At 39.8% G+C, this 57,671-nt stretch carries 52 protein-coding genes and 2 tRNA genes (1 of these 54 running past the window's edge); 20 read left to right on the top strand and 34 right to left on the bottom strand.

All coding sequences use genetic code 11. The annotated features are described in order from the left end of the window. The 3 genes from ACFFIP_RS01735 to ACFFIP_RS01725 all read right to left on the bottom strand — a co-directional run. Window positions 1-862, bottom strand: partial view of an HNH endonuclease signature motif containing protein gene (locus tag ACFFIP_RS01735; RefSeq protein ID WP_382385835.1) — the 5' portion only. It extends 128 nt beyond the left edge of the window; only the first 862 of its 990 coding nucleotides appear in the window; it begins with the start codon at window positions 860-862; the stop codon falls past the left edge of the window. A gap of 143 nt (window positions 863-1,005) precedes the next feature. Then, window positions 1,006-2,013: a hypothetical protein gene (locus tag ACFFIP_RS01730; protein WP_382385834.1), complete on the bottom strand. Its 1,008-nt coding sequence runs from the start codon at window positions 2,011-2,013 to the stop codon at window positions 1,006-1,008. 382 nt (window positions 2,014-2,395) lie between these two features. Then, a complete protein-coding gene (locus ACFFIP_RS01725; protein WP_377064174.1) occupies window positions 2,396-2,761 on the bottom strand; it encodes a hypothetical protein in 366 nt (121 codons plus the stop codon). 491 nt (window positions 2,762-3,252) lie between these two features. On the opposite strand from ACFFIP_RS01725, the gene avs1a reads away from it, so the two are divergent. The 5 genes from avs1a (at window position 3,253) to ACFFIP_RS01700 (ending at window position 10,687) form a co-directional block, all read left to right on the top strand. After that, window positions 3,253-4,440: an AVAST type 1 anti-phage system MBL fold metallo-hydrolase Avs1a gene (gene avs1a / locus ACFFIP_RS01720; protein WP_382385833.1), complete on the top strand. Its 1,188-nt coding sequence runs from the start codon at window positions 3,253-3,255 to the stop codon at window positions 4,438-4,440. Continuing rightward, window positions 4,440-9,590 carry a trypsin-like peptidase domain-containing protein gene (locus ACFFIP_RS01715; protein ID WP_382385832.1) on the top strand — a complete coding sequence of 1,717 codons (5,151 nt, stop codon included), beginning with the start codon at window positions 4,440-4,442 and terminating at the stop codon, window positions 9,588-9,590. The genes avs1a and ACFFIP_RS01715 overlap by 1 nt, the downstream gene beginning before the upstream one ends. A gap of 2 nt (window positions 9,591-9,592) precedes the next feature. Next, on the top strand, window positions 9,593-9,847 hold the full coding sequence (gene avs1c, locus ACFFIP_RS01710; protein WP_377064168.1) for an AVAST type 1 anti-phage system protein Avs1c: 255 nt from the start codon (window positions 9,593-9,595) through the stop codon (window positions 9,845-9,847). Further along, the gene (locus ACFFIP_RS01705) at window positions 9,834-10,112 is read left to right on the top strand and encodes a hypothetical protein (RefSeq protein WP_377064166.1); all 279 of its coding nucleotides are present in this window, start codon (window positions 9,834-9,836) and stop codon (window positions 10,110-10,112) included. Before avs1c ends, ACFFIP_RS01705 begins: the two co-directional genes overlap by 14 nt. A 395-nt stretch (window positions 10,113-10,507) precedes the next feature. Continuing rightward, window positions 10,508-10,687 (top strand): hypothetical protein, encoded by a 180-nt coding sequence (locus ACFFIP_RS01700; RefSeq protein WP_377064164.1) that lies wholly within the window; start codon window positions 10,508-10,510, stop codon window positions 10,685-10,687. A 37-nt stretch (window positions 10,688-10,724) separates the two neighbouring features. Here the strand turns inward: ACFFIP_RS01700 and ACFFIP_RS01695 are convergent, their stop codons facing one another. The 9 genes from ACFFIP_RS01695 to ACFFIP_RS01655 all read right to left on the bottom strand — a co-directional run bounded on the left by ACFFIP_RS01695 (window position 10,725) and on the right by ACFFIP_RS01655 (window position 16,649). Beyond that, window positions 10,725-10,943 (bottom strand): hypothetical protein, encoded by a 219-nt coding sequence (locus tag ACFFIP_RS01695; RefSeq protein ID WP_382385831.1) that lies wholly within the window; start codon window positions 10,941-10,943, stop codon window positions 10,725-10,727. Between the two features lie 40 nt (window positions 10,944-10,983). After that, window positions 10,984-11,331, bottom strand: a complete 348-nt coding sequence (locus ACFFIP_RS01690; RefSeq protein ID WP_446685323.1) for a helix-turn-helix domain-containing protein — start codon at window positions 11,329-11,331, stop codon at window positions 10,984-10,986. Window positions 11,332-11,409: 78 nt separating this feature from the next. Next, window positions 11,410-12,672: a site-specific integrase gene (locus ACFFIP_RS01685; RefSeq protein WP_382385830.1), complete on the bottom strand. Its 1,263-nt coding sequence runs from the start codon at window positions 12,670-12,672 to the stop codon at window positions 11,410-11,412. A 287-nt stretch (window positions 12,673-12,959) separates the two neighbouring features. Further along, window positions 12,960-13,033 (bottom strand) — tRNA-Pro (locus tag ACFFIP_RS01680). Between the two features lie 131 nt (window positions 13,034-13,164). Next, a complete protein-coding gene (locus tag ACFFIP_RS01675; RefSeq protein WP_382385829.1) occupies window positions 13,165-13,401 on the bottom strand; it encodes an acyl carrier protein in 237 nt (78 codons plus the stop codon). A gap of 226 nt (window positions 13,402-13,627) precedes the next feature. Continuing rightward, on the bottom strand, window positions 13,628-14,599 hold the full coding sequence (gene arsM / locus ACFFIP_RS01670) for an arsenosugar biosynthesis arsenite methyltransferase ArsM (protein WP_382385828.1): 972 nt from the start codon (window positions 14,597-14,599) through the stop codon (window positions 13,628-13,630). A gap of 43 nt (window positions 14,600-14,642) precedes the next feature. Then, on the bottom strand, window positions 14,643-15,260 hold the full coding sequence (locus ACFFIP_RS01665; RefSeq protein WP_382385827.1) for a TIGR04282 family arsenosugar biosynthesis glycosyltransferase: 618 nt from the start codon (window positions 15,258-15,260) through the stop codon (window positions 14,643-14,645). 13 nt (window positions 15,261-15,273) lie between these two features. Next, entirely contained in the window at window positions 15,274-16,317 is a 1,044-nt protein-coding gene (arsS, locus tag ACFFIP_RS01660; RefSeq protein ID WP_382385826.1) for an arsenosugar biosynthesis radical SAM (seleno)protein ArsS, read from the bottom strand. Then, entirely contained in the window at window positions 16,317-16,649 is a 333-nt protein-coding gene (locus tag ACFFIP_RS01655; RefSeq protein ID WP_382385825.1) for an arsenosugar biosynthesis-associated peroxidase-like protein, read from the bottom strand. The genes arsS and ACFFIP_RS01655 overlap by 1 nt, the downstream gene beginning before the upstream one ends. Before the next feature lie 281 nt (window positions 16,650-16,930). On the opposite strand from ACFFIP_RS01655, the gene ACFFIP_RS01650 reads away from it, so the two are divergent. From ACFFIP_RS01650 to ACFFIP_RS01610, 9 genes are all read left to right on the top strand, one after another. Beyond that, entirely contained in the window at window positions 16,931-18,322 is a 1,392-nt protein-coding gene (locus ACFFIP_RS01650) for an MATE family efflux transporter (RefSeq protein ID WP_382385824.1), read from the top strand. A 62-nt stretch (window positions 18,323-18,384) separates the two neighbouring features. Then, window positions 18,385-18,969, top strand: a complete 585-nt coding sequence (locus ACFFIP_RS01645; RefSeq protein ID WP_382385823.1) for a Crp/Fnr family transcriptional regulator — start codon at window positions 18,385-18,387, stop codon at window positions 18,967-18,969. 116 nt (window positions 18,970-19,085) lie between these two features. Then, window positions 19,086-20,063: a VOC family protein gene (locus ACFFIP_RS01640; protein WP_382385822.1), complete on the top strand. Its 978-nt coding sequence runs from the start codon at window positions 19,086-19,088 to the stop codon at window positions 20,061-20,063. Window positions 20,064-20,143: 80 nt separating this feature from the next. Beyond that, entirely contained in the window at window positions 20,144-20,962 is an 819-nt protein-coding gene (locus tag ACFFIP_RS01635) for a CoA transferase subunit A (protein WP_382385821.1), read from the top strand. Window positions 20,963-20,995: 33 nt separating this feature from the next. Then, window positions 20,996-21,769 carry a CoA-transferase subunit beta gene (locus ACFFIP_RS01630; protein WP_382385820.1) on the top strand — a complete coding sequence of 258 codons (774 nt, stop codon included), beginning with the start codon at window positions 20,996-20,998 and terminating at the stop codon, window positions 21,767-21,769. Then, the gene (gene pcaF / locus ACFFIP_RS01625) at window positions 21,766-22,974 is read left to right on the top strand and encodes a 3-oxoadipyl-CoA thiolase (RefSeq protein WP_382385819.1); all 1,209 of its coding nucleotides are present in this window, start codon (window positions 21,766-21,768) and stop codon (window positions 22,972-22,974) included. Before ACFFIP_RS01630 ends, pcaF begins: the two co-directional genes overlap by 4 nt. 28 nt (window positions 22,975-23,002) lie before the next feature. Continuing rightward, window positions 23,003-24,046, top strand: coding sequence for a maleylacetate reductase (locus ACFFIP_RS01620; protein ID WP_382385818.1), 1,044 nt, complete (start codon window positions 23,003-23,005; stop codon window positions 24,044-24,046). 81 nt (window positions 24,047-24,127) lie between these two features. Next, window positions 24,128-25,150 carry a DUF21 domain-containing protein gene (locus tag ACFFIP_RS01615; protein WP_382385817.1) on the top strand — a complete coding sequence of 341 codons (1,023 nt, stop codon included), beginning with the start codon at window positions 24,128-24,130 and terminating at the stop codon, window positions 25,148-25,150. A gap of 19 nt (window positions 25,151-25,169) precedes the next feature. Continuing rightward, window positions 25,170-25,583 (top strand): NUDIX hydrolase, encoded by a 414-nt coding sequence (locus ACFFIP_RS01610; RefSeq protein ID WP_382385816.1) that lies wholly within the window; start codon window positions 25,170-25,172, stop codon window positions 25,581-25,583. 3 nt (window positions 25,584-25,586) lie between these two features. Here the strand turns inward: ACFFIP_RS01610 and fucP are convergent, their stop codons facing one another. From fucP to ACFFIP_RS01580, 6 genes are read right to left on the bottom strand one after another with little or no spacing between them, the layout of a single operon-like run. Beyond that, complete coding sequence (fucP, locus tag ACFFIP_RS01605) at window positions 25,587-26,900, bottom strand: L-fucose:H+ symporter permease (protein WP_382385815.1); 1,314 nt, start codon at window positions 26,898-26,900, stop codon at window positions 25,587-25,589. Between the two features lie 31 nt (window positions 26,901-26,931). Continuing rightward, a complete protein-coding gene (locus ACFFIP_RS01600) occupies window positions 26,932-27,720 on the bottom strand; it encodes an L-fucose dehydrogenase (RefSeq protein WP_382385814.1) in 789 nt (262 codons plus the stop codon). A gap of 28 nt (window positions 27,721-27,748) precedes the next feature. Further along, window positions 27,749-28,579 (bottom strand): amidohydrolase family protein, encoded by an 831-nt coding sequence (locus ACFFIP_RS01595; RefSeq protein ID WP_382385813.1) that lies wholly within the window; start codon window positions 28,577-28,579, stop codon window positions 27,749-27,751. Window positions 28,580-28,618: 39 nt separating this feature from the next. Then, complete coding sequence (locus tag ACFFIP_RS01590) at window positions 28,619-29,476, bottom strand: fumarylacetoacetate hydrolase family protein (RefSeq protein ID WP_382385812.1); 858 nt, start codon at window positions 29,474-29,476, stop codon at window positions 28,619-28,621. Window positions 29,477-29,518: 42 nt separating this feature from the next. Then, window positions 29,519-30,286 carry an SDR family NAD(P)-dependent oxidoreductase gene (locus tag ACFFIP_RS01585; RefSeq protein WP_382385811.1) on the bottom strand — a complete coding sequence of 256 codons (768 nt, stop codon included), beginning with the start codon at window positions 30,284-30,286 and terminating at the stop codon, window positions 29,519-29,521. A 55-nt stretch (window positions 30,287-30,341) separates the two neighbouring features. Further along, the gene (locus ACFFIP_RS01580) at window positions 30,342-31,637 is read right to left on the bottom strand and encodes an L-fuconate dehydratase (protein WP_382385810.1); all 1,296 of its coding nucleotides are present in this window, start codon (window positions 31,635-31,637) and stop codon (window positions 30,342-30,344) included. Window positions 31,638-31,748: 111 nt separating this feature from the next. Between ACFFIP_RS01580 and ACFFIP_RS01575 the strand changes: the two genes are divergently transcribed. After that, window positions 31,749-32,618, top strand: coding sequence for an AraC family transcriptional regulator (locus ACFFIP_RS01575; protein WP_382385809.1), 870 nt, complete (start codon window positions 31,749-31,751; stop codon window positions 32,616-32,618). Between the two features lie 257 nt (window positions 32,619-32,875). Here the strand turns inward: ACFFIP_RS01575 and ACFFIP_RS01570 are convergent, their stop codons facing one another. Both ACFFIP_RS01570 and ACFFIP_RS01565 read right to left on the bottom strand, forming a co-directional pair. Next, on the bottom strand, window positions 32,876-33,910 hold the full coding sequence (locus ACFFIP_RS01570) for a PorP/SprF family type IX secretion system membrane protein (RefSeq protein WP_382385808.1): 1,035 nt from the start codon (window positions 33,908-33,910) through the stop codon (window positions 32,876-32,878). A 4-nt stretch (window positions 33,911-33,914) separates the two neighbouring features. Further along, entirely contained in the window at window positions 33,915-37,928 is a 4,014-nt protein-coding gene (locus ACFFIP_RS01565) for a thrombospondin type 3 repeat-containing protein (RefSeq protein WP_382385807.1), read from the bottom strand. Window positions 37,929-38,755: 827 nt separating this feature from the next. Here ACFFIP_RS01565 and ACFFIP_RS01560 point away from each other — a divergent pair. Then, entirely contained in the window at window positions 38,756-39,532 is a 777-nt protein-coding gene (locus ACFFIP_RS01560) for a hypothetical protein (RefSeq protein WP_382385806.1), read from the top strand. Window positions 39,533-39,708: 176 nt separating this feature from the next. Here ACFFIP_RS01560 and ACFFIP_RS01555 read toward each other — a convergent pair whose 3' ends face one another. The 6 genes from ACFFIP_RS01555 to ACFFIP_RS01530 form a co-directional block, all read right to left on the bottom strand. Next, window positions 39,709-40,782 carry a Gfo/Idh/MocA family protein gene (locus tag ACFFIP_RS01555; RefSeq protein ID WP_382385805.1) on the bottom strand — a complete coding sequence of 358 codons (1,074 nt, stop codon included), beginning with the start codon at window positions 40,780-40,782 and terminating at the stop codon, window positions 39,709-39,711. Between the two features lie 25 nt (window positions 40,783-40,807). Continuing rightward, window positions 40,808-41,386, bottom strand: a complete 579-nt coding sequence (locus ACFFIP_RS01550; RefSeq protein ID WP_382385804.1) for a peptidylprolyl isomerase — start codon at window positions 41,384-41,386, stop codon at window positions 40,808-40,810. A gap of 2 nt (window positions 41,387-41,388) precedes the next feature. Continuing rightward, entirely contained in the window at window positions 41,389-41,817 is a 429-nt protein-coding gene (locus ACFFIP_RS01545) for a response regulator (RefSeq protein ID WP_382385803.1), read from the bottom strand. Continuing rightward, window positions 41,807-44,200 carry a PAS domain S-box protein gene (locus tag ACFFIP_RS01540; protein ID WP_382385802.1) on the bottom strand — a complete coding sequence of 798 codons (2,394 nt, stop codon included), beginning with the start codon at window positions 44,198-44,200 and terminating at the stop codon, window positions 41,807-41,809. Before ACFFIP_RS01540 ends, ACFFIP_RS01545 begins: the two co-directional genes overlap by 11 nt. Window positions 44,201-44,487: 287 nt before the next feature. Continuing rightward, window positions 44,488-45,639 carry a 1-acyl-sn-glycerol-3-phosphate acyltransferase gene (locus tag ACFFIP_RS01535; protein ID WP_382385801.1) on the bottom strand — a complete coding sequence of 384 codons (1,152 nt, stop codon included), beginning with the start codon at window positions 45,637-45,639 and terminating at the stop codon, window positions 44,488-44,490. 186 nt (window positions 45,640-45,825) lie between these two features. Beyond that, entirely contained in the window at window positions 45,826-50,343 is a 4,518-nt protein-coding gene (locus ACFFIP_RS01530) for a choice-of-anchor J domain-containing protein (protein WP_382385800.1), read from the bottom strand. Between the two features lie 483 nt (window positions 50,344-50,826). Here ACFFIP_RS01530 and ACFFIP_RS01525 point away from each other — a divergent pair, with 483 nt between their 5' ends. Next, window positions 50,827-51,105 (top strand): InlB B-repeat-containing protein, encoded by a 279-nt coding sequence (locus ACFFIP_RS01525; protein ID WP_382385799.1) that lies wholly within the window; start codon window positions 50,827-50,829, stop codon window positions 51,103-51,105. A gap of 76 nt (window positions 51,106-51,181) precedes the next feature. Here ACFFIP_RS01525 and ACFFIP_RS01520 read toward each other — a convergent pair. Together ACFFIP_RS01520 and trhA are read right to left on the bottom strand one after the other, a co-directional pair. Further along, a tRNA-Gln gene (locus ACFFIP_RS01520) sits at window positions 51,182-51,254 on the bottom strand. A gap of 137 nt (window positions 51,255-51,391) precedes the next feature. Then, the gene (gene trhA, locus ACFFIP_RS01515) at window positions 51,392-52,033 is read right to left on the bottom strand and encodes a PAQR family membrane homeostasis protein TrhA (protein WP_382385798.1); all 642 of its coding nucleotides are present in this window, start codon (window positions 52,031-52,033) and stop codon (window positions 51,392-51,394) included. 197 nt (window positions 52,034-52,230) lie between these two features. On the opposite strand from trhA, the gene ACFFIP_RS01510 reads away from it, so the two are divergent. Further along, window positions 52,231-52,479 carry a hypothetical protein gene (locus tag ACFFIP_RS01510; RefSeq protein ID WP_382385797.1) on the top strand — a complete coding sequence of 83 codons (249 nt, stop codon included), beginning with the start codon at window positions 52,231-52,233 and terminating at the stop codon, window positions 52,477-52,479. A 54-nt stretch (window positions 52,480-52,533) separates the two neighbouring features. Here ACFFIP_RS01510 and rplI read toward each other — a convergent pair whose 3' ends face one another. From rplI to ACFFIP_RS01490, 4 genes are all read right to left on the bottom strand, one after another. Then, complete coding sequence (gene rplI, locus ACFFIP_RS01505; RefSeq protein WP_382385796.1) at window positions 52,534-52,977, bottom strand: 50S ribosomal protein L9; 444 nt, start codon at window positions 52,975-52,977, stop codon at window positions 52,534-52,536. A gap of 43 nt (window positions 52,978-53,020) precedes the next feature. Further along, window positions 53,021-53,272: a 30S ribosomal protein S18 gene (gene rpsR / locus ACFFIP_RS01500; protein ID WP_010610122.1), complete on the bottom strand. Its 252-nt coding sequence runs from the start codon at window positions 53,270-53,272 to the stop codon at window positions 53,021-53,023. Next, the gene (gene rpsF / locus ACFFIP_RS01495; protein ID WP_382385795.1) at window positions 53,272-53,640 is read right to left on the bottom strand and encodes a 30S ribosomal protein S6; all 369 of its coding nucleotides are present in this window, start codon (window positions 53,638-53,640) and stop codon (window positions 53,272-53,274) included. The genes rpsR and rpsF overlap by 1 nt, the downstream gene beginning before the upstream one ends. A 182-nt stretch (window positions 53,641-53,822) precedes the next feature. Further along, window positions 53,823-54,740: a DUF8428 domain-containing protein gene (locus ACFFIP_RS01490; protein ID WP_382385794.1), complete on the bottom strand. Its 918-nt coding sequence runs from the start codon at window positions 54,738-54,740 to the stop codon at window positions 53,823-53,825. A 37-nt stretch (window positions 54,741-54,777) separates the two neighbouring features. Between ACFFIP_RS01490 and ACFFIP_RS01485 the strand changes: the two genes are divergently transcribed. Next, the gene (locus ACFFIP_RS01485) at window positions 54,778-55,371 is read left to right on the top strand and encodes a class I SAM-dependent methyltransferase (protein WP_382385793.1); all 594 of its coding nucleotides are present in this window, start codon (window positions 54,778-54,780) and stop codon (window positions 55,369-55,371) included. Here the strand turns inward: ACFFIP_RS01485 and ACFFIP_RS01480 are convergent. Together ACFFIP_RS01480 and apaG are read right to left on the bottom strand one after the other, a co-directional pair. Continuing rightward, window positions 55,364-56,029 (bottom strand): O-methyltransferase, encoded by a 666-nt coding sequence (locus ACFFIP_RS01480; RefSeq protein WP_382385792.1) that lies wholly within the window; start codon window positions 56,027-56,029, stop codon window positions 55,364-55,366. The two genes, ACFFIP_RS01485 and ACFFIP_RS01480, sit on opposite strands and share 8 nt — an antisense overlap. A 118-nt stretch (window positions 56,030-56,147) precedes the next feature. Then, complete coding sequence (apaG, locus tag ACFFIP_RS01475; RefSeq protein ID WP_382385791.1) at window positions 56,148-56,534, bottom strand: Co2+/Mg2+ efflux facilitator ApaG/CorD; 387 nt, start codon at window positions 56,532-56,534, stop codon at window positions 56,148-56,150. A 76-nt stretch (window positions 56,535-56,610) separates the two neighbouring features. On the opposite strand from apaG, the gene ung reads away from it, so the two are divergent. Further along, a complete protein-coding gene (gene ung, locus ACFFIP_RS01470; RefSeq protein ID WP_382385790.1) occupies window positions 56,611-57,273 on the top strand; it encodes a uracil-DNA glycosylase in 663 nt (220 codons plus the stop codon). The last annotated feature ends 398 nt before the right edge of the window (window positions 57,274-57,671 follow it).

The raw sequence follows: 57,671 nt of genomic DNA, 5'->3' as shown, positions 1-57,671 counted from the left end.
AAGTTACCTGTGCCAAAGACCAAGGTTTTATTGCATTCACATCGCTGCTCTTACATAAAATCCACAAAGTATTTTTGTCTAGAGAGGCCGCAAAATTCTCAATAATTGAGTTTGTATATTTATTGTGGGAAAATGTTTCTCTAATCTTAAGATTTGCTGCATAGGTATCAATTGGATTATCGGCACCTACCTGCGGGCAACAAGGAAATTCGGATGGAATTTTCCAATTCTTTTGAACCGCATTAGGTGTTAGGGAAGTTACAAATTCTGAAATTTCTTGAAATGAGTAAGGATTTTGGTTATCCTTAAATATCCATTCGCCCAAAGAACCACCTTTAGAAGAAGTGTCATCATTTTCCTTGTTTGCCCAATTACTCAAATGTTCCCAAGATATTCGAGCTTCTTCTGGAGTAACAGCTCTCATCCATCCAAAATTACGGTCTTCGTTTACATAGTTTTTTAATATTGATGGATCTTCGATAAAAGCTTCGATGCTACCACAGTAGAATATTATTTTTTTTACCGTTATTGGGTTCTTCAGGATATTCTCCAATTTTGTTAACCAACGAAGGTTTTCAGGGCGATTGTTTTGGCGATTTGTGTCTATGTGGTCAACAATATGTTGCGCGGTTGGAGGCTCTCCTAAAAAAGCGTATGCTACTATGCGATGCACAACTTCCGAAGCTATAAGCATATAACCGTAGTTGTTTGGAGTTCCAAAAGTCCACTGATTGTCTAACTTACGTAACGGTCTGTTTTTACGAGAGTGACGAAATACTGATCCGTTATCCCGAACTGAGTAACGTTCATTTTTGTAAAAGCACTCGGCTTCTCGCTCAAAATCATTCAGATTTACGGTCATCTGTTTTTTATTTGGTGTATTTGTTTGAATGTTGCCAAAACATCAGTTTCAGCATTTCATCCAATAGAATTACAAATATTCAATTACATCAGCTCAATGGTATTGCGCCAACACCCGCTTTTAGTAATTCTCATTTAGATGTTTTATTTGAAGGTCAGTTTAAATTCAGTGTTACTAACTTTTACTTCCAAGTCTAGCCAGTTCTTAAAGTACTTTGTTTTGTCTACTAGTTTTCTTAAGTCAACTTTAGAATTTCTGTTTTCCTGAACTCGTAAAAAATTCTTTCCAAATTCAAAATCTAAACTTTTAAAAATATCAATATCAGAAACACCATCATCATAATATGTCTTTAATGGTTCTATAGTATCAACGATACCTAGAATATAAAATAAGGGAAATTCACTGAACTGAATTGGCTTAAGACCTATTAATTCTTCCATGTCAAATTGTTTACAGGTATCTTCTGGCTGTATCCAAATATTGTGGATACTGATAGCATTTGCAGCAGTTTTATATTGATTTTCCAGTCTTTTCCCCCAGAATAAATTGTCTTCATTTAATTGTTTTTTTCTACGTCGTATTTTAATAAGTCTGTCAAAAAGTAACATCCCACCAAGTATTCCGTGGTCAACAACATTCCATTTTTTCTTACGAAACAGGAAATAATTATTCCGGACATGAAGAAGCTCTTTACATTTTGAGAATTTCCTATCAAATAAGGAATGTTCAATTTCAAACTTTTCAATGAGTTCAGAAATATTAGAAATGTTTTTCAATTCATTTTTGTCTTCCATTTGATAAGCATTGTCATGGAAAAGAGCAATCAAGAACCAGATGAATGGAAAGGAGCGATATCCCGGATCGCTGTTTACTAGCTTATATTTTTTATGAAATGAAGTATTATAATACATTAATACTCCCAAGAAAAATACTGAGCATATATGATTGGGAAGTCTTAGGTCTGCTACATTGATTTTGCACGATTTAAAAATTTCGACTTTCCCTCCTTTTTTGAAGTAGTTTAAAATGAAATTTGAATAGTCAGAATTATCAATAAAGGGTTTATCAGCCTCTAAATTCTCATTCAGTCCATAGTAGTAGTGCCATTGTTTAACTGTTAATTCTTCTATATGCTGATATATATTTTTCATAAGATATTGCCTTTACAGAATTCAAATGCCTGTGTAAGCTGTCGGTATTTTTCTTTTCATTGATTCGCATCAATAGTTAATTTGATCAACTTAAATCACTTGAACTGAAAAAATCCTAAACCAGATTTAGTTTTTATTGCGCTTAATTTATGCTCAAATATAAACGAGAAATATCATTTGAACTTGCTGTAGATTAAAGGATAGATTTATTTAAAACTGCTCATCCTTTTTTTTCTCAAACCGTCAAATGGATATAGAATCTTTTCAAGGCTTCTCCCTATTACATTCGTGTAGATGGGATAGGAGTTTTTATAAACAGTCTCTTCCGTGATTTATGAGGTGTTGAAACTTCTCCTTGAAACTAAAGTAAAAGAGTAATGGTCTATTTATGGGGAGACAAATAAGCCCAACGCCCCTGACCTGATCCGACAAGCGGGGATACCAAATGCCATTCACTTTTGTATTCATCAAATTCTACCAAATCCTCAGACCCGTCTGGATTCGCCCGTATGAACTGATCCTCACTTTTGACTCTATCATCTTGGTAAACCATAAACACCCCTTTTGAAAAAGCTTCCCTGTAAAGACCTTCAACGTTCTCTTGACTTTCTTTCCTTGATTGATCCAAGGTTCTTCCAATTCCCGGAATGATTTCCTCATCGTTTTTTCTTCGATATCCTTCAATGGTTTCTTGGTACTCATAACTGATTCGAATTGATGATATTTCAAAAGTAAACAATTTGGCCACAATTCATGACTATAGTAACTGCTATCTTCCCTCAGTGGGAATAGAAAATTTCTACGTAGTCTGACGACATCCCTTTGAAGGAAAAGTAGGCTTTGACGTTGTAAAAAAGAGGTGCTTCGGCACCGTACTTTGCCAGCCACCGGATCTGATATTATGTTTGTTCCATTCATGGCAATTCAATTTTGGCTTACAGGTCAAAATTGAAGGGCTTTCACAGGATTTTTCCCCACTGTAATTTGGAAATGGGTTGTTTTTTTGATGGTGAGCTACTCCAATAACTGTTTAATCAGAGGGTTACAAAGGTAAAACTTTTTAGGTGATTTTGACGCTAAAATGACCGTATTAAAGAGGAGAATGTTTATTTTTGAAGTGGCTCGATTAAAACGATACCTGCTGAAAATCTGAATAAGATAAAATGAGAAGTTCCAAAAGATGAATTGCAGAAATCAAAATAAAGAATGAATGATATAAAGTTAGACATAAATTAACTAATGCCAGATATTAACCTGAAAATTTACCCTGCTCAAAATGGGGATAGCTTTTTATTGAGTTTTGGAAAAACCCATCTTCTAATTGATGGGGGATATGTAAACACCTACGAAAACTTTATTCGCCAAGATTTGGAAACCATAGCCAATAAGGGAGAAGCTTTATCCTATGTAATTGTAACTCATATTGATCAGGACCATATTTCCGGCATAATTAAACTTTTTGAACAGAATCAGCCAGAGAAATTTATAGAGATCGCTAACGTATGGCACAATTCCTACCGGCATATACATCCTGAAAAGGAAGGGCAAGAGGTAGTTAAGAATAAAGTGCTGGAGGTGATAAAGGGAGGTGCATATCTAAAAAAGGTTACTAATGGTGAAGAGACTACCATTAGTGCCTCTCAAGGTTCTTCCCTCGCATCTTTATTATTGGAGGGTAAATATACCTGGAATGCCGAGCTTGATGGCAAAGCTGTGGCCACAGATAATGGGCAGCATTTTGACCTGACGGGTGATCTTCATTTAACTTTACTCTCTCCGAATATCGGAAAATTAAAGGGTTTAGAAAGAGCATGGCGAAAAGAACTTATTAAAAAAGGGTATTTAAACGGATTACCAGAAACCGGGTATTATGATGATGCATTTGAATTTATGGTAGCCAAATACCGAGAAAGACCAAGGTACAAAGAGAGAAAAATTGCCAAAGCAAAACCTGACATGAAGGACTTACTCAATCAACCTTTTTTGGAAGACACTACTCCTGCCAATGGTAGTTCTATGGCTTTTATCCTTGAGTACAAAACCACAAAGTTATTATTCATGGGTGATGCACACCCGGGGATTGTAGCAGAAAACCTCAAATCTCTTTACGCTCCCGAGGATTTTCCTGTTAATTTCGATCTGATAAAGACTTCTCATCACGGTAGTTGGGCTAATAACAGTCCGGAACTGTATAGGCTTATTGATTCACCGTCATATGTTTTTTCTACAAATGGTGTGGGTCACAACCACCCCGACCATGAAACTATTGCCCATATTGTTTCAAGAAAAAGTGAGTACACCCGTAAGCTCTTCTTTAATTATCCTCTTGAAAAAGCCAAAGCCTTTGATGAACCTTTCTTAAAGGAGAAGTATGATTATAAAATTATTCAAGCCGATGGGGAACGCCCTTTGGAAATAAGTTTCTGATGGAAAAAATAATAAGCGCCAAACAATTAGAAAATTCCTCTTTTCAAATTAAGTGTGGGACAGATCAGGGCACTGGTTTTCTGGTAGCCGAAAATCTTCTGATGACTGCCAGGCATGTAATATTGGATTGTCTTGAAGGAGGTGAAAGCATCCTCGTAGGAGATGAACAATACAGTCTGGATGATATTAAGAAAGAAAATAAGCACCTAGATTTATGCCTTATTCAGCTAAAGAAGAAGGTTGATAAGTATCTGCCACTTACTAAAGCTAAACTAAGTTTCAACCAACCTTGTGTTCTCTATGGCTTTCCTTATGTAGAAGATAAGCATGGCGTTCATATAAAGGCAAGAATAAACAAAATCACAGTAGATGCTCACTGGGATTTTTCAGTTACAGATAGCACCATTGATGAAAACATTAATTACGAAGGTCTCTCCGGAGGAGCGGTAGTTTCGAATAGCAGAGTTATAGGCATAAGCCTGATGCAACAAGGCAAATCAATTTTAGCCATAAGTGTGAGCAAGGCTTTTGAATGGTTACTGGAAGCAGGAGTTCAGGTTAGTGACGAAGAGAGTTTAAATAAAATACCCCCGTCCTTAAAGGAACAAGTAGACACTTCCACACCTAACTATACGGTGATGGAAGGTCTGTCGAACAAACTGATTAATCACAAAGGATGGTTCTTATGTTACGGGTCACCAGGAAGCGGAAAAACTACGTTGATGGCTGCATTTAACGCAGACAATGATGGCATCAAAGTATGCGGACGGTATTTTACCAGAGTACCGCAGGATAAGCAGGGTTCAGTAAGCAGGACCTCAGGAAAAAGCCTGATCTTATGGATAGAGGATTCCGTGACGGAAGTTCTGGGTATGCCGGTAGATGTTCTGGACAAAATTGAAGATCGGATCGAGAGAATCCCGATCTTGTTAGAACAAATGTGTCGTCAAAATCCTGATGTCAACCATACATTTTTTATAGATGGATTAGATGAGGTAGACGATTTAGATTCGTTTCTGGGAATTTTCCCCAACGAGCTCCCATCTAATCTGTCCCTGGTCTTATCTTGTACGGCACAAGACATTCTTCCGAAATTTGTCAAGGAGAAATTATTGGAAGAAACCACCATTGAGGTAACTCCTTTGGATATAGGACAATGTGAAGTCTACATCAGGGAAGAGCTACAAGGGAAGGAGCTAACTACGGAAGCGATACAGCAAATAGCTCATAAATCAGAGGGGCACCCTCTCTACTTACAATACCTTATCAATTTCCTTAAAACTAATGAGATTGATAAGGATGAAATTGAGCATTGGGTACAAGAGACCCCGATTATTGGCGGAGAAATTAATAAGTACTATGAAGTTATCTGGCAGAAGTTTTTCAGGGAAGAGGGCAAACTTTGGATTATCCTGATCCTGTCTCAGTTAAGAGGGACTATTAATCAGGAAACTCTAATCAATATGCTGCCCGATGATTATCGCCTAGGGTTTTATTCACATTTCGGGCCTATTAGTTATTTAGTGAAGGGAGATACTCATTTAGAACTCTATCATACGTCATTCAAACAATTCATCACTTCCCAGGTACCCGGGTTTATTCCCTTGGCCAATGACTCTATTTCCGGGTTTTGTGAGCAGCAAAGTCATCACCCATACACGGTAGATAATAAATTGTATCATCTGACTTTGAGTAGTGACAAACAGCAGGCGGTAGCACTTTGCAACCAGGAGTGGATTGATTTCAGCGCTACACAACATGTTCATCCAGACCTGATTGTTCAGGATGTAAAAAGGGTGATAAAGGTAGTTTTGGATCAGAAGAACGCTAATGAGCTTATCCGTTTACTCCTGTTGTTGCAGCGTATAGAGTTTAGGTACGATAATGTTTTAGCCGAGAATGCCAAGCCAATGGCTGCCGCCCTGATTGCCCTCGAAGAGTGTGGGGCTGCTATGAAATACTTAATTCGTGGTAATAATCTATTAATTGATGATGATGCGGTAATTGACTTCCTTCTGTTACTTTATGAAAATGAGTCCTATGAAGAAGGAAATATATTATTAAATGCATTTAACACTCGGTACAGGCACTTCATCCAGGAAGAATTTAGAAGTCCAAATGGCTTTTCCCTGATCCCTTTTTTTAAAAAAATATGTGCATCCACGCTTTCCATACTTTCTATGGGAGAAAAAGGAATGCAAGAGGTTGAACACACCTTTCGCTCACTCAAGGATTTTCAGAATTTGGCCGAGAAACATAAAGAAATGGAAGTCTATCGGGCACTGTATAGCACAAGAGAAATGGGGACTTCCTGGCACAACGGTTTTGCTATGCGTTTTTTTGATGGGTATGTAAATGTGAAAGAGCGATCAGAGATTTCAGGAGCTGCCATAGATGATAAATGGGCAAGAATTATTGCCCTATCTATCATACATTTTCAAGAGTTCAATCGGTATAATTTAACCTATGTTGACAAAACCAACTCCTACCTTAAAAGTATTGAAGATTTAGAGTGGCTCATTGACAATTATGGTTATGACAGCGAGAACAGAACTCCTTTTGTTTTGATCAAAGCGCTTATCGGTGACAGCAAACGACTTGATATTATTGAGCCATTGATTGAAAAGCATCTTCTTTCAGAGGGTTCCCAAATACTTGAAATACGAGAGTATAACGGAGTTGATTTGAATTACAAATCAATGCACTCTTCCTATTTCAATGCTGTTTGTAAGGGCTATAATACGGCAATTGATCAATTACCAACATTGCCTAAACGCTATTTAAGGCTTACCAATTGGGAGCAATACTATAAAGAACTATTGGAGCATCTGGGTTTGCTCGAAGGGATGCTGAGCAGGAAAAAAGTATTCGGAGAAGACTATGGTGAATTATTGAAGCACCTCAGCAGTTTGTTAAAACTCAATGAACTTAAACTGGAGGAACGGTCTCATTGGGAAAGGAGTTATCTGATTCCAGAGGATTTGGTTCCTTTCATTTTTACGAAAATAGCAGGCCTCTTTGTCTCCTTTTTTCGCGAATCCATTGATACATTAAGCAGTTTTATTGAACAGGGTAGTAAAGACCAGTTGGGTGTATTTACCGAAGGATATCGGGAAATACTTGTTTCGGTCATTGAAGTGGTGATTAAACATGAGGCAGCCGATTCACACACACTTTTACTGATCGAATTACTTGAAGACCACATCGTAAAACATGTTCAAAACAGATGGGAAAGAACTCCAGGATTGATCCGGGTCGTAGAGTTCTATGGTTTAATGAATAAAAAAGAACGGGCGAGGTCAGCTTTTCAGGAGATGCTCAAGACTTCAATGGGGCCATCCTGGTATAAAGAGTCGCAATTGCAACTACTCAATGCCACTTTGAGATTGAAGTCTGATCAAAGCAGTTCTTCTAATTATTCTTGGAAGTTTGCTTCCTTATTAGATTATGCCTCCGGTGAGATGACCTTTCAGCGATCCATTCGCTATGAGAAAGAAAGTTTTATTGGTGATTTAATTGCCAAAGGCAACCTTGACAAGGCCATTGAATATCTGAAATTTGAAACCGTTCCTCCTGCCGATGTTGTTATTCAGAATGCTGAATATTTTACTGTGGATGCCAAATCTTTGGGGAATGGCTATGCTCTGGGAGCAAGAAATATAACTATTCAGAATTCAGTTTTAAAAATACTTGAAGAATGTAATGACTTGTCACCCTATATCAAGGCTAGCCTATGTAGCATCTTCACAGTAAACGATGATGTCTTTAGGTATGTGGATGATTTCGCCAAACACATGGCAGAAGCTTTAAACGATATTGATGATAGCCATCACCGATTACAGATTTTCGATTTGATTTTTGATATCATTGAAGCAGACGAGATGAAGGATGAAAGGGCGCAGTATGTTAATCTGTTGATCTTAAATTTGAAAAGCAACATATATAATGAGTTAAAGAAGGCTGTAATAGCCAAAAAAAGCTGGGAGCTCCCAGATAAAAATGAAGAGACCGAGCCTGATATTGAAAAAGCAGGAGATCAAAGAACCAACAGCTTTGATGAATTCAATGAACTGTGTGAAAGTAGTCCCAAAAGAGCATCAAGGGATAAATTAATCCAACAAGGTACTGAGGCATTTGCCAAAGAACGTATTAGCATTTGGTATGGAAATTGGTCCGGGTCACACAAAAAAGCCAAGGAAAACCTGAAAGCTTTGTTAGAAAACACGGAAGAGGTAGTAGAAAAACTGGCCTCCTCCGTTCAAAATATGAGTGTAGAAGCCTGGACAGTTGTGGATGAACTTCTATGGTTCCTAGATGGCAAGATGACCCAGGATCAGATTGACAAGGTATATGAAGACATTGCAGATCATTTTGAGTTGCTTATTCGACCGGAGGATTTTGTTTTTCAAAAATACGATTGGGTCAAGTCATATGAGGATGTGGCTTCCACCAACCATCAAGTAATCAGGTTTATCATTTGGTTACTTAATCACCCATTGGATTGGATTAACAACGGTGCTTCTAAAGCCTTGATGTTCTTAAGTAGCTGTATATCAGATGATATAATCAACCTGTTGGTGGAGGAGAGTATTTCAAAAAAACCATCGGCTTTACCCGAAAAAAGTGCTGTGCTTCTATTCAATATTGTCCAAAGTTCACCGGACAAACTTCGAATGAGATTGGAAGAGAACCCTGACCAGATAAGCGCCATAGCTGAAGTAAAACACCTTACAATATTTAAGCACTACCTTGAAATGGGAAAATTACTGAGTGTATCAGGCTATAATTATCTAATGGAAAAACTAAACAAAGCCTTGCCTGAGTCCATTGTTGGAAACAGTGAGGTAGCATTCGATGAGGAAATGTTGACACCTATTCAGGAAGAAATTGATGAATTAAATGACCTGAAAATCCTGGATAGGGAATTTTGTGAAAGCATTTTGACCAAAGTAGAGAAAGCTTGTGAGTCAATGCCCTGGCAGGATATATTAAAAGCGGATAAGTACATAAGGAGGAGCTTTCAAGAAGCTCAATTTACTTACGAAGGAAACTATTATGAATTAGTAAGATGTGCTTTGAATCAGTCAATAATGCCTCGTGTGGCAAAAAACAACATAGATCAGATTTATGAAGCGATTAACCCTATTTAAAAATGTTTGAACCCAGAGGATATTATATAAAAAGCAGAAAGGAATTTGAACGAAATTTGAATACTACAGCTGAACTTGCTAGAAATGGAAGATTGGTCTTTTCTGAGCAATCCAGAAAGGGTATTGAAAGTTTAATGAAAGTCAGAGTTCTGCCAAATGCTAGGATTAATTTATCCACCATTAATGAACTTGTGAGGGCCACAACCATGATGACAGGAATGAAAAACTTCAATAATGTAAAAAATGAAGAAACCTAAATATGGCATGCCAACCCCTTCTACCCGCAAAGAATTTGAGCAGAATATCTCGCTTTTATATGAAGATATGCTAAGAGTCTTCGATTCAAAAGATGATGATTTAATTCAAAATAAGGTATGGTCAACTGGTCAGCATTTGAAGAAAGTGAAATTATTGCCAAACGGAAGATTGCACCTTAATACAATAGATGAAAGAATCCGACTACAATCCAATATGATGGATTGGTTTAAGCGTATACCTCCATTATCACAAAAGGATGAATAGGGGTATCTTTTGAACACAAGTGGAGAGATTACTGTGGAAATTAATGATGATTTCAGATGGCCGGCTGAAGTTATGGTGAATTTGTCTTTTAGCGCTTGAATGGCCTGCCATTCCGGCAGATATTGACCCGCGTTTTATAAGGTGCTAAAACTCTTTTTTTAAACTTTGGTAAAAGAGCTATGGACTATTTACCGGGTGAAAGATAAGCCCAGCGCCCCTGACCTGATCCAAAAATAGGAGAGGCCTGACTATGCTATTGTAAGGGTTGAAAACAGGCTGGGGATTACACGCCAAGATTTGAGGTGCTATAAACCCGGAAACTTATTGATCATGGTAGATAAAGTACTCCTGAAAACATATAAGTGATTCGACATCCTTCTTAAAAAAAATTGAATATGGCGTACAATAATAGATGGGACATTAGACCGGAAGAAGTCAAAAAAGTTTGCAGAAAGAATGGACTGGATGTTGATGACGAACAGGCAAAATTTGTTTTGGATTTTATCAATATTTTGGCGCAAGCTGCATTTGAGCAAATGGATATCGAAGAAAATGCAAATGCTCAATCAGAATAAGAAAAGACAGGCCTTTACCTCTTCTGAGAAATTAGCATCATTGCGAAAGATTCCATATCCACTCATTAGCATAAGCTTTCCAGTTCTTAATAGGTACCCCTTTTTTCGTGTTCCATTTGATGTTCTCATGGTGGTGAAAGAAAATCTCCGCTTCTTCCAGGGATAGTTCCTTTTGTAAAAAATAGATTTTGACATGTTCAAGAAGTGGTGGAATCTCCATGCCAAATCCCTCATTAACACCTTTTGGTCTATTCATCCTATTGCATTTTCTATAGAAGGGGAATTGCTAAAGGAAATCAAGAATCTTGAAAAACCCGGTTCTGAAATTTATTGGCCTGTAGCATCTTTTGAATATCATCCTGGTCATAATAGAGTACTCCCCCTACTTTAGTGTAAGGCAAGGTTCCGTTTACCCGCAGGTTTTGTAAAGTACCGGGAGATATCCCCAACAGCTTCCTGACCTCAAATGATTTGAGCCATTTCTTGGTAGGTTGCCCGGAATTGCTCTTTAGCAGCCTTTTGATGTCCTCCAATAGGTCTTTCCTGAATCTGTCTAAGTCTTCCCGGGTGATAATCTCTACAGCCATGATTTTACTGTTTGGTTGAGCCTCCAAAAGTATTTTCAAAGCAAGGAAATTTTTCACACCCTGATTTGGAAGTGGGAAAAAAGCCTGTAACCTCAAATATTGATCACAGGCTTTTGAATACTATATAAGCAATGCTCAACCATTGGCCGAATTGAGGCCGGTCGGCAAATTTTTCTTTTGACCAAGTGTTTCTTTTAAGGACTTCATGTCCTCACTGACCTTTTGCTCAACAACCCTTGCATAAATCTGGGTTGTGGCAATTTTGGTGTGGCCAAGCATTTTGCTTACCGTTTCTATGGGAACACCATTCAACAAAGTTACCGTGGTAGCAAAGGTATGTCTTGCCAAATGGAAAGTCAGGTTCTTGTTGATCCCGCACAAATCCGCTATCTCCTTCAGGTAACTGTTCAGCTTTTGGTTACTTATCACGGGAAACAGTGTGCCCTTTTCAATCGACCTTGGATGGCTGCGGTATTTTTCAATAATCTCCCATGCTTTGGGGAGGATGGGAACCCTTACCGGTTTGTCCGTTTTTTGCCTGCATGTGGAGATCCAGTATTCTCCATCAATTCCTATTGAAACATTATCAGGAGTCAGGTTCATCGTGTCAACATAGGCCAGTCCAGTATAGCAACTGAACACAAATAAATCCCTGACCCATTGCAAACGGACGATGGAAAACTCTTTTCTTTCGATTGCATCAAGCTCATTCGCTTCCAAATATCCCCTGTCTACCTTGTGAAATTTGAGTTTGTACCTGCTAAAAGGATCTTTATCCAGCCACTCCATTTTGACAGCCAAGGCTATCATTTTTTTCAGACGTTCCAAATGCTTCATGATCCCGTTGTTGGTTAAGGGTCTCTGGTGGTCTTTGGGTACATAGTTCAGAAGGTAAAACTCAAGGTCTGTTATAAACTTGTACCGGAGTTCGGAAAGGTACATATCAGATGTTCCGTGGCGCTCTTTCATGAATTTAACCACATACTTCTGTGTGGTATGGTAATTCTTCATGGTTCCCCAAGCCAACGTATCCTTAAATCTAGTATTATGGTATTCCATCAGTTTGGTAAGGGTATGCTCTTTGTCACCTGTTCCCAGAAACATACATTTAATCCCTTCTGCCGTAATCAACCGTTTCTGGATTTGCATTTCTTGGTAACATTCAACTAGTCTGGCGTTTACCTCTTCAAGATAGTGATTGAGAGATTTGATTTCTTCCCGGCTCCCTCTGGCCATTCCCTTTTTACTGTTCCAGTCGGCAGGTTTAATATACCTCTTTAAGGATATTTCCTTTCTTTCCCCGTCCACAGTGATCCGGGCATAAATTGGAGCTTTACCGTTTTTTGCTTTGTTCACACGGATAATGAACTGGATTCCAAAAGTGTTTGTCGTTCTCATGGCAATTTCATTTTTGAGTTTTTAAAACCATTTGTTATTGTTCGTGGTGACCTGCTCCAAAAAGGTCACTCAAACAAAACCAAAACAGGTCAAAATGAATTAATCAACCATCTGATTAACAGTTAATTAACTCCTTTCTGGTGACCCAAATATAATTACTAATTTGGTTCACCGTTCAGTTCTCATTTTTCTTGAAATTGCTTGTATTACATTGATATCGAAAAAACAGAAAAGCCTGTAAATCATACGATTTACAGGCTTTTAAAGGGAGTTGAACTCCCTCTCTGTCGGGGTGACAGGATTTGAACCTGCGACCACACGCCCCCCAGACGTGTACGCTACCGGACTGCGCCACACCCCGATTAAGTGTTCGAAATTAATAAGTATGGAGCTTTAATTCCAAAAAAATGGGCCAATAAACCTGGAAATATTTTCTGATAACCTGATAAGCAGTCAGGCAGTAGGAAGGAAGACTTAATAAGTTTTCACTAATCAAACAGCAGCAAATAATTCTTCAAGAACCATTGATGGACTTTCTAACTTATGCAGTTTTTCAGATTCAATTATTTTTTCAAGTTCTAGTTCCAGCTCAAATATCAGCCCATCCACGAAGATCTTGTCCATATGAAGTTCATGGAAAAAATTAGCTGTTTTTCTTTTGCCGGTCAAAGGAATGCCATATGACCGGAAGATGTCAATGGCTTTCTTCTTTTTGTTGATATTGCTCATGTCCGATTGTTTTAAAAAAGATTGATTAACCTGAAGACGGAAAAAAAGAGCAGCACGTTGCTTGAGCTAGAATTTATTTTCGGGTTTTTTAGAATTTACACTTTTTTAAGAAAGAAATTAGCTAAATAACTACCCATCAACAGTGTTTTTCAAGTTTAAACTGCTGATGGGTATTTGTTATCTTTAAAAAATATCCGCGAATTCTCTTTTCAAAATGTTGGAAGGGTTAACAACAGCCACCCCCATCATAAAAGAATGTCGATTCGCTGATATAAATATCCTGTCTTCCCATATTACCTAAAATGTCGGCAGTTTTATCACAAATTGCCAAAGGTTGATTGTTCATGAGAATATGCCCTTTTTGGTCATCAAAGTATTCCTCATCTCCAAAATAGATAGCTGATTTTCCGGTGAAAATACAAGGTCCATCCTCGGGCATAGGGTCTTTTATGGCACATACTTCTACACTCTCCAACATGATCAATTGGGGAGTATCGTAATGTTTTGGATCCAGGATCCTGTAGGGTCTTTTAGCCCTTACCTCAATAGTCCCAAAACCAGCATTTGCGATCATGTCCAGGTACTCTTGTAGGGGTAAAGATCCGCTAAGGCAAAGTGCTCTAAGACGTTCATCGTTTCTCAGTGATGCAGGCATTTCATTTTCTGTGATTGGATCACTTAGCACCAGTTTACCGTGTGGCTTTAGGACACGGTACATTTCATCCAAGGCCATTTTCAAATCGTCCTTGGTGAAGATATTGAACAGACAGTTTTGAGCTGCTACATCGATGGAGTTATCTTCTACGGGTAGACTCAAGGCAGTTCCTTTTCTCAGAGAAACAAATTTGGCATCAAACCAATCATTTTGTTTTTCTGCCTCAAGCAGGTTTTTTTGGCACGCTTCCAGCATTTCATCCACAATATCGATTCCGATTACCCCATTTGCCTTTCTTGAAAAATAGGCAAACTGCAACACCTCCATGCCTCCTCCCACACCTACATATAAAATATTTGGGTCATTACTCAGGTCTCTAGGGTGAACTGTGCTACCACATCCATAATTCATTTCCTGCATGATTTTAGGAATGGATAATCCGGGTAATTGCCATATGGGTGTGGTGGTACAGCAAAGCCCTACATCAGGTTTTAGGGCAGCATCTCTATAAACATTTGCGGTGGCTTTTAAATATTTTTCCATTGTTAATGAATTTTTCTGATGAATAGTTGGACCATCAGATGATTTATTTATTATGATGTGTTATTCTTACTTTCGTAGAAAGGTAAGTTTCCCAGTCCTCAGGCGTGTCAATATCTCTTAGGGGCTTCAATAGGGAATAGGTCAGGTTTCTTTTTTGCAATTGTATTTCGGTCATTTGGAGGACTTTATCCGTGCTCCAGGGGATATTTTCAAAGATTTCTCTGTAAACCTCTTTTAGTCCGATAAGGTAGTAACCGCCATCCAGGGCAGGACCAAATACAGCATCCTTGCTCAGTAGTTCTTCTAAAGCTTGGTTCATGATGTTGGTTTCGATATCAGGACAATCGGTGCCGATTAAAATTACTCTTTTGTATCCTAATGCAAATACTTCCTCAAAAGCACTTTTCATCCTTTCCCCCAAATCAACACCACTTTGCACAGCTGTTTGATGTGGGATTTTCAAAGATGATTTTGAAGAGCATTCGGAGAAGTAAACAAAAATATCAGCATCTGATATCCCTGATAATTGTGAATAAGTGCTGTCTATCAGATACTTGTATATATCAAGAGCTTGCTGGTCACCAAGCGCAGCGGCCAGTCTGGTTTTGACCTTGCCTAATTCTGGGTTTTTCTGAAAAACAATGACTGCATTTTGATTCATGATCACCTAATTGTTAAGCAGTCGATCCACCACAACTGGAACCTGCACCTGCAGTACAGCCAAAGCAATGTTGGTTGACGATGATCTCTCGCTGTTGTAAGGTTGCTGCATTCCATTCTTTGATATGTTGACTATTGCCACAGGCAACTTTTAATTCCAACATCTGATTGAAGTCACAATCATACAAAAAACCATCCCAGCCTACAGAAATCGTATTGCGGCACATAGCGTTGGTGGCAGCCAAAGGATTATAGGATTCTATGAGTTTTTCCATGTAGGACTCATAATTTCCACTTCTGAGCAAATATTCCAAAAACCTGCTAATGGGCAGGTTGGTGATGGTATATAGCGAGTTAAACTGTATTCCAAACTGATTGCCCAATCGTTTTTTGAATTCAACCTCTAAACCCTCTTGGGAGGAAGGCAGAAAGGCACCGGAAGGATTATACACTAAATTCAACAAGAGCCCGGTTTGGGGCATGCCATATCCGATCTCATTGAGCATCCGAAGGGCCTTGATGGATTTTTCAAATACCCCATCTCCACGTTGGGCATCTGTTTTCATAGCCGTAAAATAAGGTAGAGAAGAGACTACCTCGATTTTTTGGTCTTTGAAAAATTCCGGAAGGTCATGGTATTTTGGATTGGCCAAAATGATGGTCAGGTTACACCTTACTATGATGTGGATTTCGGGATTGATTTTCCTGATTTCAGTGACAAGCCATCTGAAATTTGGGTTCAATTCAGGTGCGCCACCTGTCAGGTCGATTGTCTTGATAGGCTGTTTTGAAATCACTTCAAGGCAATGTTCCATGATCTCCTTGGTCATGATTTCCTTCCTGTCAGGACCGGCATCAACATGGCAGTGCTTACAGACCTGATTGCACATCTTGCCCAAGTTGAGTTGAAGGATCTCAATCTGAGTAGGTTTAAATGGGAATAGACCTGATGCTGTCAGTTTCTGTTCAAAACTGTGTCGAAAATCAGGGGATTCCAGAAGTTCTAGTTCGTACTGTGAATTGGCAAGGGGGTGATTCTGTGCTTTTAATGACTTCATTACATGGATAGTTCTTTCACTTTGTTCATCATTTGTGTTCCGTGGACCAATGAAGCCCCGCCACGAATGGCAGCAGCGACGTGAACAGCTTCCATCATTTGCTCTTCATCACAACCTTTTTCCAAACTGTCCACAGTATAAGCATCTATGCAGTACGGACACTGAATGGCGTGGGCTACTGCCAGCGCAATGAGGGATTTTTCCCTGGCTGTCAAAGCTCCTTCCTTGAATACTTCACCATAATAGGCGAAAAATTTATCAGCCATGGATTTTTGAAATTCTCCTATTTTGCCAAACTTCTTCAGGTCTTCAGGATCGTAGTAGGTTTTCATAGTTTATTCTTAAAGGTTATTGATTGATTCAAAATTGATATAATAGATCTCAAATTATAACTTCCTAAAATTGGCAAATTGTTTTTAAAAGCAAGGGTATATTTTCAGACTTTTATTTTAAAGAGGACACTTGTTGTAAATTCCCCCATTCATGTGTTGTACTTGGTGTTTTTTTCGGTCAACTTTGTGTGCGGTTTTGTAATCGTTTCTAAAATTTTATTGAATTCGGGATAGATACCTATCCCATGGGGCACTTTCTTAACAAGAAATAAAAGGCTACTATGACTTTCAGGACATTTTTCCAGCATTTTAAAGCAGCCTTAGCTGGTAAGGAGGAGGATTTTACCAAAATCAGCATCAAAAAAGCCATTTTCTACCTTTCTGTGCCAATGATTTTGGAAATGCTGATGGAATCTCTTTTTGCAGTTGTGGATATATTCTTTGTCGGCAAATTAGGAGTCTATGCAGTGGCCACTGTTGGATTAACAGAGTCTGTTCTGACCATTATTTATTCCATTTCCATAGGATTGAGCATGGCAGCCACTGCTATAGTAGCAAGGAGAATTGGCGAAAAAAGACCCCAAGAAGCTTCTGCTGCAGCCTTTCAGGCGATTATTGTAAGTTCCTTTTTTGCATTTGCTGTTGCGGTAATTGGCTATTTCAATGCCAAGAATATGCTGGCACTGATGGGAGGGGAAGAAGACGTGATAGCCTCCGGGTACCGCTATACCCAGATCATTTTTGCCGGTAATGTGTTTGTGATGTTGCTCTTTCTGATCAATGGTATTTTTAGAGGTGCGGGCAATGCCGCCATCGCCATGAGGGCCTTGTGGATTTCTAACGGTTTCAATATTGTTCTTGATCCCATTTTGATTTTTGGTTTAGGCCCAATTCCCGCCTTTGGTCTTGAAGGAGCAGCCTGGGCCACTACGATAGGAAGGGGATTGGGCGTGTGTTTCCAGTTTTATGTATTGTTCAAGGGAGGCTCGATCATTAGATTTTCTTGGGAAAGCCTTAAAATGAAATGGTCTACTGTTTTGACCATTTTGAAAGTAGCTTCCGGCGGGATGGGACAATTCCTGATTGAATCAGCATCCTGGATCTTTTTGATGAGGATTATTTCTGATTCAGGTTCCATTGCTTTGGCTGGATATACAATTGCAGTGAGGTTGATCATTTTTGCCTTGCTTCCAGGCTGGGGATTCTCGAATGCCGCTGCAACTTTGGTAGGACAGAACCTAGGTGCCTTACAGCCTGCAAGAGCGGAAAAGGCGGCCTGGTTTTCAGCCCATCTTACGGCAATTTTTCTGGGGATTTGTTCTATCATTTTCATCAGTGGTGCGGGAATGTTTATTGGTATTTTCAATGAAGAACCTGGTGTGATTGAAGTGGGAAGACTGGGTTTGAGTATCATTTGTCTGGGATATGTTTTCTTTGGATACGGCATGGTGATGAGTCAATCCTTGAATGGGGCAGGAGATACCAGAACACCCACTATTATCAATCTAGCTGTTCTATGGGGATTCCAAATTCCTTTGGCCTATTTCCTGGCCAAATATGTGGGTTGGGGTGCAACAGGTGTCTTTGTGGCTATTGCGATCAGTCACTCTTTACATGCAATCATCAGCACTTGGGTTTTTAGAAAAGGCAGATGGAAATTAGTGCAGGTTTAAGTTCAAAGGTTTTTATTCAGCTGTAACAAGGAAAAATTGAAAGAAGCATTTATATTGCTCACATGAATTTCCCTGATGTTATAGAAAATCTCAAAAACTATGTGCCTTTTGAAAAAGAAGAGCTGCAGAAGTTTTTCAACATTGCCAAATATCAAAGGTTTAAGAAAAATGAGATTTTGGTGAAGAAAGGGGAAGTAGTCTCGCCTTTTATTTTTATCAGAAAAGGATGCCTGATGACTTTTTTTACCGATGATAAAGGTTTTCACCACGTGTTGCAATTTGGTCTGGATAAATGGTGGACAGGAGATCTAGATAGTTTTATGACGGGTAAATTATCGACATATACTATCAAAGCGATGACGGACACAGAGGTTTTGATTTTAGACAAAGAAAGTTTTGAGGCGCTATGTGGAGAAAGTCCGGATTTTGAAAAATACTTCAGAATTCTGTTCCAAAACTCTCTGGTCAGTCATCAAAAACGAATCATTCGGAATATTTCTTACACTGCGGAGGAAAAATACCTCACCTTTGTCAAAAACTACCCTAAGCTTGAGTTGCTTTTGCCCCAAAAATACATTGCCTCTTATCTGGGGATTACGCCGGAATTTTTGAGTATGCTGAAAAAAAAACTGGCCAAGAAGGCTTAAAAGCTTAAAGTAAATTAATAAATCAGGTGATTGGCCAGTAAACAGGCCAAAAAAGAAAACATCTGGAAGATGGGTTAAGTTGGAATCAATAATAAATAACTTAAACCCATAACCAAATGACTAATCCAGCTGAATACATCAAAGGTATTCATCACCTTACTGTAAGTGTGGGCTCAGCCCAAGAAGATATTGATTTTGTAACCCAAGTGCTGGGTATGCGGATGATCAAGCAAACTGTACTTTTCGATGGTGCTGCGAGTATTTATCATCTATATTATGCCAATGCAGATGCAGAAGTAGGCTCGGTTTGGACCACCTTCCCTTTTAAAAAAGCCGGTGTACATGGAAGAAGGGGCTCTGGCCAAATTGAGACATCATCCTTTTCAGTTCCCACTGATTCTCTGGAATTTTGGGTAAAGCATCTCAAAAACCATGGAGTGGAAAATTCTGGGATCATCGAACGCTTTGGTCAAAAAATGATCACTTTTGAAGACCGATCAGGAATCGGTATGGCAGTGGTTGGTGAAGACAATGACCACAGAAATGCCTGGCAAACAGATGAAATTTCAAAAGAGAACGGTATCAGGGGGATTTTTGGTGCTACCATCCGCACGAGGGATATTATTGAGATGGATGCTTACATGACCAAAATGCTCAACTTCAAAAAAGTCGGTCATGATGGAAATTTTCACCGTTATCATATAAAGAATGGAGGAGCGATGAAAACCATTGAGCTACATCATGTACCTGATATGGAACAAGGTTCCTGGACTTTTGGAGTAGGTATACCACATCATATTGCTTTTGCTACAGAAAAGGATGAGCACAACCTGGAACTGAAAGCTTACATTGAAGGTTTTGGATATACAGATGTGACTGAATTGAAGGACAGGAATTACTTCCATTCTATATACAACAGGACTCCTTCCGGTGTATTGTTTGAATATGCCACTTCTGATATTGGGTTTGCCATAGATGAGCCTGCAGACCTTTTGGGACATCAATTGTTGCTTCCACCTGTTTTTGAATCTAGAAGGTCTGAAATCGTGAAGCCTTTGGAGGCAATTCAACTTCCTAAATATCTCAATAAATAATGAAATAGTTAATCCCCTTAAAAAGCCTCAAATCGAGGCTTTTTAAGGATTTTCCTTCATTAATAGACCAAAGAAAATTTATGCTTGATAAATTTCAACCCTTAGCTGTTTTGATTCAGGACCATGTCCAAGACGGAGACCAAGTAGCTATGGAGGGCTTTACCCATTTGATACCTTTTGAGGCGGGTCATGAAATCATCAGACAAGGCAAAAAAAACCTGACCCTGATCAGAATGACGCCTGATTTGATTTATGATCAGTTGATAGGTATGGGACTGGTAAAAAAGGTGATTTTCTCCTGGGGAGGTAATCCCGGTGTAGGTTCACTTTACCGCCTTAGGGATGCCGTTGAAAAGGGGGTTCCTGCTCCTCTGGAAATTGAAGAACATAGTCATGCTGCCATGGCCTGTGCTTATCAAGCGGGAGCTTCAGGTTTGCCTTTTGGGGTATTGAGAGGATATACCGGCACGGACTTGGCCAAAGAAAATCCTGATTATATCAAGTGGGTTACCTGTCCTTTTACAGGGGAACAGTTGGCCGCTATCAAATCCATAAGACCTGATGTGGGGATTATTCATGCCCAACAGGCTGACAAAAAAGGAAATGTTAAAATATGGGGCATCACCGGCGTCCAAAAAGAAGTAGTCTATGCTTCAAAAAAGGTGCTGGTGACTGTAGAAGAAGTGGTGGATGAATTGGATACCCATAATCAAGGTGTTGTCATCCCTCATTGGTTGGTGAAAGGTATTGCTGTTGCCCCTAAAGGTGCTCATCCCTCTTATGCCATGGGTTATTATAAGCGGGACAATAGTTTTTACAAGCAATGGGATGAAATCTCAAAAAATCTAGAAATCTTCAAGGAATGGATAGAAACAAATGTTCTTTCCAAAAAATCTTAAAATCCCCCAATCAAGCAGCTATCCAATAATTCTATGGAATATACCAAAGAAGAAATGATGATCATTACAGCTTCCCGTTTGCTTCACAACGGCGAAGTTTGTTTTGTAGGCATAGGCCTTCCAAGTACGGCATGTAATCTTGCCAGATTGACGCATGCCCCCGATATAGTCTTAGTTTATGAATCCGGTACGATTGATACCAAACCAGCTGTGTTGCCGCTTTCCATTGGGGATGATATATTGGCAGATACAGCCAGTACTGTTGTGTCAGTACCTGAAATATTCAATTACTGGCTACAGGGTGGAAAAGTGGATGTTGGATTTTTAGGTGGAGCACAGATTGACAAATACGGGAATATCAATTCTACTGTAATTGGACCTTACAAGAAACCCAAAGTCCGTCTACCTGGAGCTGGTGGCGCACCGGAGATTGCTTCCAATGCGAAGAAAACCTTTGTGATCATGAAGCATAATAGTCGGGCTTTTGTAGATAAAGTGGATTTCATCACTTCAGCAGGGTATCTTAATGGCGGAAATGAAAGGGAAAAATTGGGAATCACTGGAGAGGGACCTCAATTTATCATCACAGATTTGGGGATTTTGAGACCCAATTCAGAAACAAAAGAATTTGAATTGACCGCTATTTATCCAAATGTGACCATTGAGGAGGTAAAAGCACAGACAGGATGGGATTTAAAAATTTCTGAAAACTTGAGTATTGCAGAAGAACCACCATTGGAATATTTAAATGTATTGAGAGATCTTCAACAAAGAACATCTATAGCGCATAGCCAGACCCAAAAATGAGAAATGTATATATCATCGATGCCGTAAGGACACCAATTTCAAAATTTAAAGGAAGCTTATCCTCTATGCGGGCAGATGATCTTGCTGCTTATGTGATCAAAGCACTGATGGAAAGATTGCCAGACCTCCCAAAAGAGGCCATAGATGATGTGATTTTGGGTTGCCATAATCAAGCGGGGGAGGATAATCGGAATGTGGCCAGGATGGCATCTTTGCTTGCAGGACTTCCGGTAACCGTTCCAGGAGAAACTGTCAACCGACTTTGTTCTTCAGGTCTATCTGCAATTGTGCATGCAAAGAGAGCCATCATGGCCGAAGATGGAGATTTGTTTATTGCAGGAGGGGTAGAACATATGACCCGAGGGCCATATGTCATCGGCAAACCAAGCTCAGCCTTTGGCAATGACGCTCAAATGTATGATTCCAGTTTTGGATGGCGGTTTGTTAATCCTAAAATGGAGAAGTTATACGGTGTGGATCCTATGGGTATCACGGCTGAGAATTTGGTAGATATGTATGGTATATCCAGGGAGGATCAAGATTTGTTTGCTTATCAAAGTCAGTTGAAAGCAGCTAAAGCAAGGGCAAATGGAAGATTTGAAAAGGAAATAGTACCAGTTGATTTGCCTTCCAAAAAAGGTGAATCTCTTCGTTTTGAAAAGGATGAGTTTATTCGTGAAGATACTACCTTGGAAAAACTTGCAGCGTTGAAACCTGCTTTCAAAAAGGAGGGAACAGTTACTGCTGGGAATGCATCCGGCCTCAATGATGGTGCAGCTGCTATGCTGATTGCTTCTGAAGATGCAGTGTCAAAATACGGATTAAAGCCAAAAGCAAGAATTATGAGTTCCCAAGTAGTTGGAGTGGAGCCGAGAATTATGGGGATTGGTCCCGTGGAAGCTGCAAATAAAGCCCTTGCTAAGGCAGGACTTAGCTGGGAAGATATGGATGTGATAGAACTCAATGAAGCTTTTGCTGCTCAGTCTTTGGCATGTATCAGGGCATGGGGGCTATCAGATAATGACCCGCGCATCAATCCTAATGGTGGGGCCATAGCCCTGGGCCATCCTTTGGGCATGACTGGAACCAGAATTATCCAAACCGCAGTGGAGGAATTAATCCTCAATAAGAAGAGATATGCCATTGCCACGCTTTGCGTGGGTGTAGGGCAAGGCTATGCCGTAGTCATTGAGCGGGTAGGCTGATCAAAATCTGTAATCAAACCAAAATCTAATGAATTTATTTAATTATAAAACACATGCCGTAAAGGTAATTTTTGGAAAGTCAATTTTAGATGCATTGGATGAGGAATTGCCAGAAGGTAAATCCAATATCGCTTTCATAGGAAGTGGCAGGAATTCCGCACTTGTAGAAAAAATCAAGAATCTTGAAAAAGTAGGTGGAGTTTTTCACTTCGATAAAATTATTCAGCACGTACCTCAGGACTTAGTTGAAGAAGCCGGTAAATTCTTAGAGGGAAAGGAAGTGGATATCATCCTTTGTCTTGGTGGCGGTTCTGCCATTGGTCTTGGCAAAGCATTGGTTTTGAATTCAAATGCGGAACTTTGGGTAGTGCCTACTACGTATTCTGGATCTGAAATGACCAATATTTATGGTATTTCCCAAAATGGCGTGAAAACCGTCAAAAGAGACGACAGGGTTCATCCTCATAAAGTCTTTTATGATCCTTATCTATCTATTGGAATGCCCCTGGATTTGGCAGTTCCATCTGCATTTAATGCAATGGCGCACTTAGTGGAGGCACTGTATTCTCGTGAATCCAACCCTATCGTAAATTCTCTGGCTGAATTGGGACTTAAAAATCTGTTGGCAGGTTTAAGATCCTTATCCCAAGAAAAGGTAATGACAGCGGAAATCAATGAAAAGCTGTTGTTTGGAGCTTATATAGGAGGAAAAGTGCTTTGTGAGGTAAGTATGGGGCTTCATCATAAGGCTGCGCATGTTCTAGGGGGCAATTTTAATTTGGAGCATTCCAAAATCCATACGCTTCTTTTACCCTTTGTACTGAAATACCAATGGGACTTTTTGACTGAAGGAGTACAGCGAAATTTTCAGGCCATATTTGGTGGTCCTTTGCCATACCAAACGATAAGGGAATTACAGGAAAAATTGGGTGCAGGTTTTAATCTCCGTGAGCTGGGATTGTCGAGAGAGGATATTCCCAAGGCGGTGGATTTCTTGATGCAGATGACTTATCCAAATCCTGCCCCGATGATCATGGATCACTTGATTTTGATGTTGGAAAGCGCTTATTGATGGGCGCTTTTTTTCTTTATATTCATTTCAGATCCATAGTTTTTCAAGTTCATTTTTTTTAACTTTCCTCAAAAGCCTTCTATGGAATCAATATGGGTTTGGGTTGGAATTATTTTTTGCACAATTAAAGCAGCTACTTTTTCCGGGCTAAATATATCCTTGTTTAGTTTGAGCAGATTGCGTCTGGAGGTAGCAGCAGATGGTGGAGTTCCCATTGCTCAAAAAGTACTTTCCTTAAGGCAGGATGCTAATTTTACATTGGCAACCATCTTATGGGGAAATGTAAGTTTTAATGTTTTATTGACGCTGTTAGCAGACTCTATATTGTACGGGTTTGCCTCATTTTTATTTTCAACCGTTGTTCTAACTCTTGCTGGAGAGATTTTTCCCCAAGCATATTTTACCCGTCATGCTTTGAAAATAGGGGCTAAGCTTTCCCCTTTATTAAATTTTTACAAAATACTACTCTGGCCCCTTTCAAAACCTACAGGATTATTATTGGATTATATTTTGGGAAAAGAACCTGTTCCATGGCTTAGGGAGGCTGAATTGATTTCTCTGCTTAAGTATCAAGCTGAAAATGCTGACACAGAACTTGATAGACTGGAAGCAAGAGGGGCAGTTAACTTTTTGAGATTAGATGACTTACCGGCATATAAGGAAGGGGAGGAAATAGATCCACTCAGCATTATTTCTTTGCCCTTCGAAGGTTCAAAGCCTGTTTTTCCAGTTATCAAAAGAAGTTCCAAAGATTCATTTCTCAAAGAACTGGCGAAGTCTGGTAAAAAGTGGATAATTATTCTGGATGAGACAAATGGTCATCCTAGAAAAGTCTTGAACTTTCCTGCTTTTGTAAATAACTTTCTTTTGAGAAACAAGATGGTCAGTCCTTTGGATTTTTGTCACATTCCTTTGGTTATTTTTGATGCAGCGTATCCCATTGGTAAAATTTTAGAAAAATGGAGGGTTGAGCCTCAAAGTCCTGGAGATGATGTCATAGATGAGGACCTTGCCCTTCTTTGGACTGATAAATATCAAAAGATCATCTCAGGATCGGATATTTTAGGAAGGTTGATGCGGGAAATTGCTATGGAGGATGTGTAATGAATAAATCAATCTTAAAATGAATGAATTTACTATTCCGGCCTGTTTTTATCGGGTTTCAGTGAAAGCCCTGATTTTGGACGAAAATAATCGCTTTTTATTGGTCAGGGAGGAAAATGGCCTATGGGAACTTCCTGGAGGCGGATTGGATTTTGGAGAAAGTCCCCAAACTGGTATAGCGCGAGAAATCATGGAAGAAATGGGTTTAACCACTGTATTTATTGCTGAGCAACCCAGTTATTTTTTTCCGGCCAAAAATCCAAAAGAGCAGTTTATAGTCAATGCAGTTTACGAAACCCAAGTTGCCCATTTGGATTTTCAACCCAGCCCCGAATGTTTGGAAATAAGGTTTTATACAGTTGATGAGGTCTTGGAAAACAGCACTCAGATGTATCCCAATATTTTGGAGTTTGTAAAATATTTTAGGAAATGACAGTTATGTTGATTGCTTGGCAGTTAATCTTCTGAATGAAAATATTGCCACGACTAGAAAACAGCAGCATGGTAATATAAATGAGAAATTCACTTCGGGAACCCCCAAAATCAAGGTGTCCTGATACCCGGATCCTCCAATATCCAAGATTATACCTTGAAGAGTGGGCATAATGGCTCCCCCAACAATCGCCATTACCAAGAATGCAGCACCGTATTTGGCATCTTCTCCCAAGCCCTCCAATGCGATACCATAAATGGTGGGAAACATCAAGGACATCGCAAATGAAATTCCAACAAGGCTATAAAGTCCCCAAATATTTTGGATAAATATGGCTCCTAGGGTAAAGAAACCTGCAAGTATAGCAAAGAATAACAGCAATTTAGCAGGAAGGAAATAGCGTAAAAGATAAGTGCAAATCCACCTACCAACAAGGAAAAGGAGTAATGCTGTGTAGGCATAATTGACAGCAGAAGCATTGTCGATCCCAAGGACTTCCGCATATTGATAAATATATGTCCATACCATGATCTGCGCGCCCACATAGAACATTTGCGCGATTACACCTTCCACAAAATTCAAATTTTTGCCTAGACGTTTCATAGAAGGCCAAAAATCCAGGGCGTTATTGCTGGATTTATTTTCAGGCATTCTGACAATGCTGATCACCACAGCCAATGCGATGACTACAAGCCCGAGCATCACATAGGGATTACGGATAACCATCAGGTCATTGGTTCTGATAAGTGATTTGGCGGACTCATCCAAGGTGTTGAAAATCAAATTGCCTTCAGTATCAGTATTGTTGGACTGAAGGGCGTTAAGAATAAATTCTTTGGCTACAAAAAGTCCTGCAAGAGCGCCCATTGGGTTGAAGGCCTGTGCAAAATTTAATCTCTGAGTAGCCGTTTCTTCCGGCCCCATAGATAGCACATATGGGTTAGCTGTCGTTTCCAAAAACGCCAAACCGAATGTCAGGATATATAAGGCAATCAGAAAGAAAAAGTAGCTTTCCCAAGCCGCTGCAGGGAAAAAGAGCAAGGCACCGGTAGCATAGAGACCCAATCCAATCAGGATACCTGTTTTGTAGCTGTATTTTTTGATGAAAAGTGCTGCAGGCAAAGCCATGGTAAAATACCCCCCGTAAAACGCCATTTGTATCAAAGAAGCCTGCACATTATTTAATTCCAAAACCCTTTTGAATGCAGCTACCATTGGGTTAGTGATGTCATTGGCAAATCCCCAAAGTGCAAAAAGGGAAGTGATCAGGATAAAAGGGATGAGTAAGTTTTTGGGAATCAGGGTTTTGTTTTTCATTTGGGAGGTTTTTGGGTTTGAAAAGAAATGCCTACTCCCTGCCTATAGCCCTATCTAAATGGGTGTATCCTCCATCTACATAGATATGCTGACCGGTAGTATGGGAGGAACGATCGGACAACAGAAATACTACTGTGTCTGCGATTTCCTGAGCTGTGGTCATTCGATTCCCAAAGGGAATTCTGTTCTGGATCAGGGCCAGCTTTTGGTCCGGTTGCTCGAAAGTGTCCAGCCATTTTTGATATAAAGGTGTCATGACTTCTGCCGGAATGACCGCATTGACACGTATCCCATAAGGAAGTAGCTCTACAGCCCATTCCCTTGTGAGAGACAATTGGGCACCTTTAGCAGCTGTATAGCCACTTGTATTTCCCTGACCTGTTACGGCTGTTTTACTGCTGATATTGACAATGCTTCCTTTGCTGGATTTAAGGTGGGGCAGTGCGTAATGCACAAGGTCATAGTAATGGCCCAAGTTATTTTCCACAGATTTTCTGAAAGCCTGAGGAGATCCATATTCCAGCCCAATGCCATCATTTGCCCCGGCATTGTTGACCACGCCGTCAATACTCCCGAATTTGCCGATGGTTTTTTCAACTGCTTCCTCAGCATGTTGGGGTTCCAAAAGTCTCAATGGGATGAGATGGGCTTTCTGCTTTTTGGAAGTGAGTTCTTCGACAAGTTTATGTCCCAATTCTAGGGAAGGGTCAATGATGATCGGAATACCACCTTCTGCTGCAATGGTTCTGGTAATTGCTTCGCCAATACCTTTTGCTCCTCCTGAAACGAGAATTACTTTATTATCAAGATTTAGGTTCATAGCTTGGGACAAGATTTTTTGTTACGGTTCATATTTCAATTCCATAAAAGTTGCAGGCATTCATTCCGAAAATGGCCTTTTTTTCTGTTTCAGAAAACTCATTGTAATAATCATAAACCAAATCGTAAACTTTTTCATAGGTTCCGGCAAGTAGGCACACCGGCCAGTCACTTCCATATATCAGGCGTTCTGTTCCGAAGTAGTGGGTGATATGATCTAAATAAGGAATGAAGTCTTTCTTTTTCCAACTCCCCCAATCCGCCTCGGTTACCATTCCTGAAACTTTACAATAAACATTGGGAAGGGAGGCTAATTTTTGAATGCCCTTTGCCCAAAAATCAAATTCCTGATTTTTAATGTCAGGTTTGGCCATATGGTCAACCACAAATGCCTGGTTCGGGAATTGACGGGCCAACTGAAATGCTGCCTCCAGTTGCTTTGGGAAAATCAAAATATCATAGGTGAACCCGAACTTTGTCAATAAGCCAATGCCTTTCAAGAAAGCTTTCTCTTCCATGGCACTTGGCGGTAAAGACTGAAGTATTTTTCTGAAGCCAAATAGATTTTCTTCTATCAGATAACTTTCAAGTTGTGCTTCAAGATTTGGAGAGGAAAGGTCAACCCATCCCACTACACCTTTTATCCAAGGGTTTTCTCTCGCAAGGTGAAGCAGGAATTGGGTTTCATCCTTAGATTGATCAGCCTGAACCGCAATGCAGCCATTGATGCCTTTTTTGTCCAGTTCAGGCTTAAGGTCCTTAGGCAAGAAGTCTTTTTGGATCACCTGCATACTGTCATCTATCCAGGCATCTCTTACCGGATCATAATTCCAGAAATGTTGGTGTGCGTCAATGGTCATGTCATTCAGGGTATATTCTTATTTGATCATCTCTTGATCTTATTGGTTAAAAACATCATGAGCAACCTGTCTGCCTTCTCCCAGGCCATCTATTCCAAGTTCTACCACATCACCATGCTGAAGGTATCTTGGCGGTTTGAGACCAAGTCCCACCCCTGAAGGGGTACCAGTGGAAATGACATCACCGGGCAATAAGGTCATGTATTGACTGATGTAGGAAACAAGGGTAGGAATATCAAAAATAAGATCAGAAGTAGAACTGTCCTGCATCATTTGGCCATTGACTTTTAGCCATAAACGCAGGTTGTGCGGATTTTCAATTTCATCTTTGGTAACCAGATAAGGGCCTAGGGGAGCAAAATGATCCGCACTTTTCCCCTTTACCCATTGACCGCCATGATGGAGTTGAAAATCTCTTTCACTGACGTCATTGTGGAGGCAGTATCCTGCTACATAATCCATCGCCTCCTCTTTGTTAACATAGGTAGCTTTTTTACCAATGACTACTGCCAATTCTACTTCCCAGTCTGTTTTGGTTGAATTTCTTGGGATAAGGATGGGATCATTTGGTCCGCAAATGGAACTCGTAGCTTTCATGAAAAGGATTGGAGAGTCGGGTACAGGCATGCCACTTTCTTTGGCGTGAAGGGAGTAATTCAGACCTACACAAATGATTTTAGATGGCCGCTTGATAGGAGAGCCCAATCGGGTGTTTGGATCAATTTTGGCTAAATTATCAGCTTCATCTTCCAACCATTTTTCCAGCCTTTGAATTCCGTCATTTTCCAAAAATTCTTCAGTCCAGTCCTCACCAAAGCCAGAGCAGTCCAACCACTTATCTTTTATTTTTACACCTGGCTTTTCTCTTCCTGTTTCACCAAATCTTAACAGTTTCATATATGTGTGTTTAAAGTATTGCTCAATTTAATTTTACTTTCTTTAGGCTTTTAGTCCCAGAAATCCCCCATCAATCGGGAAATTGCTTCCTGTAATAAAAGTAGCCTCATCTGAAGCGAGGTAATACACCAAAGCAGCGATTTCTTCCGGTTTGCCCATTCTTCCAATAGGCTGTGTTGCCGCCAATTTTTCAAACATCTCTTTTTCTTGTCCAGGATAGTTTTTGCTCAGGAATCCATCTACAAAGGGGGTATGTACTCTTCCCGGGGAAATGCAGTTGCATCTGATTTGATCAGCTACATAGTCTCTGGCAATGGATAGTGTCATGGAAAGGACTGCCCCTTTGGTCATGGAATAAGCAAAGCGATCAGGTATTCCCATGGTAGCAGCTACCGAGCACATATTGATGATGCTCCCACCTTCGTTAGCTTTTAACTTGGGAAGGGCTTCATGGGAACAAGTGTAAATTCCTTTGACATTTACCTGGAAAAGTCTTTCAAAATCTTCTTCACCGGTTTCTTCCAGCCTGCCCACATGTGAAATGCCAGCATTGTTGACAAGTACATCCATTTTTTCCGGAATTTGATCAAAGGCAGTTTTGACACTGTTGAAGTCCGAAACATCAGTTTGTAAAAACCGAACATCCAATCCTTTCTCTTTCATTTCTTGCTCAACCTGATTTCCCGAATTTGAATTGTAATCCAAAAAAATCACTGAATCACCTTTTTCAGCAAAGAGTCTGGTGATGGCCAGTCCTATACCACTTGCACCACCGGTGACAACAACTGTTTTTTTCTTATGTTCTTTCATTATCCTGGTTCTTGATTGTAGAGATCTTTCTATTTTCTAGGGTTAAGTTTTTCATTTACTTCCATACTTCCCCTGAATCAAAATCATATTTGTACAATGTTTCCGGTTTCATTTCAATACTATAGCCCGGAAGGGTGGGAGGCATGTACCTTCCTTTGTTAATGACCACTGGATCGATAAAGTGCTCATGCAAATGATCCACATATTCTATTACCCTTCCTTCCATGGTTCCACTGATGCATATATAGTCAATCATGGAAAGGTGCTGTACATATTCGCAAAGACCTACCCCCCCTGCATGTGGACATACCGGAATTTCAAATTTCTTTGCCATGAGCATGATGGCCAAGTTTTCGTTTACACCTCCCACACGACAACTATCGATCTGACAAATTCCAAAAGAGTTTGCCTGCATTAGCTGCTTGAATATAACCCTATTTTGGCAATGTTCACCAGTAGCTACTTTGATCGGCGCAACCGCTTTTGCAATGGTAGCATGTCCTAAAATATCATCAGGACTTGTAGGTTCTTCTATCCAAAGGGGTTGGAACTTGGTCAAAAATTTCATGTTTTCTATGGCTTGATTCACATCCCATTTTTGATTTGCGTCCATCATGAGGTGTCGTTCATATCCGATTTCTTCGCGGATGATACCTGCCCTCCTGATGTCGTCATTCAGGTCAGAACCCACCTTCATTTTGATATGTGTCCAGCCTTCTTCTACAGCTTCTCTGCAAAGCGTCCTGATTTTTTCATCAGAATAACCCAGCCATCCTGCGGAAGTGGTATAGCCTGGATAGCCATTTTCCATAAGGAAATTGATTCTTTCTTTTTTACCATCAACCTGAGATTCGAGCATCTGTATTGCTTCCTCAGGAGTCAGGACATCGGTAATGTAGGTAAAGTCGATGCAGCTTACCAACTCCCGTGGACTCATATCTGCGATCAATCTCCAAAGTGGTTTTTGTGCTGATTTGGCATAAAGATCCCAAACAGCATTGATCAAGGCTCCAGCAGCAAGATGTACTACGCCTTTTTCGGGACCAAGCCATCTTATTTGGCTGTCTCCTGTTATCTTTCTGTAAAATGCTCCCATATTATGGGTAATATCTTCCAGATTCAATTCCAAAACCAGAGGAATAAGGGCTTCCAATGCAGCACAACAGATTTCATTGCCCCTTCCGATGGTAAAAGTCAGGCCATGCCCCTTGAGATCAGGGTCTTGGGTATGTAAAATGATGTAGGCTGCGGAGTAATCCGGATCAGGGTTCATGGCATCCGAACCGTGCTTTTCTTTGGAAGTTGGAAACCGCACATCTTTGATAGTGTAGTCAGTGATTTGTAATGGCATAATACAAATTGAACAATTTAATCACCTCAAGGCTACTCAAGAGTTGCATATTTTGCGTATTATTTTAGCGCAAATACTTGTTATCTTAAAAAAAGTGACAATTTTTATGATATGAAACCAAAATTGCTTGAAAGAAGAAATCCCTTCGACAGGTCTTTTGTATCTGCGAAACATTCTTATCCTCATTTCCTAAATGTCTGGCATTATCATCCTGAATTTGAGCTGGTATATATTTTGGAGTCTACAGGAACCAGATTTATTGGAGATAGTATCAAGCCTTTTGCGCCTGGTGACTTGGTTTTGATAGGGGAGGCCTTACCCCATATGTGGCAAAATGATCCGGTATATTTTGAAAAAGGAAGTGGTTTACAGGCAGAGGCGATTACCCTGCATTTTCGAAAGGATTTTGCCGGAGTTGAATTTTTACAAATACCAGAGATGCTACAAATCCAACAATTATTGGATAGGGCAGGTCAAGGAATTGTATTCCATGAAAGTAATGAGGAAGTAAAAGAAATGATGCTGGCTATTCATCAGGCTGAAGGTTTTCATAGGTTGTATTTATTGATGTTGATGCTGCAAAAGCTTGCGCAGTGTACAGATTATGAACTGTTAAGTACTCAGGGATTTACCCATCCTGGAGAGAAATCAGGAGATCTCCGTATTGACAAAGTATATTCTTTTACTTTTAATAATTTCCGGAGAAACATCAGTTTGGAAGAGGTGGCCGATGTTGCCAATCTCAATCCAACTGCTTTTTGCAGATTTTTTAAAAAGCATACGAAGAAGAACTATTCCAAATTTTTGAATGAGATCAGGATAGGCTATGCCTGTAAGCTTTTATTGGAAGAGCGGCACAATATTTCGGAAGTAGGTTATGAATCTGGGTTTAATAACCTTTCCAATTTCAATCGTCAGTTTAAGGGCATGATGGGCATTTCTCCCAGTCAATATCTTAATAAGTATAAGGTGCAAGGTTGATGCAAGTCTTTTTTTGGCGTTTTTCATAGAAAACCTATCAAATGACATCCTTCGATAGAGGTATGTCAATGGAGTAGGAATCTTGATTGTTTTTGCTTCTTTCCAATGTTGAAGACTTGAAAAGAGAAAAAGAAGAAAAAAAATTAAAAAAATAAGAGCAGGCATCCCCCAAAGGTTACAAAATTGTGCTGCAATCATTAAAAAATAAAGCTACGAAGGAGATAACCTGCTCTAAAAAATGACTTAAAACTGTCTTGTTACCATATTATGGAACTAGCTGTGGCCTTGTTACCACCCTTTTTGAAAAGGTAGTAAGACACCATAAATTCATGTGAGGGATTGGAAATTAAGTATGACTTGCTTACAGGTACTTCGTAGGCGTAACCAAACCTGATATTATCCATCAAATAGCCAAATTGATAGCTGTTGGCATAATCAGTCCTGTGTCCGACGCCAACCCAAAATTTATCCAAAGCCATCAATTTTACATTGACTTCAAAGTTGTAGGGAAGGTCATTTTGAGTTCTGTACATCATGCTAGTCAAAATGGTAAACTGTGAGGAAAGTGTTTGTCTAAATCCGGTTTGGAAGACATTAACAAAAGGTTTTTCTTTTATAAATACATCACCTCTGTTGACCCTGCCATTTGCCACATTCTGAAATCCATAGGAGAAATAATAGTTTTGATGGGTAATGGCCAGACCGGCATTGAAATCCATCACTTGCATGGTGGCAAACTGATTCAGGTAAGAGTTTACCGTTGGGTCATTGATCTGCTCAGTGGTCAGGTTATTTCCATCGAGGCGGACACTGCTGTAGTTAGCTGCAACACCTAATCTGAGGTTGGTAGTTCTGGATATTCTTACCCTTGCACCATAACTCAGCAACATTTCAGTTTGTCTAAAAGGACCGAAAGAATCATGCAGAAGGTGAAGGCCAGCAGCAGTGTTACCCAAAAGTGCAGCATCTTCAGAACCACTCATTTCCATTGGGTCGATTTCTGCAGACAGGAAGTAAGTCTGAGGAGAGCCCTCAAATCCTGACCATTGATTTCGGACCAAGCCTCTGACTACAGAGCCTTCATACCCTGTAAGAGCCGGGTTGAAGTAGCTTTGAAGTTGGTTGAACTGGCTCAGGTATTTTCTTGATTGTGCATTAGATTCCATGACCATGCACATCATTATGATAATTGATAGGGTAAAGCTGAACTTTACTTTTCCTGAGGTTGCTGTCAACGCACTCTTGAGTGCATTGACAGGATTATATATATGGTTGAATGCTAAAAGTTTCATCGTGTTAATTTTTTCTGAGTAGATTCAATATTCCTTTTCTTGATTCCTTACTGTCATCTACTTCAATGACATAGTAGTAGGTTCCTATTGGAAGTACCTTGCCTAGATAGGTACCATCCCACCTTTTGTCAGGGTCATCAGTGAAGAATACACGAAGCCCTCCACGCTCATAAATATGTAACCTTGTAGCCTTATATACTTTCAGGATTGGAATTCCCCAATCATCGTTTATGCCATCTCCATCTGGTGTGAAGGTATTCGGGATTGCAATATCTCCTAGGAGATCCGCAAGTCTTCTGACGATAGTGAATTCCTTTTCCAAGATGTTACCTTCTCTATCTGTTACCTTCACCACAATGGTAAATTGTGTTTGGCCAGGTCTTAAATCCGAATTGTTCCAGTATAACTCTCCGTCAATGATGGTGAACAGGTCATTATCCGCCACTCCAGGAGCCAATTCAAGGATATGTACATCATCCACTGGATCTACCACAGTGAAGTTTCCAATGAGAATTGGGGAACTTGTGGTAGTATGGTTGAAGATGTTATTGCTCAAAATCAAATCTTCCGGAGCTTCTTTTGGTAGAACCAGTATGGTAATAGAAGGGATTCTGTCAAAAGTAGGCTCCCAACTGTTTGGTAGCTGAATAGTTCCTGTGAGGGTGTATGGTCCATTTTCATATGGATTGTATGGTTCATTATTCCAAACGATAGGGAAGGCATACATTTCACCACTTTCAGTAATCACCCAGATTTCTGTTGGTAAACCAGCTTGTTCTAGGGTAGTTCCCCAAGGAACTTCAATCATATCAGCATCGATAAAATCTACCACCAAGGTGATTTCAGGTTCGTTGACAGAACATCCATATTGATCGACTTCTTCTCCTTCAGGAGTGTTAGGGCAAAGGTCCAGGTCATCAGTTACGCCATCGCCATCAGAATCCAGCTGAGACAAGGCACAGCCATTTTCATTTACTGCAGCACCTTCAACAGTATCTGGACACTTATCCAAGTCGTCGGTCACACCGTCACCATCAGAGTCTTTTTGAGAAGGGGCACAGCCATTTTCATCGACTTCTTCCCCTTCAGGAGAATCAGGACACTGGTCTATATCATCGGTTACACCATCACCATCGGTATCTATTTGTGAGAGTGCACAACCGTTTTCATCCACTTCAGCATCTGCCGGGGTGTTAGGGCAAAGATCAATGTCATCAGTCACGCCATCACCATCAGAATCAACTTCTGAAGAAGCACAACCATTTTCATCTACCTCTACGCCTTCAGGGGTATTTGGACACTGATCCAAATCGTCAGTTACACCATCACCATCTGTATCTTTCTGAGCAGGAGCACAGCCATTTTCATCTACTTCCGCACCATCAGGGGTGTCAGGACACTGATCAATATCGTCTGCTACACCATCACCATCAGAATCTTTTTGGGAAAGTGCACAACCATTTTCGTCCACTTCCGCACCTTCAGGCGTATCAGGGCACTGGTCCAAATCATCGGTAATACCATCATTGTCCGAATCTTTCTGGGCAGGAGCACAGCCATTTTCATCTACTTCCGCACCTTCAGGAGTATCAGGACATTGGTCAAGGTCATCGTTGATACCATCACCATCAGAATCTTTTTGGGAAAGTGCACAACCATTTTCGTCCACTTCCGCACCTTCAGGCGTATCAGGGCACTGGTCCAAATCATCGGTAATACCATCATTGTCCGAATCTTTCTGGGCAGGAGCACAACCGTTTCCGTCTACTTCTGCACCTACCGGGGTATCAGGACACTGGTCAATATCATCTGCTACACCATCACCATCAGAATCTTTTTGGGAAAGTGCACAACCATTTTCGTCCACTTCTGCACCTTCAGGCGTATCAGGGCACTGGTCCAAATCATCGGTAATACCATCATTGTCCGAATCTTTCTGGGCAGGAGCACAACCGTTTCCGTCTACTTCTGCACCTACCGGGGTATCAGGACACTGGTCAATATCATCTGCTACACCATCACCATCCGAATCTTTTTGGGAAAGTGCACAACCATTTTCGTCCACTTCCGCACCTTCAGGCGTATCAGGGCACTGATCCAGGTCATCTGTTACGCCATCACCATCCGAATCTTTCTGTGCAGGAGTACAGCCGTTTTCGTCTACTTCGGCACCTTCAGGAGTGTCAGGACACTGGTCCTTATCGTCGGTAACACCATCATTGTCTGAGTCTTTTTCAGATAGTGCACATCCGTTTTCGTCTACTGGGGCACCAGCTGGAGTATCAGGACATTGGTCAATGCTGTCCGGAACCCCATCACCATCAGTGTCGACTTGTGAAATAGAACAACCGTTTTCATTCACTTCTTCACCTGCAGGGGTATCCGGGCATTGATCCTTATCGTCGGTAATTCCATCATTATCTGAGTCTTTTTCGGAAAGCGCACAGCCGTTTGCATCAACTTGTGAACCGGCCGGAGTATCTGGGCATTGGTCAATATTGTCCGGAACCCCATCGCCATCTGTGTCGACTTGTGAAATAGAACATCCATTCTCATTCACTTCTTCACCTGCAGGGGTATCCGGGCATTGATCCTTATCGTCGGTAATTCCATCATTGTCTGAGTCTTTTTCAGAAAGCGCACAGCCGTTTTGGTCAACTTGTGCACCATCAGGCGTATCAGGACATTGGTCAATACTATCCGGAACCCCATCACCATCTGTGTCGATTTGTGAAAGGGAACAACCATTTTCATCTACATCTTCACCGGCAGGGGTGTCCGGACATTGATCCTTATCGTCGGTGATGCCATCATTGTCAGAATCTTTTTCAAAAAGTGCACATCCATTTTCGTCTACCTCAGCACCGGCAGGCGTATCAGGACATTGGTCAATATCGTCGGTAATTCCATCATTGTCAGAATCTTTTTGGGAAAGACCACAACCATTTTCATCTACTTCTTCACCAGCAGGGGTATAAGGGCATTGGTCTAAATCGTCGGTAATGCCATCATTATCAGAATCTTTTTCAAAAAGTGCACATCCGTTTTCGTCTACCTCAGCACCGGCAGGCGTGTCAGGACATTGGTCAATATCATCAGTGATTCCGTCACCGTCAGTGTCTTTTTGAGAAAGGCCACAACCGTTTTCATCTACCGCTTCTCCGGCAGGCGTATCAGGACATTGGTCTAGATCGTCGGTAATCCCATCATTATCTGAATCTTTTTGGGAAAGAGCACAGCCATTTTCGTCCACTTCTTCACCGGCAGGGGTATCAGGACACTGGTCAAGATAGTCAGGAACCCCATCTTCATCTGTGTCGATTTGAGAAATGGAGCATCCATTTGCATCCACAGCTTCTCCTTCGGGTGTGTTTGGACATAAGTCGACAGTATCAGGCACTCCGTCTCTGTCAGAATCAGGACAGCCTGTTTCATCCACCGGTACTCCTGCTGGCGTTCCTGGACATAAATCCAAGAAGTCAGGAACGCCATCTCCATCATCGTCTTTTGCTGCCGCTAGGCAGACATCTTCATCGTAAGCCGGACTATCAGGATTACAGACAGCGGGTGGTCTAACTCTTAGATTTGCCAATTCCTCTACGGTCGGAGCATTTCTAGTGATGGATAAAAAATAAGTATTACTTGACCCATCACTAGCTCTTACCTCAACTGGTATTTCATTCATGCCAGGGTATAAAAGTATAGGGCTTGAGGTAACACCACTATTTGTTTCTTTTCCTGATACAAAAATCCTGGATCGGGAGTCCATAGCAGTAGGTGTTACATTGATGGTGAAGGCAAAATAACCTACCTCAACCTGGTAATTTGTAATACCTGGGTTGAATCTTGGTTGTAACCTCCCTTCACTGATCTGAAGATTGCTCAGTGTAGCGGCATCGTAAACAATAAAAAAGTCATTTTTCTCTAATTCTAAAGAAAATGCCTTTACGCTGAGCATGGTTAGTAAGAATAGCCAAAGCATCCTGCTTCGTACATTCTTATGTAGAATTGTTTTCATTTTTTAAGGATCTAATGTTAAACCGTAATTTTGATTGCAGTTCGTAGCTGCGGTAAAAATCATAAAAAAAATCATAATACAAAAAATTATTTTTTGTTGAAAACCCATAAAACCAAATAAAGTTCCATAAGTGTATTTTTTTTAGTTATGAAATGCAAAAAAAAATGTGCACAAATTTTTACCCAAAACTGTTTTTTTTCAAAGAAATTAAGTGAATTGAACTTGGTTCGGAAAGTTTGGTGGTGATTAGGTATTCCAAATGCCTGATTATCTTGCTGTAAATAGGCTTTTATTTGAAGTAAAAGATGAAGAGGTTTGAAAAGAATACATTTTTGATCTTTTAGAGAATAATAAAATAATCTTCTGTTTTGTTGTCTTTCCTGTTTCTGGATGGTTATCCTTAGATTTTCATTTTGGTATTTGGGTGTTTAATTTTCATTGGCATAGATAATTATATAGTTTGTCTAGTCCCTGAAGAAAATAAGATGGTCCTCAGAAACCATGCTTCTATAGTACATAGGGAACAATAAATTCAACCCTAACAGAATTTTTTAATGAGATTCATATTATTACTGAATTGTCTTGGGAATTGAAAAACAACAGATAAGGAACCAAGAAAGTGAAAGTTAAAAAAGATGGGGTTTTGTTTTCCGGCAAGAGAAAATGTTTTAGTAAAATAATTTAATTTATAAAAATATAATAAACTGATAATCAAATAAATAAAGTTTTTTATGTAAAGTAAACAATTAGCAATGTCTTAATTAAGAAGTTTTGGCATATTTATTGGTAAAGGTTTTTCCCCAAATAATCCTAAATCCATTAATGCAATGAAAAGTAAAAGAATTAGTATTTATAGCTTGTTGATATTCATTTTACTGGGAAGCTGTATGTCCGAATCTGAAGACAATACTCCATCAGGTTCTGAAGGTCAAGCAGTCTTGTTGGTAATAGATGAGGACAGTATTGATAATGGAAACGAGCCAAATAATTTCAGTGATACAGATGTCAATGATCAAATTGCTAGGGTAGGATTAAGAGATCAATTGAGGTATTTCAGAGAAAATGAAGGTAAAACTATAGATTTATACACAGGACAAGTGGGAGATGAAGGATGGTTTGCATTGAAAACCATTCCAAATACCTGGGTAAACGCAGGCCCTACCGCTAATGGTGCCCAGAATTATTTGGCTCCAGGCCCTGGACTTGGGTCTCCGAATGTGGATGATGATAGAGAAGTATTATTAGATGAAATCCCTAATGTGACACCGATACGGGCCACAGGATTGAAAATGTTAGTAGGATCTACTGTTCTTGCCATAGTATATGACAGCGATGTCAGTATCAATTATTCTCCATTAGAAGGAAATCTTCAAGGAGATAATTTGGGAATGGTAGCTTTTGAAGTGGTCAGTGTAAGGACAAGAACTGACGGCAGTACATCTTCGTTGCCAATTGTTACGATCAAAATATTGAATGTGAATGAAGTAAAAGAAAGACAACTTGTTTTGTTTGCCAATGCACCGATTCCAAGTTCTTCATCCGAACCTTTTGATATCAATCCTCCGGCAAGTGTAAGTCAAGCGGTATTCGAACCGGCAAGATAAAAATAGATGGACAGCTTTTAGCTGTCTTTTTTTTTGCCATATATACCTGAATCCTTTAAGAAATAGGTATTGCTCAATGAATAAATCCTGTTGGCCAAATCGCTTGAATTCAAAAGGCTATTCAAAAATGGAATAAAAAACGCTCAATGAGGCTTAATTCTTAATGATCCAAAGGATTATAAATAAACCATTCTTCCTGATTTCACAGATTCATCACAAGCAAATGCTATTTTTAAGCTATTCAAGGCATCTTCCAAGTGTTCATCGAGATTTATGTTTTCTTTGATAGATCTTAGGAAGAACCTTTGTTCCCTATTGCACAATTCCTGATGGTCAGGTTCATCAAGCATATCAATCCAAATATCTTGATGGATAAAATGATTTTTTTCATTCAGATCGGCCTTATGGATTTTAATACTTTCTGTTTTGGTATGGGAATCCACATCATCTGATTTTCCTGCAGCACCTGCTTTTTTGGCGACGATTGAAACAGCTCCCTTAGGGCCGAATACATCTTTGATAAAAAAGGCATTATCTGAGATCATGGGGCCCCATCCTGCTTCATACCAACCCACGGAACCGTCTTCGAACCTGATCTGCAGCTGACCATAATTGTAATTGTCTTCAGCGATTTCATCCGTTAACCTCGCACCAATGGCTGAGACAGAAATGGGCTTTGACCTTGTCATCTGACACATGACATCTATATAATGCACACCGCAGTCCACTATTGGGCTTAAGGATTTCATCAAATTCCTATGGACGTCCCACATAAAACCGTGGCTCTGTTGATTCAGGTTCATCCGCATCACCAAGGGACTACCAAGTTTTTGGGCTTCCAAAATAAATCTTTCCCAAGATGGGTGATGCCTCAAGATATAGCCAACAACAACTTTTTTGTGCTTTTCCTTTGCGAGTTTGATAATTCGCTCCGATCCTTCAATGGTGTCGGCTAATGGCTTCTCTATAAAAATATGGCAATCTGATGCCAATGCCTTGAGCGCAATTTCCTCATGGGTATCTGGATAGGTAGAAATACAGATGGCCTCTGGATTAGTGCATGTGATTGCTTCCTCATAATCATCAAAAAGTGGATAATTTCCCCCTAATTTTTGGTTCAGTTTATTTTTACTTTCTCCTCTTGATACAAGACCGCAGATTTCAAATTCAGGCATTTGATGGTAGGCGGTTCCATGGGAAGCCCCCATGTTTCCACAACCTACTACAAGAATTTTTATTGGTTTATCCATGATGCGGTAGATTAAAAGGATTAGTTTATTTGTTTTTCAGGTCATTGACTTCAGAAGGGCTGAGGTAAAGGATGCTTATTCTGAGAGGGATATCCTGTACCGGTTGGTCTTTCTCATCTCTTTTCTGATGGACGATGCTGTCTACTACTTCCATTCCCCGGATAACCTCTCCAAAAACAGTATAGTCACCGTCCAATCTATGCAACCCATTTTTGTTTTGTACAATGTAAAACTGGCATCTTGCCGAAATTTTTTCAGGATTGGCGTCTCTACCTGCACCTACAGCACCATAGGTATGTTTTAGCTCTGGCAGGATTTCAGGATCTAGGAGGTATTCTGGATTATTGAATCCTTCTTCAGTATCAGGGCAGCCTCCTTGAGCGACAAAATTGGGAATCACCCTATTGAAGGTCAAGGAGTCCCAATATCCTGATGATGCCAGTTGGATAAAACTTTCCCGGTGATGGGGCGTCTCTTCGTATAGGAGAATATAAATATCGCCTAACCGTGTACTGATTTTTCCCACGGCATTGTTTTCTTGGGCAATAGAAGTAGTAAAAGTAGCCAAGACCAAAAGGGCAACAAACAGCGTTCTAATGGTCATGATTAGATTTTTTTTGGGTTACTGTTAATCTCTTCCAATATAGGAGCTATCTCCACGAGATTTTTGATGTCCGCGACAGATTCTTCTGTGATGGTTTTTTCCAGATACAGAATTACTTCTTTATATTCCTTGGCTTTATTCTTGTCGCTTGAGGCTATTGAAGGGGTGATCATCGCAACATAGATTTTGCTTTTTGTAACGGAAGCTTTTAACTGATCCAGAAATTGCCATCCGCTCATTTCAGGCATATGGATATCCAATAAGATCAAATGATGATGCCCTTCAGAATCATGATTAGACAGCCATTCCAATGCTTCAGCCGGTTTGGTGAAGGATTCAGGTTCCTGGTGTAGTCCCGTCTGCTTCACCAGGATCTTTAGCATCATCAGTAGGATGGGATCATCGTCTACGATGATTATATTAAATTTCATCAAGTTTAATTTGTTCAGATTTTTTAATTATATCCTTAATGATACCATCCAACTCTTGGGCTGTAGCTAAAATCAATTGATTTAGCTCTTCACTTTCAATTGGGAGAAATTGATCTTGGTTGTTTTCAATCAAATGAATGAGTCCCATCAATCTTGCAAGAGGAGCTCTTACAACATGCGATTGCATCCAAGCTATTTCTTTTAATCTGATATTTTGCTTTTCAATTGTCTCCAGGTATCTTTTCCTAAAGGTAATATCATTGGCGGTAATCACCATAGCATTTAAGCCATGAAATTTCAATGCTTTACTTTTTGTCTCTACAAAAATGATTTCATCATTTTTCTTTTTGTGTCTATGGATTTCTTCAGCAAGAAAAGAGGAATTGTTTTTTAATTTTTGGGTAATTTCTCTTTCCAAAAACATGGGTTCTTCCTGTATCTGGAAGTCCGTTAGTTTCATTTTGAGGAATTCTTCATGACTGTAACCATAATGAGAAATGGCTGCTTCATTGGCATCAAGTATCTTAAATGTCTCAGAATTATAAACCCATTTTGGTAGGGGAGAAAGCTGGAATAGTTCCTTATACTGATGCTGAGATTCCTCTAACTGAGAAAATGTATTTTGTCTACCAATGGCAATTGCCAGGTTGGCACTGGCAGTTTGAAGAAAAGAAATGTCTTCTTTTGTCCATTTTTTTTCTTCAAAGCAATCATCAAAACCCAGGTAGCCATAGAAGTCATTGCCCAAGAATATCGGGATTTGTAAAAGGGTGACTATACCCTGTTCTTCAAGTATTTTTTTTGTTTCCCCTGATGTTTCTTTAGTAAGTTTATAAAAGCACCTTTTTGTTTCTATGGCATTCAAAAAAATGGGATGTTGATCAAGTTCAATCGCTTTATAATCAGGGTTGTCAATTTCCTTGCTAACTTTGCCATTTGTCCATTCCGCTATCTGACTCGTGAAAAGTTTACCTGATTTTTCTTCAATGAAGTTTTCAAAAAAGTAGGCCCTATCTGCAAAAATAGTACTGCCGAGAATTTCAAGAATGGGATCCAAAGCTTTTTTCCAATTTTCATTGGCAAGGAGAATTCGGTTCACCTCTCCTACGGCTTCCAGAAGTTTGCTTTTATGCAAAAGTGCCAATTCTCTCTTTTTGTCTTGGGTAATGTCTCGTGAAACACCTACCAATCCCTTTGTTTTACCGGTATTTTGATCAATCAAGGGTATTTTAGATGTAGAAAGCCATATTTCATTACGTTCCCTGTCAAAAATAAGTTCCTCTTTATGAAGGATCGGTTCTTGGGTCTGAAATACCTTTTGATCATCGGCAATAAAACTTTCTGCAATTTCCTTGGGAAATAGCTCAAGATCGGATTTCTGAACTTCGCTTGTACTAGATCCAAACAGATTCAGGTTTGCTTTGTTGTCAATTAAATGTTTTGAATCCAGATCTTTTACATAAATTAAATCCGGAATATTGTCAATCAGCGATCTGAGCAGGTTTTTTTCATGAATCAGGTCTTCCTTGGTGAAGAACAATTCTGTTTCATCATACACTGTTGAAATCATCAGATCTTGATCGTATAAAGGGATATTAGTGGCCGTTACCCATTTTTTCTCCCCTTTTTGCGTAGTGATTTCCACATTTGTCCAATGCATCTTGGAGGGATCACCACTTTCAATGTCTTTTAATATTCTTGTTTTGATCTGGTCACGTTGGACTGGATCTGGATAAACATGATCAAAAAAACTGTCTACATTGTCCAAAACTGACTCCGGCCAGCCATATATGGAAATGAAGTTGTCGTTGACCAGGATGGTTTTGCCATCTGATATTTTATTGACAGCAATGCCTATTGGGATTTGTTGAAATATGGTTTGGATAAATCGACTTCTTTCCTCCAGGGCTTTATTGATACTTTTAAATGATGTGATATCCTCTGTGATTACAATGACACTCTCAAGACTTTCTTCATATCCGGGTTCCGCTCTCCAGGACAGTTTGATGTCCTTAAAGTCCCCTTTCAGTGTTTTGATCCTACTTTCGGTTTGGAAATTATCAGTGCCTGAACAAATGGCGATAAATTGTTCTTTGATTGACTTGATAACTTCTGGAGTTATGAATTGATGGAAATGCTCCAACAATTCACTTTTCGAATCAGCTTGGTGTAGTTCAAGGCAGGCCTGATTGATATCTTTAATCCTAAGTTTTTGAGTCAACCATTCCAATTTTTCAGGATACTTTTCAAAAAAATCACCAATTTCTTCAGACGTTTTTCCTATCAGCCCTTCATCAAAGAGGGCTTTTTTAATTTCTGAAAAATCCTCAATCCAAATTGGAATCGGAGTGATGTCAAAAATGCCTTGGTAGTTGGATTTCATGTTGCTGGTTTACTTTTCTTTTAAATACTTTTATTATAATTTAAAAAGAAATTGTACTAATTCTAAAAATACTAAGTTACAAGTAATATTCAGATATTTTTATCCTTATTTACTAAGAGTTTGTAAGGATGGAAAAAAGTTTGTTTTAGCCATGAAAGTAAAAATGGTTCATGTCACTTATGTTATTCTATGAAAAAAGGCATCCTGAACATCCATCTTTAAAACTTAGGAATTTCAGGATTCCTGATGACTTTTCTTTAGAAGTAATGCAATGGTGTCCCTTCTATTTAGGTTATCCCTTTCATTTCTTCCATAATCTTCTTCTGATTGATCACAGGATTGGCATACATGGAAAGGTAGCTCTTTATCGCTGTTTCATCATTTTGGTCCACACCTCTCCTAAATCGTGCCTCAAATAAGGCTTTTTGCTCTGGGGTATATTCGGATGCAAATTGATCGGAATTCATCAATAGGTCGTGGGCAATATATTTGGTGGGCCATAATTTATATCCCAAAATGATCTGTTCATCAATGAGGTCTGCCAAAGCCTGCAACTGTTTGACCTGACCGGAGACATCCTTTTTGATTTTCTCAATGCCGTCAGTCAGAATATCCCCAATATGGATATGAATCCTTTTTTTCTGACCAATAATGCCACTGAGCAAAGTTTTAAAATCTTCATTTTCTCCTTTGACATAGGTCTCTTGTCTTGCCTTGGCCAAGAGTTCGGGCATTTTTAGAATATCCGTTGGATCATATTCATAAGAAATGCTTACCGGCACTACATTTAACCTTTGGAAATAATCCAAAAAGTTTTCTTTAGGGTCAGCAGCCATAGAGATCATTTTCAGCACACCCTTATGCGTCTGGTCATTTCCGTCTTTGGTTCTTCCTTCTCTTTGGGCTATCCAAACTGACCTGTTTTCCCGAAGCAGTGAATGCCTGATGTACGATGACACCAATTTGGAGCTCTCCAATAACTCTCTTGCAGGCAAGCCCCTTTTGATAACAAAATTTCTGGTCAACCGGGACAGATGCTTCAGGAAGGGCTTTTGGATCAGGTTGTCACCAATAGCCGAAGTGGTCATGAATAACCCTTTCTCATAAAGACAGGCATTGAGAAGAGAGGTGTCCAATATGATGTCCCGATGGTTAGAGATAAAAAGATAAGAAGTGCTTTTATCCAGTTTTTCAAATCCGGAAGTACTCAGCCCATCGGAACTTTTTTCCAATACCTTCTGGACTCCAGGGTAAATAAAGTTGATCTGGAAATCCCGGATAGAGTGACAATGCAACATCAGGTCTTTCCAGTATTCGTCAGCTTGTTCTGGAAATGTAAAATTCATCATTGATTTCAGCATGGGGTGATCAATGATCTGCCGGATTGCTTGGTTTACTTCTGTATCGTAATAAGGTCTTATATCTTCAAATGGGGACATCGCAACTGGGTTTGTGCAGTGCAAAGAAAACAAATTTTGACGAAAGGAAGCCCAAAAGACAGATAATTTGGATTAAAGTAAACAGTACTTGTACTATTAAATTTTAGCATGAAACAGAAAACTATTCAAAAAAAAAGAAGCTGCCCCGAATGGAACAGCTTCTCTAAGAAGAGGTACAATGATTAATTAATCAACGATTAATCTTTCTACAACAGATTGGCCAAATTGGTCGGTGATGACAATGAGGTATATGCCTTTTGTCAACGTTGAGACATCAAATTCGGCATATCCTGAATCTGTAAGAATGTTTTGAATTCTTGATCCAGCGGATGTTCTCAGTTCAATATTTGTCATTCCTTCAGCATTTCTGATGATGACAGAGACAATGTAGCTACTTGGGTTAGGGTACACCCTGATACTGTTCGACTGTAGCTGTCTTGGGAATCTGAAAGTTTCGGAAACAGCCTGGCATCCGAGGGCATTTTCAATTGTCACCCTGTAATTTCCAGTTCCTTGAATTCTGATTCTGTTTTCACTCGTAGTGGCAATCAACACATCGTCTTTGAACCAATGGTATACATAATCACCTTCAATGCTGATCAGATATCCTGCCTCAAATAAAATGACCGGTTCTGGCAAGGATTGTATACTTACTTCAAACGATTCAGTATTCGCTTGGCAAAGATTCGAGCGCAATACTGCTCTGAAGGATGCATCCACTCGTAAATTTTCCAGTGAAATGGAGGTCATTCCTTCTGTTTCAGGAATTCTGTTCCAGCTTTGTCCTGCATCTTCAGAAACCTCCCATCCCAAAACTTCGGCATATTCACCGCCAACAAGAATCAGATTGAGGGTGTTTTGACCAAAACACAATTCGGAATCTCCGATAATCTGGGCAGGAATGATGTCGCATCGTAGGCTGAACCTAGCTTTGACAGGTATATGGTCTGAGGTGGTTGAGGAATAATTGTTTACCAAATCAAATGGTGCGATAATTCTTTCCGAGTTAACCAGCCAATTTTCTCTCATCTCATCAGACACAATAATATGGTCAATGACATTTTCGAAAGTCGGGAAGCTGCGCAACCCTGCATTGCTCAAAGTCAAAGAAACCGGTACGTAGTTTTCAGGGTCATTAATGTAATTGATAAAAGATGTTTCGGAAGTATTTACTGTTGCCGCAAACTGATCAGCGACAGTTTCATCCAAATCATCATTAAAGTCCCCCAATAAGATCAACGGTACATTACCATAGTACTGATCTAATGAATCTTTCAGCACATTTACATCATATCTTCTCATAGCATATCTTGGATTGGCAGCACTCTCTCCACCGCCATTCGAGCGGGTATGTACATTGACCAGGTTTACATATTGCTGGACTCCATTGATGTTTGCCTTGACTTCCATCAAGAATGGCAATCTGCCACTAGCCCAGAATCTATCTGGAGGTGCAGGGTAACCTACCAAGTCCTCTGGCTGCACACCTTCCAAGAGAACCTTGGTTTTGATCAGTTCTACGGTTTCCTTTTTATAAAGGAAGGTTAGTTTCTGGCCTGTTTCAAATGCATCAGGTCCTTGGGAGACGGCAGGGGAAACAAGTCCCTCATAGCCTTCCAATGCATTAGCAAGCTCATTGAATTTTTCGAAGCTGGTGATTTCCTGAAAAGCGTATACATCGGCATCAAGGTCTTCTATGATAGTTTTAACATTTTGAAGTTGCTGGTCCACATTCGTAGGACCCTGACCGGATGCGGTTGATCCAAACCATTCCACATTCCATGTAACTACATCAAAGGTTTCGTCCCTTTCAACAGTTGCGCCAGTGACATATCCACGTCTTACCAAAATATCCCCACTTTCAAAAGTGATCGGGCTACTGAATGCACCTGCGGCTGTCGGTGCAAAACGGATGGTTACGGTATTGTTTCCATTAGCTGATGTTGCATCATAAGTCAGGGAATTTGAAAAGTCTATACCGTTCTTGGACAGTTCAAAACCTTCTCCCGCTGAGATGGTCAGATCTCCAATAGCATCACTCAATGAGAAATTGAAGCTCCTGGTAATGGAAGATACTGTACCTGAAGGGATGATGCCGAAATGCCAGTAATCCACATTGCCGATATTATTGCTCAGGAAAGGAGCAGGAGCAGTCTGTGAATTGGTCAAGGCAAAGTCATCCAAGGTCCATCTGGCCGCATTTGTTTCCGGAGAGGAGGTATAGACGAATGCGATTCTTACATTATCAGCCTTGAAGGCAGAGAGGTTGATTTCCCCTGAAGATGTCCAGGTATCGCCATTGGCAAATCGGTCACTCAACTCAGTCCAGGTGGCCAAATTAGGATCGCCGTCAACATAATCTGTTGAAACCATCAGTTTCAATCTAGGACCAGTAAATGCTACTCGGCTCCAGAATGACAATAATGGAAAATCATAGTCGCTTAAATCATAAGCAGGAGTGATCAACCAATCTTCATTCAATTGTCCTCCTGCTGCAAATCCATTAATCTGTAAACCGCTAGGAGCACTGGCAGTAGGGGTTGTACCTGCCCTGCCAAATGTGGTACATGCCCAAATCTGATTTCCTAGGACGCTGACGGCAGACCAGCCGGTAGGTAATCCACCTGACGCACATGCCTCGTTGAAGTTTTCGGAGATGTTGAAAGGATCGAATATAGTTCCACTTAGTGCAACATTGACCGGGATAGTACCAGCGGTACTATGGATGATGTTACCTGAAATGGTCCCTTCAAGCAATTCGTTTATTTTAACGAAAATGGTACTTGCAGTACTCAACTCGACAATTGAAAACTCTAAAGTGCCTGTATATTCCTCTCCGTCCTTGGAAATAAGGGTGTTTTCAGGAGCTGTGACAATAACAGGACCGTTTAGATTCATGGCTGCTAACTCATAAGAAAGGATAGGGGAGGCCTGATTCAAAGAAATGCTTCCAAAGTTCAAAGTACTTGTACTTGGAGTTAAGGTTGGTACCGAAACGCCATCCAGATCTTTTACAATTCCTATGAAGGTGGTACCCACATTGGCAGGGAAGAAGTTCGTTACCCTGAAAGTTCCAGTAGAAGCGACAGTTCCATCATTCGAGGATATATTACTTGTCGAAACAATTCTGAATTCTACCGTTCCGGAAAGATTGTTCAATCCAGAAAGGTCAAATTCAAAATTATCAAATGCATTGTTGGATTGCGTCCAAGATGCGATCGGTTGCTGGAATCCATCACCACTGTAAAGCAAGGCCATATCCCTAGGACCTGTCCCAGATGATCTGGTGCCTATCTGTATAGCGCTCAAATCAACAAGTTTATCAGGTGCTATGCTAAATCCAAAACTGAAGTATCGGTCATCTCCGGTATTCCATCCATTTGAACTGATGGAATTATTGGCACTTGCAGCATTGATGCCTGCTCCTCTGGTAAAGTCCAAAGCTACCAAACCATTTGCTTCAAAATCGGCAGCAGTACTTATTTGATTGCCGGGTTCTCCAGTGAAATTCCAATTTACAATAGGCTCAGGTTCTTGCACAGGAATTGCCGAAAGGATTCCCGTAAATCTCACAGGGCTGAATACACTTCCTCCTTCAGCAAAGTTGGCCACTCTTAATGTACCTCCTGACTGTATACTTCCAGCGGCACCGTCTGCTCTGACATCTTCATTTAAAACTATTCGGAATTCAACAGGACCAGTAAGTTTACCAAGATTGCTCAGGTCTATTTTTTCATTGCTGAAAGCTGTACCGGTGTTGGTCCAGGTGGCAATATTTTCAGTAAAACCATCGCCATTGTATCTTAGAGCAAGGCTACCAGGGCCGGCTGCAGAGGACCTTGTTGCCAAAATGAGTTCCTCAAGTTCAACTTCAAAGCCTTCTTCGACTTCAAAACCAAAAGTATAATAGTCATTCAGGTCAGTAATTGACCATGATGAACTGCTGATGGAGTTATTAGCCGCACCAGCTACTAATCCTGCGCCTCTGGTAAAGTTGTTGGCACTGACCTGATCGCTTCCAGTTCCAGAAGTAAAAGCCTGGTTTCCTGGCTCACCTACAAAATCCCACTGGGCCAAAGTTGAGGCGATTGGTTCTGGATCGATAGGATCTTCACCTACCAAGCTAACTGTTCCATTGAATCCGGTTCCATTTGTAGAGAAATTGGTAACGCGGAAAGTGCCGGTAGCGGCTAAAGTTCCTCCGCCAGCCGAAACAGTACTTACTGCATAAATCCTAAACTCTACTTCACCTAGAAGATTGGGAAGAGAAGAGAGCTCGATGGTCTGGGTGTTATCAGCAGTTCCGACTTGGGACCAAGTGGCCAAATCACTAACAAAACCATCTAAAGAAGAGCGAAGGGCAAGGTTACCAGGACCTGTACCGGAAGATCTGGTTTTGATGACCAGGTTACTAAGCTTTACCTGATAGCCTTCTGAGACCAAAAAACCAAAAGACAAATACTTGTTCCCTTCTCCAGGCCAGGAAGATGAATTCAAAGATTCTCCTCCTGTATTTGCGGATAATCCATCACCTCTTGTAAAATTCAGAGGAATGATGTTGTCAGAGCCCGTCCCTATTGTAAATTCCTGGTTGCCGGGTTCGTCGGCAAAGTTCCAAGAAACAAGGTTTTGGGCATGTGATAAATCTGTGCCTAACCATATAAAGCAGATCAGATACAGGAACATTCGTAAATGTTGTTTCATGCGCAAAGATTTAAAATGTGAATTAAAAGAAGTTTTAAGTAAACAAATTGTTTTTAAAACTATCTGATTCCTATTAAAATAACCAAAGAAAATTGTTATTGAATTGTTAAAAATGATTTTGTTTAAAATAATATGCTGAAATCATACTGAAAGTTAAACAATCCTATTAAACATGTTAAAAGTCTAAAATGCCGACAGGAGATGGTTTCCTGATGGTTTTTCAGGAGGTTTTATTTTTTTTTCAATAAACAACTGATAAACAAATAGTTGTATGAAATTGGCCTGGTTTTTGAAAATGTGGTCATGAATGATGATAATTCTTGATCACCCGAAAGGCACAACATAAAAATGGATTGTCCAGATAATTGCCCGGATTATCATCTTCGTTAAAGCTCTTCTTGATTTTAAGAAAGCAACCATTAATCTGGTTGACGGGCTCGTTAATGAATTAAAACCGATACGATAATTTAAATTTTCTTCTGAATGCGCATTAAAAGAGTGATTTTGATGATGTCCATTTTGCCTATGTTGCTGATGATATCATGTTTGGACATGGGAATAATTGATGAAATGCCCAACCAAAGGGTTGAAATTAAAGAGTTAGATCCAGGTACTAAAGTTGAAGTGGTCGCTGAACCCAGACCCGGTTTTGAATTTTCGCATTGGTCAATTGACGGAGAGATTGTGAGTCAGAAGGAGGTTTACACCTTCAACATGCCCAAAAGAGATGTGGCTTTGGTAGCCAATTTCTCAAGGAAATAAATTAGGGGCGGAGGTTATTCTGCAAAGGATAAAAACAAAAAAGGCGCTTTTTAAAAGCGCCTTTTTTAACTTTTCGTTGACCGACTAGGGCTCGAACCTAGACTCTTCTGAACCAAAATCAGACGTGTTGCCAGTTACACCATCGGTCAGTATTTTGAACTTTCGTTCCCCCTTCTTTCAAAAGGTGTCACAAATGTAGGGGGACTTTCTTTTTTATGCAAATTTGGCTATGAAGTTTTTTTTGCAATCTATCTAATCCCCTAAATTTCAATTGAAAAAAATGTATTTAAGCCATTTCATTCAATAAAAACATGATGGAAATGAAGTGAAGGATAGTTCCTGCAAGGACAAAGATATGCCAGATTGTATGGCCGAATTTCATATTGGGGCGGGTATAAAATATTGTGCCAAAGGTATAGCTAAGGCCGCCGGCAGCAATCAGGCTGAGTATTGTAGGAGATAGGTTTTGTATCAGCGGCTTGATCAAAAATACAGCCATCCATCCCATAGCAAGATATAGTATAAGAGAAGCTTTCTTGAAACGGTGTGTGTAAAATATTTTGAATATGATCCCAAATAAGGTAAGAGACCAAATGATGCCGAAAAATACCCATCCCCAAGTGCCTTTAACGGCGAGCAACAAAAACGGTGTATAAGTCCCTGCAATGAGAAAATAAATACCAATATGATCAAAGGTTCTTAGCCAGGATTTGATTTTTTCTTCCTGAACAGCATGGTACAATGTAGAGAATGTGTACAGCAGTAGAATTGATCCTCCAAAGAGGCTGCAACTGACAATATGAATTGCGGTCCCTTTCAGCACAGAGAAAGTTACCAATAGAGAAATGGCTACGATACTGAACAAAATTCCAAGTCCATGGCTGATGCTATTGGCAAATTCTTCCTGTAAAGTTTGTTTTCTGATCATGTTTTTGGGTCTTTCTTGTTAAATATAGGGCTATTTGAAGAAAATTTTTCCTTTAAATTAGTCAGCGAAATCGATTGAATGTATTAAATACAGCTTTAAGTGTCTGATTATTTTGTATTTATAGAAAATAATTTCGTGCTTTGTCCCAAGATTTTATTGGTAAATATTGCATTCATTCATTTAAACTTTATTCGATTATGTCAACAAAAATTTCTGAAAAGACCATTGTTTCAACTTTGGAGAAAATTGAAAAATTAAACCTTGACGAGAAGCTTCACGCTGACTTGTCCTGGTGCTGGAACAGCTACAAGTATGACGGTAACCCTGTAGGGGTTAAAGAAAAATGTGCCCAGGCATTGGAGCTTTTTAAAGCTAAAAGGGAATCAAACAGTAAGGCAGTAGCCAAAAAGCTGATTGAGGATTTGGAAAAAATTGTTAAGGCTTAAGAACAAAAAAGGCTTTCGAAAGAAAGCCTTTTTTGTTTTCAAGTGTGTAAAAGATTATTCTCCTACTACTACGAATTTCACGTTGCTTTTCACTTCTCTGTGAAGATCAACTTCAGCTTCGAATTCACCGGCACTTTGAACAGGCACATTGATAGAGATTTTCTTTCTATCGATGTTGATACCTTTTTCAGCCAATGCATCAGAAATTTGAAGTGTAGTGACTTTTCCGAAGATTTTACCGCTTTCACCGATTTTTGCTTTGATTTCCAAAGTCATATCAGTCAATTTAGCAGCTAACTCTTCTGCTTCAGCTTTGATTTTCTCAGCTTTATGAGCAGCTTGTTTGATGTTCTCTGCTAGGATTTTTTTGTTGGAGCCGGTAGCCAAAACTGCATATCCCTGAGGGATTAAGTAGTTTCTGCCATAACCTGGTTTTACTTCAACCAAGTCATTTTTATAACCAAGTCCTTTTATGTCTGTTTTAAGAATAACTTCCATTGTCGTACAATTTATTAATATGAATGAACCGAACAATAACGGATTATTTCAAACCGTCAGTTACGAAAGGCAATAATGCCAAGTGTCTTGCTTTTTTGATAGCATTGGCCACTTTTCTTTGATATTTGGCAGAGTTGCCGGTCAATCTTCTAGGAAGGATTTTTCCTTGCTCATTGACAAACTTCAAAAGGAAGTTAGGATCTTTGTAGTCAATGTACTTAATACCGTGTTTTTTGAAACGGCAGTATTTTTTTCTATTCTCAACTCTGTTGATTGGTTCGTTTTTAAGTGTCATTAGGCTTGCTCCTCCTTAGCTTCAGCTTTTTTGTTAAATTCACCTTTTCTTCTTCTTTCTGCATAAACAATTGCATGCTTATCCAAAACTGATGTCAAGAAACGCATTACTTTTTCGTCTCTTCTGAATTCAATTTCCAACTTCTTGATCAAGTTTGGAAGTGCTTTGAATTCTACCATTACATAGAAACCGGTGCTTTTTTTCTGAATTGGGTAAGCCAATTTCTTCAAACCCCAATTTTCAACATTGATAATGTCTGCTCCCTCTTCTTTTAACAAGTTTACAAACTTGTCTACGGTATCCTTCATCTGAACATCAGACAAAACGGGAGTTAATATGAATACCGTTTCATAATTTTTCTGGAACATTTTTTAATTGGTTTATCTGTATTACATTTAAACAGACCGCAAAAGTAGAAGATTCTTTGGTTTTTTCCAAGCCGAAATTAAAATTGATCTCATGAAATAGTTATAAAATAAAGAAAGGGCCAACTTTGGGCCCTTTCTTTTATGAATGACGAATTTTATGAGCAATAATCGTTAAAACCTGATTATTTAACTTCAAAAGATGATGTGCCGATTTGATATCCATCTGCATATATTCTTACTTCATATTTTCCTGAAGTGTATTTGCTTCCTTTTTCATAGTAATAGGTCAGTGCCTGTTTGGTATTGTTGAAAAACAGATCTTGATGGGCAGTATAAAACTCTTCTCGTCCATCGATGGTGAAAGTTCCTGATCCCTTGGCAATATCGAAGATCGGCTGATTATTTGGTGCGATTACCTGCACATAAATATCTCTATTGCCATGCTCTGCGACTTTATTATCTGCGATATTAAAGGAGACTTTCAATTTCTCTATCTGACGGTCCCTGAAACCATCTTCTCTTTCACGTCCTCTGGAATTCACTGCTGCTACCACAATATTTTCTGCTTTGAGCACTGCTGCGACATTGACTTTTTCCTGAAGTTCCTGTTGCTTCATGTTCAGCTTGACTACTTCTTCCTCAATCTGTGATTGGGTGGATTTAAGTCCTTCATTTTCGGCATAAAGCTGCTGATTGATTTCTCTGAGCTGGAGGATTTCCGCATCTTTTTCCTGAATGGTTTTGGAGTAACTGCTGATTCTTTGGTTAAGTGCAGCGATTTCCTGTGAAGTCCTCTTCTTATCAGAATTCCTTTCAGCAATCAATTGCTCCCGGATCTCTTCTAATGCCTTGACATCCCCGCCAAGTTTTTCAATTTCCTGGATTCTCAGGTCAAGTTGATAGGTGACAGAGTCGATACGTCTGTTCAAATCGTTGTTTTCTTCAGATAGGATCAGGATTTCTTCAGACTTTCTTGATTTGTCAAGGTGGTCCATGTATAATTTGATCCCACTGATGACAACCAAAATGATTAAGACGATGATCAGGATGTTTTTTCCGTTCTCGCTCTTGTTAGGTTTTTCTTGAAAATTGGGTTCCATATAAGTTTAATGGTATTTTTGTCAAAATAAGAAATTTATGTCTAATTCACTAGATGCAGCCTATTGGACTAACAGGTATTTGGAAAAAAATACCAGTTGGGACGTAGGTGCCGTCACTTTGCCAATCAAGCAATATTTAGACCAAATTTTACCGAATCCAACTTTAAGAATTCTGATCCCCGGAGCTGGAAATGCCTATGAAGCTAAATATGCCTTTGAATCAGGTTTTAAGCAGGTTTGTGTTCTTGATTTTTCCCCGGTTCCCCTGCAGAAATTTCTTCATAATTGTCCTGATTTCCCTTCAAATCGTGTTTTGGTAGAAGATTTCTTTCAGCATCAGGGTGAATATGATTTGATTTTGGAGCAAACTTTTTTTTGTGCCATTGAGCCAAATTTAAGGCCAAAATACGCTGAAAAGATGTATGAACTACTTGCTCCTGAAGGAAAATTGGTGGGCGTAATGTTTTCAAGGAACTTTGACCGGCAAGGCCCTCCTTTTGGAGGTACCAAGGAGGAGTACCTTCACTATTTTAAACCTTTTTTTGGTGAAATTTATATGGAGTCCTGCTATAACTCGATTCCACCCAGAATGGGAAGTGAGTTATTTATTAGCATGAAAAAGTCTAGATAGACAGGATGTAATGACTCTTTGCCAGACCTTTTTTGAAAAAAAGTACCCCACATTCATAAAAATCAAGCGAAAGGCTCACCAATTGGTGTATTTTGATTTCATTCCAGGCAAGTTCCATCTCTTTTGACCAGTGAATGTCTGCAATGATGATGATGCTTCCTTCATGCAAATGGGGAAGAAGCATTTTGAAGTAAGTTGTCGTTCCCTGATAATTATGGGTAGCATCTATTAAGGCGAAATCCACAATTGGACGCTTTTGAAGATGGAGAGGCAATTCCTCGCGGATATCTCCCAATAGATAGGTGGTATGTTGGCCTTTCCTGTATTGTTGTGCTTTAAGCCAAAGCGCTTTTGCACCTTCGAAGCTGAATAAGTCACCTTTGACAGCGCGTTCCAAGTAAAGGGTGTTGATGCCTACACAAGTGCCGAGTTCAAGTACATGTAAGGCAGGGGTTAGACTGCAGAAAAACTGGTAGATCCGTGAAAATTTTTGACCAGTGGTACTGTGCCTGGTAATGTCAGATGTTTTTCTGAATTTTTGTTTTTTCAGTTTTTTGGATCCTTCTCCATAATCTTCAATTTCCAGGACTTCATGATCATTCAATAACAGATGGCGGACATTTTCCAAATCTTGATGTTGCTTGGATGGGTCCTTCAAGAACGTTTTTAGATCTTGGTACAAAGCCGCGATAAAAGGGGCTTGAAGAGAATAGCGGTCCTCTTTTTTGAGCCAATAAATGAAGAAAGCGTAAATTGGGTAGAAGAATTTGCTCAAATCAGTTGTCAAATATATCAGCAATGAGTTGAAATTCAGGGATCTGAACTTCAATCAGTTTGCCATCAAAAAGTTTTTCCATCAGATAAGACCCTTTCATTTTGCCCAATCCTGAGCGTAGGTTACATCCTGAGACATACTCATGAAAATCGTTTGGTTCTAAAATTGGCTGCATGCCGACTACACCATCACCTTCCACATACTTCACCTGATCTCCCGCATCAAAAATTTCCCATTTTCTTCTCATTAATTGTATGGTATGGCTACTGTTGTTTTCTATCTTTACCTTGTAGGTGAAAACAAAATGGTGCTGATGTGGGCTGGAAAACTCTGCCTGATAGGTAGTTTCGACGGTGACTTTGATTCCTTCAGTGACGGCTGTAACCATATATTTGTAATAGATTACCCTGTTGGGGAGTTAAAAATAAAATTAAATTCTTGAATAACAACGGAAATATCCCAAAATGGATGTCAAAATTGAAGATAGTTGGAGAAATAAATTGAGCAGCGAGTTTGAAAAGCCCTATTTCAACAAGCTTGTTTCCTTTATCAAAGAAGAATACCAAGAGCATCAGGTTTTTCCAAAAGGAAAAGAGATTTTCAATGCATTTAATCATTGTGCATTTGAAAACACCAAGGTAGTGATCTTGGGTCAGGATCCTTATCACGGACCGGGTCAGGCCCATGGTTTATCTTTCTCGGTTAAGGAGGGAGTTCCTTTTCCTCCCAGTTTGCTGAATATTTTTAAAGAGCTCAACAGTGATTTGAATTTGCCTATTCCTTCCAACGGTAACCTGAGCAGGTGGGCAGACCAGGGCGTTTTATTGCTCAATGCTACGCTTACGGTACGGGCGAATCAGGCCGGTTCGCATCAGAAAAAAGGTTGGGAGGATTTTACAGATGCGGTTATCCAGCAAATAGCCAAGGAAAAAGAACATGTAGTCTTTATGTTATGGGGTGCATATGCACAGAAGAAAGCGGCATTCATTTCAGAAGACAAACATTTGAAATTGCACGCACCGCATCCCAGTCCATTATCTGCCCATAGGGGATTTTTAGGTTGTGGACATTTTTCAAAAGCCAATGAATATCTGAGGAGTAAGGGATTGAAGGAGATTCAGTGGTGAAAGAGAATTTAGAATTTAGAATGAAAAATGATTGAAGAGCCAAGTAAAAAGGCAAAAGGAAAAAGTGGGATTACGGAAGGAAAAAAGACGCTGCGCTTGGCTTTTGTTACACGGAGGAAAATAAAGAGCCAAGTAAAAAGTAAAAAGGCAAAAGGGTTGAGAATGTTGAATTAAGGATGATTGAAGAGCCAAGTAAAAAGGCAAAAGGAAAAAGTGGGATTACGGAAGGAAAAAAGACGCTGCGCTTGGCTTTTGTTACACGGAGGAAAAAAAAGAGCCAAGTAAAAAGGCAAAAGGAAAAAGTGGGATTACGGAAGGAAAAAAGACGCTGCGCTTGGCTTTTGGTACACGGAGGAAAATAAAGAGCCAAGTAAAAAGGCAAAAGGGTTGAGAATGTT

It is taken from the genome of Fontibacter flavus, assembly GCF_042432905.1.
Classification (GTDB): Bacteria; Bacteroidota; Bacteroidia; order Cytophagales; family Cyclobacteriaceae; genus Fontibacter; species Fontibacter flavus.
The sequence above is the reverse complement of the archived record's forward strand: the minus strand, read 5'-3'. Positions and strand labels throughout refer to the sequence as shown.

Excerpts from the sequence above, each read along its gene's own strand:
- ACFFIP_RS01730 (WP_382385834.1), bottom strand. The coding sequence starts at position 2,013 with ATGAAAAATATATATCAGCATATAGAAGAATTAACAGTTAAACAATGG.
- avs1a (WP_382385833.1), top strand. The coding sequence starts at position 3,253 with ATGCCAGATATTAACCTGAAAATTTACCCTGCTCAAAATGGGGATAGC.
- ACFFIP_RS01715 (WP_382385832.1), top strand. The coding sequence starts at position 4,440 with ATGGAAAAAATAATAAGCGCCAAACAATTAGAAAATTCCTCTTTTCAA.
- avs1c (WP_377064168.1), top strand. The coding sequence starts at position 9,593 with ATGTTTGAACCCAGAGGATATTATATAAAAAGCAGAAAGGAATTTGAA.
- ACFFIP_RS01705 (WP_377064166.1), top strand. The coding sequence starts at position 9,834 with ATGAAGAAACCTAAATATGGCATGCCAACCCCTTCTACCCGCAAAGAA.
- ACFFIP_RS01700 (WP_377064164.1), top strand. The coding sequence starts at position 10,508 with ATGGCGTACAATAATAGATGGGACATTAGACCGGAAGAAGTCAAAAAA.
- ACFFIP_RS01695 (WP_382385831.1), bottom strand. The coding sequence starts at position 10,943 with ATGAATAGACCAAAAGGTGTTAATGAGGGATTTGGCATGGAGATTCCA.
- ACFFIP_RS01685 (WP_382385830.1), bottom strand. The coding sequence starts at position 12,672 with ATGAGAACGACAAACACTTTTGGAATCCAGTTCATTATCCGTGTGAAC.
- ACFFIP_RS01675 (WP_382385829.1), bottom strand. The coding sequence starts at position 13,401 with ATGAGCAATATCAACAAAAAGAAGAAAGCCATTGACATCTTCCGGTCA.
- arsM (WP_382385828.1), bottom strand. The coding sequence starts at position 14,599 with ATGGAAAAATATTTAAAAGCCACCGCAAATGTTTATAGAGATGCTGCC.
- ACFFIP_RS01665 (WP_382385827.1), bottom strand. The coding sequence starts at position 15,260 with ATGAATCAAAATGCAGTCATTGTTTTTCAGAAAAACCCAGAATTAGGC.
- arsS (WP_382385826.1), bottom strand. The coding sequence starts at position 16,317 with ATGAAGTCATTAAAAGCACAGAATCACCCCCTTGCCAATTCACAGTAC.
- ACFFIP_RS01655 (WP_382385825.1), bottom strand. The coding sequence starts at position 16,649 with ATGAAAACCTACTACGATCCTGAAGACCTGAAGAAGTTTGGCAAAATA.
- ACFFIP_RS01650 (WP_382385824.1), top strand. The coding sequence starts at position 16,931 with ATGACTTTCAGGACATTTTTCCAGCATTTTAAAGCAGCCTTAGCTGGT.
- ACFFIP_RS01645 (WP_382385823.1), top strand. The coding sequence starts at position 18,385 with ATGAATTTCCCTGATGTTATAGAAAATCTCAAAAACTATGTGCCTTTT.
- ACFFIP_RS01640 (WP_382385822.1), top strand. The coding sequence starts at position 19,086 with ATGACTAATCCAGCTGAATACATCAAAGGTATTCATCACCTTACTGTA.
- ACFFIP_RS01635 (WP_382385821.1), top strand. The coding sequence starts at position 20,144 with ATGCTTGATAAATTTCAACCCTTAGCTGTTTTGATTCAGGACCATGTC.
- ACFFIP_RS01630 (WP_382385820.1), top strand. The coding sequence starts at position 20,996 with ATGGAATATACCAAAGAAGAAATGATGATCATTACAGCTTCCCGTTTG.
- pcaF (WP_382385819.1), top strand. The coding sequence starts at position 21,766 with ATGAGAAATGTATATATCATCGATGCCGTAAGGACACCAATTTCAAAA.
- ACFFIP_RS01620 (WP_382385818.1), top strand. The coding sequence starts at position 23,003 with ATGAATTTATTTAATTATAAAACACATGCCGTAAAGGTAATTTTTGGA.
- ACFFIP_RS01615 (WP_382385817.1), top strand. The coding sequence starts at position 24,128 with ATGGAATCAATATGGGTTTGGGTTGGAATTATTTTTTGCACAATTAAA.
- ACFFIP_RS01610 (WP_382385816.1), top strand. The coding sequence starts at position 25,170 with ATGAATGAATTTACTATTCCGGCCTGTTTTTATCGGGTTTCAGTGAAA.
- fucP (WP_382385815.1), bottom strand. The coding sequence starts at position 26,900 with ATGAAAAACAAAACCCTGATTCCCAAAAACTTACTCATCCCTTTTATC.
- ACFFIP_RS01600 (WP_382385814.1), bottom strand. The coding sequence starts at position 27,720 with ATGAACCTAAATCTTGATAATAAAGTAATTCTCGTTTCAGGAGGAGCA.
- ACFFIP_RS01595 (WP_382385813.1), bottom strand. The coding sequence starts at position 28,579 with ATGACCATTGACGCACACCAACATTTCTGGAATTATGATCCGGTAAGA.
- ACFFIP_RS01590 (WP_382385812.1), bottom strand. The coding sequence starts at position 29,476 with ATGAAACTGTTAAGATTTGGTGAAACAGGAAGAGAAAAGCCAGGTGTA.
- ACFFIP_RS01585 (WP_382385811.1), bottom strand. The coding sequence starts at position 30,286 with ATGAAAGAACATAAGAAAAAAACAGTTGTTGTCACCGGTGGTGCAAGT.
- ACFFIP_RS01580 (WP_382385810.1), bottom strand. The coding sequence starts at position 31,637 with ATGCCATTACAAATCACTGACTACACTATCAAAGATGTGCGGTTTCCA.
- ACFFIP_RS01575 (WP_382385809.1), top strand. The coding sequence starts at position 31,749 with ATGAAACCAAAATTGCTTGAAAGAAGAAATCCCTTCGACAGGTCTTTT.
- ACFFIP_RS01570 (WP_382385808.1), bottom strand. The coding sequence starts at position 33,910 with ATGAAACTTTTAGCATTCAACCATATATATAATCCTGTCAATGCACTC.
- ACFFIP_RS01565 (WP_382385807.1), bottom strand. The coding sequence starts at position 37,928 with ATGAAAACAATTCTACATAAGAATGTACGAAGCAGGATGCTTTGGCTA.
- ACFFIP_RS01560 (WP_382385806.1), top strand. The coding sequence starts at position 38,756 with ATGAAAAGTAAAAGAATTAGTATTTATAGCTTGTTGATATTCATTTTA.
- ACFFIP_RS01555 (WP_382385805.1), bottom strand. The coding sequence starts at position 40,782 with ATGGATAAACCAATAAAAATTCTTGTAGTAGGTTGTGGAAACATGGGG.
- ACFFIP_RS01550 (WP_382385804.1), bottom strand. The coding sequence starts at position 41,386 with ATGACCATTAGAACGCTGTTTGTTGCCCTTTTGGTCTTGGCTACTTTT.
- ACFFIP_RS01545 (WP_382385803.1), bottom strand. The coding sequence starts at position 41,817 with ATGAAATTTAATATAATCATCGTAGACGATGATCCCATCCTACTGATG.
- ACFFIP_RS01540 (WP_382385802.1), bottom strand. The coding sequence starts at position 44,200 with ATGAAATCCAACTACCAAGGCATTTTTGACATCACTCCGATTCCAATT.
- ACFFIP_RS01535 (WP_382385801.1), bottom strand. The coding sequence starts at position 45,639 with ATGTCCCCATTTGAAGATATAAGACCTTATTACGATACAGAAGTAAAC.
- ACFFIP_RS01530 (WP_382385800.1), bottom strand. The coding sequence starts at position 50,343 with ATGAAACAACATTTACGAATGTTCCTGTATCTGATCTGCTTTATATGG.
- ACFFIP_RS01525 (WP_382385799.1), top strand. The coding sequence starts at position 50,827 with ATGCGCATTAAAAGAGTGATTTTGATGATGTCCATTTTGCCTATGTTG.
- trhA (WP_382385798.1), bottom strand. The coding sequence starts at position 52,033 with ATGATCAGAAAACAAACTTTACAGGAAGAATTTGCCAATAGCATCAGC.
- ACFFIP_RS01510 (WP_382385797.1), top strand. The coding sequence starts at position 52,231 with ATGTCAACAAAAATTTCTGAAAAGACCATTGTTTCAACTTTGGAGAAA.
- rplI (WP_382385796.1), bottom strand. The coding sequence starts at position 52,977 with ATGGAAGTTATTCTTAAAACAGACATAAAAGGACTTGGTTATAAAAAT.
- rpsR (WP_010610122.1), bottom strand. The coding sequence starts at position 53,272 with ATGACACTTAAAAACGAACCAATCAACAGAGTTGAGAATAGAAAAAAA.
- rpsF (WP_382385795.1), bottom strand. The coding sequence starts at position 53,640 with ATGTTCCAGAAAAATTATGAAACGGTATTCATATTAACTCCCGTTTTG.
- ACFFIP_RS01490 (WP_382385794.1), bottom strand. The coding sequence starts at position 54,740 with ATGGAACCCAATTTTCAAGAAAAACCTAACAAGAGCGAGAACGGAAAA.
- ACFFIP_RS01485 (WP_382385793.1), top strand. The coding sequence starts at position 54,778 with ATGTCTAATTCACTAGATGCAGCCTATTGGACTAACAGGTATTTGGAA.
- apaG (WP_382385791.1), bottom strand. The coding sequence starts at position 56,534 with ATGGTTACAGCCGTCACTGAAGGAATCAAAGTCACCGTCGAAACTACC.
- ung (WP_382385790.1), top strand. The coding sequence starts at position 56,611 with ATGGATGTCAAAATTGAAGATAGTTGGAGAAATAAATTGAGCAGCGAG.